Below are 57671 nucleotides of genomic sequence, written 5' to 3' on the forward strand. Positions count from 1 at the left end.
GACCAGAGCCGCAGCCATCACGAAAATAGAGGCCGCACATGCCACCAACAACATCTGAACCGGCGCCAAGTCCGCCAAGGCCAGCTTGAATGCGGTCGCCACGGTAGACCATAGCAACACGGTGGCCAGGCCATACAACATGGCCTGCTTCTGATTTTTCATCATTTCGGCTCCAGAGCGGATTCCAGCCAACGGTAGAGCGTTCGCCTGTTAATCCCCAGTATTTGCGCGGCACGACGTTTGTTGCCCTCCACCGCAGTCATCACTTGGCGCACATAATTTTGCTGCAAGGCCTCCAAGGTCGGCCATTCTGGGATATTTGGTCCCTCTGGGTCTATCGAATGTTCTTGAAATGTCCCCTGACGCTTCCGGATGCGCTCAGGTAAATGTTCTGGCTGAATGGTGTCGCCTCCGCAAAACGTTACGGCCCTTTCGATGGCACTGGACAACTCCCGCACGTTGCCGGGGAACGGATAGTCCCTCATCACTCTCAAGGTGACCTCACTGAATTTGATAAACCCGCGACCGTGCCGGAGACAGGCTTCCTTGAGGAAGTGCATGGCTAACAGTTCCACGTCTTCTCCCCGCTCTCGCAGGGGCGGCACGCAAAGAGACAAGGTTTCAAGCCGGTAGTAGAGGTCCTCACGGAATAACCCGTCTTCGACCGCTTTCATCAGGTCCACGTGAGTGGATGCAAGTATGCGCACGTCTACCGTTTCTTCGTGGTCTGCCCCAACCGGCTTAATCGCCCCTTCCTGCAACACCCGCAGCAGCTTGGCCTGAAGGGGCATGGGCATCTCGCCGATTTCATCCAGCAACAGGGTGCCGCCACTGGCCTCGGCAAACAAGCCCTTCCGGGCCTGCCGGGCACCGGTAAAGGCACCGGCTTCATGACCAAAAAATTCGCTTTCCATCAGGTCCGGCGGAATGCCTGCACAGTTCACGGCCAGAAATGCTTTGCTCGCCCGGTCACTCTGGTTATGAATGGCATGAGCGACCAGCTCTTTGCCGGTACCACTCTCACCATGGATCAATACCGCAGCCTGACTGCGAGCTACCTGTCGAATTTCCCCCCGCAAGCCTTCCATCGCGGAACTGTCGCCCACCAACCCCATATTCTGCTCGCCGTATTGGCGGGACTGGATTTCGGCCAATTGTCGGTTGATATCGGCCTGCGCCAGTAACCGCTTTATTTTCAGGCGCAGGTGATCTGTGGATAACGGCTTTGTCAGGAAATCATCAGCACCCGCCTGCAAAGCTTCTACGGCCTGGTCAACGGTGCCGAAAGCTGTGATGACGATAAAGGGAATCCCCGGGTGTTCTGCCTGCTGGAATGCTAGCACCTGCATGCCATCGCCATCAGGCAGCCGAAGATCCGAGACGATCAACGCCGGGCGCTGTTCTTTTAAAGCCTTACGGGCGTCTTGAACGGTGGCCACACTGACAACCGTGTAGCCATCCGCTTCCAGCTCTTCAGCCAGAAGTTGCCCCAGGCTCGGATCATCTTCCACCAACATTATAATGGGCGCGTTTGCTGACATCATGCTGTCTCCTTCGGGAAATAAAGACTCATACGGCAACCTCCCAGATCACTACTACCCACTTCTACCCGACCTCCGTGTTCTTTCAGTACACTACTGACCACCGCCAGTCCAAGCCCCGTACCCTCACCGGCCGCGCGGGTACTGTAGAAGGGTTCGAACACCCGGGCACGAAGCTCTTCCGGTATACCCGGACCGTCATCTTCTACCCGCACCTCCCAGTAATCGTCAGCATCATGGGCCGACACCCGTAACCGGCACCCTGCTGACTGGCAAGCATTGCGGATCACATTCAGGCAAGCCAGTCCGACTCGCAACGGCTCTGCCCGCACCATCATGGTTTTATCAAGCCCAGCGGTGTCCAGCATTTCGGGGTCACACCGGCTGTCTTCCGACACCCACTTCATGACATCCGAGAGCACCGACGATAAATCCAGCAACCGGCGGGAGTCCGGCACATGCCGGAAACAGTCCAGTAGCTGCTGAATAATGGTGGTCATACGAGTGACCTGATGTTCGATATCGGTGAGATGGCGTTGCTGCGCCTCCGGTAAACCCGAGCGAGCAAGGATGCGAGCACGCCCCTGAATAACGTTCAAAGGTGCCCCCAGTTCGTGGGCCACTCCCCCGGCAACCCGGCCGATCATTGCTACCTTTTCCTGATACTCCAGTTGTTCGGCCAGCGCTCGTTCCCGTGCAATTCGTCCTTCGATTTCCGCTTCTGCCGCAGCCATTCGACGGCCCAGGTTGAGAATGCCACTATGAATTTGCTGAAGTTCCCGAGGGCCAGACGGCGAAACCGCCAACAGCCATCGCCCAGGTGCCAGTCCGGCCATATTTTCCAGCAAGCGGCTTACATGCCGCCCCACCGTTCGGTAATGACCCAGCACCACCACCAGAATCAGAATGAACGAAAACGCAGACCAGATGCTCACGGCCCACCAACGGGAGGAGGCCACCAAATCATGGAAATCACTGCGCTTACGAGTGACCTGCAACAAGCCATGGATACGGCCATCGTCCCCCACCAGCGGCGTGAAATGGGAAAATACCGATTCGCCATCTACCCGACGAAATGCACCGCCCAGCTTCCCGCTGGCAATCACTTTTTCCGCACTCGCACTGTTGGACACATCCGTGTCGGCCACCCCCAGACTGGCGACCCGATCGCTGTTTTCATCGAACACCGAAGCCCCGGATATGCGGCCAATCTGAAAAATGGATTTCAGCGATTCCCCCAGCACTAACTCATCGCCCTGCGCCAACGCATTGGACACCGGCCCGCTCACGGCCTGAGCAACCAACTCAAGATCTTCTCTAAGGCGTTCGTTCAGGGCTCTTTCTACCGCCCCCAAGCCGATATAGATCGCAATACCGCTGAACAAAATCAAAGGCACCACAATGATCAAGACCAGAGTCAGCTGTAAAGACTGGAACATATCCCGAAAGCGCCAGCTAAGAGGAATCATAAGCCTCTCCTTTACCAGAGTGTCACAGCATTTCTGACACATGAGGCATTTTGCCACAACCTTCATTACCAACCATTAACCCAAAAAAACAAACAAACAATTGATTTAAAAGCATTTTATAAGGAACTCAAGATTGGCATGCAGCCTGCAATGGCTAGCGTGACATCCACAGACACTGGGCGCAGCACATTTCAGCCCCGGTAAGCTCAAGCGAAAGGAGCCTGATTTATGAATAAGCTACTTGTATCCGTAACTGCATCTTTGGCACTTCTGGCTGCGACCCCGACCATGGCGCAGCAACAAGACCAGCAGAACCCTGCCAACCCTCAGACTGAAAGCCCCGGCTATTCTGATCCTGCCGCTGCGGGCACCCAAAGCACCAACTTCAGCGATGCCCAGCTGAAGGAGTTCATTGAAGCTCAGGACGGTGTCATGGAAGTTCGTGATGAGTACATCGAGAAAATCGAAGCCGCTGACTCTCAGCAGAAAGCTCAGGAGCTGCAAATGAAAGCCAACGAAAAAATGGTTTCTGCGATTCAGGACGCAGGCATCGAGATCTCCACCTACAATGCCATCGCAACCGCCTACAGCAGCGAGCCGAAAATTCGCAACCGCGTTGACGCCCTGATGTAAGCAACCCGGTATAGAAGTCGTCAGTCGCCCCGCTTTTGCGGGGCTTTTTCATTTCAGTGCAACAGCAGCGGGCGCGACATCATTCGGACACCCTCGTCAGCACAGATTTCTGCTGCCCGAGCGGTCAGATCAGCAATGAACCGGGTTTGATCCCCCGGCGTCAATGGATAAGCCTTCAAGCGATACTTCATGCCGATATCGCTGCCCGTGACCGCAACCACAACCGGCTGATAGGTTTTGGTAAGCGGACAGGTGTATATCACATCGCGAAACAGCTCACGCATGCGCGCAATATCGTGGTTTGGTTCAAGATAAAGTTCCGCTACACACATCAAGTTATCAGTACCATCGTTGCAGTTTGCCAGCAGGTTGTTCCACAGCAAACCATGCGGAATAACAATGACTGTGTCGTCGAGGGTGACAATTTCAGCCGCACGAGTACCAATTGCACGGACTTCGCCATACTGTCCGTTGATTTCAATCCAGTCGCCCGGCCTGTAGGGCATTTCGTACAAAGTAACGATCCCGGCGATCAAACTGTTGGCGTAATCCTTGAAAGCAAACCCCAAGGCCAAGCCCAAAGCGCCAAAAATAGCGAGCATGTTTTCAAACGACGGCTCCACCAGAATCGGCACCACCATCACAATGGTCAACACAATGATCACCAGCCGGAGCAAAGGCACCATTGCCAACAAGTACAGCCTAGGTTTGCCAGAGAGCTTGTGTGCCAGCAAGGGCAACAATTTCTGAACCGCCATGATCAACAACCAAGCCACAGCGACGACCGCAATAGCTTGTACGATGGCGCCTGAAGTGATTGTGGACAGCGCGCCCTTAAGACCCAACTCTTCCATTATCCGCTCCTAGAACCCATCAACCGGGAACCCCTTGGCCTGCAGGTACTTGCGGACGGAGGGATAACCCAGTGGGGTCAGCTGATAAGCTTGCGTGCTTTCTTCCTGCGCGACCAGATCTGCTCTGAGAAAACGGGACACCAACAGCGTCAGCTCTCGAGCAGCAATGCCCGTGACCAGTTCAAGCAATTCAATGGTTAAGCCGCTGTGCAACAGCAACGCGTGCAAAACAACACCGGCTTGTTGGCCAGAGCCCTGCGGCACACCGGGCAAACTCAATTGATCGAAAGGCACCACCCAACACTCAGCGGCTTTAGCTGCGCCTTCGTCCTGTTCGGTATCTTCTTCCGGTTTTGCCCGCAATGCTCGCCGCCAGATGGCATGGGCAACCCCCCGGTTCCCTCTGGCTGCGTTGGCGAGATCCTGCGTGAAACAGCTGTATTTTTCCTTGGATTCGTCAGTCCGGGGCGGCAATACATAGAGACCGTCATTCGTCATCCGAGCTGTCAGTGACCGTCCATTGCCGCCATGGGCCAAAAAATCCAGCCAGCAGGTCACGCGCTCTGAATCCAAGGGCGCCAACGTTAACGGCCCTACGTGCAACTCGGGCCAATATTTCACCCAGAACTGCCAGCACCAACTCGAACAACCCACGACCCCATGTCCCAGGTTCTCCCGAGCAACATGAGCAAAAAAGGATTTCAGCAAATTCAGACCAGAACGGTGCCGTAGCCAAAAGTCGGCCAACTCCGGCAACACCCAGTCGCCCCCCTTCAACGTCTCGTCCCACCAGCGGTCCGCGTCTTGCTCCGTCATCAGCAGGTTATCGGGCGGTTCAATGACTCGTGCAGGCAGGGTCAACAGAGCACTGGATACTCCAGAAAACGGAGGCGCGACGATAAAACTCACCGGTCGGTTGTGAGTTCCCTTCTGGCGGAGTGCCTCAAGCTGCTCCCGCAGCGCTGATGCAAAGGCCTCCGCATCTGGTTCCGGCGCATACCGGTTCAGTTTTTTAGCCGATAAAGAGGGCAAGTCATCCAAGCTTTCAAATGCCTCGCTTTCCGGCGCAAGCCCCGATCGCAACTGGTCCAAGATATCCTGAATCCCAGCGCGCAGTGTTTTGTGCACCGAAACATCCGGAATGGTCCATTGGTCCAGCGGTATCAAACCTCCGGGCAGGCAAGATGGTACGTTGTCCTTTATCGTCGCCAAAAAGCGTCTCCCTTTTTGTTATTCGGGCACCAACCATGTCAGTGTTGCCGACACTCCTAGTCTAGCTTCACCCTCAAGCTCCGCCAGCATATCGCTGAGCCGTTGGTCAAAGCCCCAGGGAGGGTTAATCACCAACATACCCGAACCGACCATGCCTCGTTCGGGTGGCTGGTCGAGCATCACTTCACTGCGCAGGACTTTGCGCACACCGCTGTCTTCCATCTCAGCAATCAGCTGCTGCTGAAGCCCGCTGGTCAGAATCGGATACCAAATCAGATACACGCCGTGGCGGCATTTCTTGCACGCCTGAACCAACGTCTTCGCGACTAATTCGTAGTCGTCCTTCACTTCATAGGACGGATCAATCAATGTAAGCAGCCTGGGTTGGGCCGGCGGCAGCTGTTTCAGCAAGCCTTGCAGCCCATCTTCATTCAAGACCTGAACACCGGCCTTTGCACCCCAGATTTCCAAATGTCGCCCTTCAGTAGGATGCAGCTCGAATGTCGTCACCGAGTCTCCGGGCCGACCGAAATTTGCAAACCAAGCGGGAGAGCCCGGGTACAACGATAAGGTTTCCGTGCCTTTGTTCAGGTCGTCCAACAATCCCATCATCGGCTGCCAGTCCGGTGATTTCAGCTGTCCTCTTAACGACCACAAACGATGGATACCGGCATCGGCTTCTGCGGTTTTTCGGGCACGCTCGCCAGTGAGGTCGTAGAGCGCACTGCCGGCATGGGTATCAAAACAGGCAATGGGGGTTTTCTTGGCTTGCATCATGGTCAGCGCCAGCGTCAATGCCGCGTGTTTCTGAACATCTGCAAAATTTCCGGCATGGAAGGCGTGAAGGTAACTCAACATATCGGGCTCCTGTTTTCAGCTGTCCATTAAGCCGCAGACACCCCTTACAAACAACACCAAACTGATACGCACTGGCGCTCAAAATAAAATTTCTTGCGTCAAAGTTATCCAAGCCCTCATAATGCAAACGCTAACGCTTCCTATTACCAAACCCATCCACGCTGCACGGAGTTTTCAATGACCGCTTTGTTTCGCCCGGTTCCGCTGGCCCTAACCATCACAGCCACCCTGACCACCGGCTGCGCGCTTACCAACACTGCCGAAAACTCTGGACCAGTCACCAAAACTGCTGTGGTCGCTCATTACGCGGACCTGGCCCACGCCAATTACCAGGACGCGCTGATCACAGCCAAAGCCCTGGATGAAGCCACCGACCAACTGATTGCCAACCCTACTGAAGCGACCCTTCAGGCGGCCAAAGACGCTTGGCTTGCTGCGCGTGTGCCCTACCAGCAAACGGAAGTGTTCCGATTCGGCAATACCGTTGTCGACGACTGGGAAGGTCAGCTGAACGCCTGGCCTCTGGATGAAGGTTTGATCGATTACGTCAACACCGGGGATTATCAGTACGAGCTGGGCAACGCTGGCGCAACTGCCAACATCATCGGCAGCACAAGCATTAACGTGGGAGGGGAAACCCTCGATACAACCGTTCTAACCCCGCAACTGCTGGCCAATTTGAACGAAATTGGCGGTTCCGAAGCCAACGTAGCGACCGGCTATCACGCTGTGGAATTCCTGCTATGGGGCCAAGATCAGCACGGCTTCGAGCAAGGCGCCGGTGAGCGCCCGGTCACCGACTACGCGACCGGCACAAATTGCACCAACGGCAACTGCGAGCGCCGCGGCCAGTACCTTGGTGCGGTTACCGATCTTCTGATCTCTGACCTGGAATGGATGGTAGCTCAGTGGGCCCCGGGTAACGAAAACAACTATCGCAGCGCACTGACAAACGGTGATGCAGACGAAGCTGTTCAGAAAATGATGTTTGGCATGGGATCCTTGTCTCTGGGCGAGCTGGCTGGTGAGCGCATGAAGGTGGCTCTGGAAGCCAACTCTTACGAAGACGAGCACGACTGCTTCAGCGACAACACCCACAACTCCCATTACTACAATGGCAAGGGCATCCAGAATGTTTACACAGGCACCTACCGCCGTGTAGACGGCAGCCTAGTCAGCGGCCCCTCACTGTCCGACTTGGTAGAAGCCAACAATCCTGAATTGGATGCTCGCCTGAACGCTCAACTGGATGCCTCCATGACCGCGCTGGGACAATTGAAAGCGCACGCGGAAAGCAGCGAAAACCCCATGGCATTTGATACTATGATCGCCCCGGGCAACAGCGAAGGCGCCCAGATCGTCAATAATGCGATCGTGGCGCTTGTTGAGCAAACCGGTTCTATTGAACAAGCCGCACGCCAACTCGGCATTGATGCCCTGTCCCCTGACGATGCCGGCCACGCATTCTGAGGCACGATGAAAAACCTACTAATCTGGGGAACGCTGGCTACGGCCAGCGTTCCCGTTTTTGCCGCCAGCCATTCTGGCTACCCGATACAAACCACACCGGCGACCGGCGGTGAGGGTACCGTACAGCAAGCTGACACCAACGCTTACTCCCTGCCCCAAGCCAACCTGTCGATGACCAAACGACTGGATTTCAGTGTCGGTAACAGTTTCTTCCGAAACCCTTGGGTTGAAGCACCTGCCAGCACCGATGCCCGCGACGGTCTCGGGCCGTTGTTCAACACCAATTCGTGCCAGGGTTGCCACATAAAAGATGGCCGAGGCCATCCGCCCGGCATTGACCAGCCACCCGTCTCTTTGTTCCTCCGGCTGGCAGTACCCGCGAACCCGGAAAAAGACGCCGACATACTGCGAACTCAGGGCTTCAAACCGGCTCCCGTTTATGGCGCTCAGCTCCAAACGGCCGCATTACCTGGTGCCAAAGCTGAAGCCACCCTGCGCATCGAATGGCAACCCGTAACCGAAACATTACCCGACGGCCATCAGGTATCGCTGCGCAAACCGGTTTTCCACATCGACAACCCGAATTACGGCCCGCTGCCGAAGAACCTGCTTACCTCGCCTCGCATAGCCCCGCAAATGATTGGCATGGGATTGCTGGAAGCCATTCCAGTCAGCGACCTTCAGGCGCTGGCCGATCCCGATGACGCGGATAACGATGGCATATCCGGTAAGCTGAATCAGGTTTGGGATCTGGCGACAAAACAGACGGTACCGGGCCGCTTTGGCTGGAAGGCTGCAGAGCCTAACGTGCACCAGCAAGGCATGGGTGCATTCGCGGGCGATATGGGGCTGACCTCAAGCCTGAAGCCCACTACCGACTGCACACCTGAGCAGAATTGCGAGCAATTCCCCGATGGCGGCGCACCGGAAGTCACCGACAAAGTCGCCGGTTTTGTCACCTTCTACGCCAAGAGCCTCGCCATTCCGGCACGACGCAACCTGGAGCAGGAAACCGTCCAGCAAGGCGCTAAACGCTTTAACGAAATAGGCTGTGCGGCTTGTCATACCCCAACGTACACAACCGGACAAATGGCGGATCGCCCTGACCTCAGCGATCAGATCATCTGGCCCTACACCGATCTGCTTCTGCACGACATGGGGCCGGAGTTGGCTGACGGGCGCGATGAATTTCTGGCCAACGGCAACGAATGGCGCACACCGCCACTGTGGGGAACAGGCTTGGTACAAGTCGTGAATCCGCAAGCAGGCTTCCTGCATGACGGCCGAGCGCGCACTCCGGAAGAAGCCATACTTTGGCATGGCGGCGAAGCACAAGCTGCTGCCGACCGTTACCGCCAATTACCGGCCAAAGACCGACAAGCACTGATCGACTTTCTCAATTCACTTTAAGGAGTTGCCATGCAGCCCATCACTCGAGCCATATGCGTATCGACCCTGGCCGTTGCAGCGTCATTCAGCTACGCAGCCGCATCGGCAAATGAGCCGCAGAGTGCTCGCGCAGGCTGGTACCCATCAATCCAGTCCGGGTACGACTTGCTGGCCGAAGAAACTGAACAGCTTGCAGAGCAGGCCAGCACGTACTGTGCAGCTCCCAGCGAGGATGCCAGAGCACAACTCGAGCACCAGTGGCGTGACGCGTTTATGGCGTGGCAACACGTTCGCTTTGTCGACTTCGGGCCGGTGGAGAACAACAATCTTGCCTGGCAATTCCAGTTCTGGCCTGACCCGAAAAATCTGGTGGCTCGCAAAGCCGGTTACCTGACCAAGTCCGACCAGCCCATCACCGCTGAGGTGATTGAACAGTCGGGCGTGGCCGTCCAGGGTTTCCCTATGCTGGAATACCTGCTGTTCGATGAGGCCTTGTCCTCCAGCGAGCGTGCTCTTCCAAGCACCCATAGCTGCGCACTGCTAACCCGCGTAACCCGACACCTAGCGTCAAACAGCGAACAGCTCACCGCCGACTGGCAGCATTTCAAAACACCGTATCTCAACACCGAGTCTTATCACGTTGCCACCCTCAAGGCGGCCATGGCGACCCTGGAAATTCTTGAAGAGCGTCGATTGGCAAAGCCCATGGGTCTGCGCGGTAACGGAAAACGCAATCCATACATTACCGATGCCTGGCGCAGTGGCACCAGCCTGTTGTCCGTGGAAGCCACCCTGCTTGGACTTCAGCAACACTTCCTGCCCGGTTTTCTGACACTGCTCGAACAAAACGGTGAACAGGACCTCGCTGACCGAATCCAACACCAGTTCAAAGCCACACTGGACAACTTCCCGGCAGCGAATCGTCCGGTGACCACATTAATGTCAGACGACAACGCCTTTCGCATTCTGCAAGGGCTGTACGTCGACGTTTCCCAGCTCACCACCTTGGTTAACGATCAAGCCGCAGTGGCATTGGGTATCGTGCGCGGCTTTAACTCCAGTGACGGGGATTAAGAGGCCGTTTGTGATGGATACAAGCCGACGACAACTCCTGAAAGCCGCTCTCGGCGGCAGCGCAGCCTTGAGCCTGAGCGGCTGTAGCCTGCTGCCCCGGAAATCCGGCTTTCAACCCGAGCAATATTCCGCCGCCGTCGGCAGACCCGATGGCACCTTCGGCATTAGCTCTGTCGACCTGCAAGGCCAGCCACTTTGGGTTTCAGCAGTCGAAACCCGTTGCCATAGCGGTTGCATGCACCCACGGGGCAACAAGCTGGTGTTCTTCGAACGTCGGCCGGGCTGGAGCTTCTACGTGCTGGACGCCCACACAGGGCGTCGCCTTCATCACATTGAAGCCGCTCCGGGCGAACACTTTGTAGGCCACGGTGTGTTCTCACCGGATGGCCGCTGGCTCTATGCCACCGCCAGTCGCTATGAGCCCGGCGAAGGCATCGTTGCGGTGTACGATGCCGAACAAAACTACCAGCGCACGAACACCTTCGAACTGGCGGGTATAGGTCCGCATCAAATTACCTTGCATCCGGACGGCGAAACCCTCGCCATCGCCTTGGGCGGTATCCTCACCCACCCGGATTATGACCGCCTAAAACTCAACCTCGACACCATGGCACCGGCACTGATTCTGATGAATCGTCGCTCAGGCAAGATTGTCGGTCGCCTGACCCCGAGCCATCATCAACAAAGCCTTCGGCATCTCGACATCCACCCCTCCGGTAAAGTGTATGTGGCCTACCAACACCAAGGTCCCCGACACGAAACACCGGCCCTGCTCGCACGAATGGAAAACAACCGACTGCAAGAAATTCGTTTTGATGGTGACACCCAAATCGGCCTCGGCAACTACATTGCCAGCGTGATCGCCCACCCCGAAAACGATCTGGTGGCAGCAGCCTCTCCGGTCGGAGGCACGGCGGTGGTTTTCCAGGGCAGCACAGGAAAGCTGCTTGCAAAAGCGTCGATTCCCGACTGTTCGGGCGTGCAGGCGCTGGCCGGTGGTGACTTTCTGATTTCCTCGGGCCAAGGCAAGCTAGTCCGGCTTGGCGCAAACCAAGCGGCTCAAGAGTTGTCGCAACTGCCTCTGTATTGGGATCACCACCTGGTGTAGCCGGCAACGGCTGCACCCATCGCCCCTTAAGCAACTTCGCGGCACCTGCTATGCTTGGCGAAAATTCCTCGCCGGAGTAGCCCCTTGTCCGAAAAGTCCTCATACCCGATTGACCAGCTGTATAGCTTGATTGCGAACGAAGAAGATGCCCGCGTTTGCAAAGACATTCCCGCAGAAGCCTGCCGGGAAGTCCCCCGTAACTTCTTCCTTATTTTGTTCAGCAACGTGCTAACCAAGCTCGGCGACTTGCTGATCAGCCCGAAAACCGTTTTGGCCTGGCTGATGAGCGCCGTGGGTGCGCCGGCTCTGGTGGCCTGGTTGGTACCCATTCGTGAATCGGGCTCGATGGTCCCGCAAATGGTGATTGGTGCTTGGGTTCGCCGTAAAGCGGTGCGCAAGTGGTTCTGGACCTTGGGCAGTTTCGGGCAAGCCGCGAGCGTCATCGCTATGGCCGCCAGCGTTTGGTTTTTGGAAGGCTACGCAGCGGGCAGCGGCATTGTCGCAGGCCTCATCGTGTTCTCGCTTTCGCGCGGATTCTGCTCAGTCTCCATGAAAGATGTACAGGGCAAATGCATCCCTAAGACGCGCCGCGGCCGTTTGTCAGGCTTGGCCAGCACCTTGGGCGGCACCGCGACGGTGATTCTCACTGCGCTGCTATTCTGGGACCGGGGCGATCCGAGCATCGGCTTTTACGCCCTGTTGCTGCTGCTCGCCGCCAGCATGTGGATTATCGCGGGCTTACTGTTTGCCGGAGTGGAAGAGTACGCAGGTGAAACTGATGGCGGCGGAAACGCCTTGGCGGAAGCCATCAAAAGTCTATCCCTCTTGCGTACCGACGCCCTGTTTCGGAATTTTGTGATTACCCGAGCCTTATTGCTGTGTTCCGCTCTGGCCTCCCCATACTTTGTGGTCCTGGCCCAGAAAGAATCCGACATTGGCTGGATGCTTGGCGTCTTCCTGCTCGCCAGCAGCTTGGCCAGTTCTCTCAGCGCCAGTTTCTGGGGCTGGGCTGCGGACACCTCCAGCCGCCGCGTGATGATTCGTGGCGCCGCAATGGCCAGTGGCATTTGTGTAACCGTGGGATGCCTAGCCCTCGTTTTCGGACCCGGTTTCGGCGGTGCCTGGTTTTATCCCATTGCGTTCTTCATTCTGAGCATTGCTCATGCGGGCGTCCGCCTTGGCCGTAAAACCTATTTGGTGGATATGGCCGGCGGCAACAAGCGCACCGACTACACCTCGGTCAGCAACACGGTGATTGGTATTTTATTGTTGGCAACCGGAGGGCTCACCGCAGCTATTTCGCTGATTTCCGACGTCGCCGTGATTATCGTGCTTGGGTTGATGGGATTTGCGGGGATGATCAGTGCATTGAGGCTGGATGAAGTGACTGAAGACTAGCCAACACTGATAACGGGGCCAACAAAAAAGGGCCGACAATTGCCGGCCCTTTTCTTACTTCAAGCCATCGTTAGTGCAGCTGAACCTCGGTTTTCGACGCGCACACGGCGTGTACGTTGAACTCATCGAGCGCTGTCACTAGCTCCAAACCACCGCTCACAACTTCTACTGAGTCAAAGCGTTTAGACGTCTGGAACACCAAGAATCCGACCTCATCGCCACCCAACAGACCGGAGATGCCCAGCAAGTCCAGCTCAAAACCTAATTGCCCGTCAGACTCTTCCTGAATTTCATCATTCAGCAGAGTCCGCACTTTTAAACCACCGTTGGTCAACAGGCCCAACCGAACCAACTGCGCCGCCTCTGCGATTGACACGCCGATCACATTTTTCGCCGGATAGGCGAAACCCGTGGTTGCAGCCACACTCAAGCTAACGTTCGACAGACCCAGCAAGTTGGTATTCTGAATGGTTGCGAAGTTACTCAGGTCCCCATCAACGATATTGTCTTCATCGTTCACGTTGCACAGCAGGCCAAGTGGCAACAAACAAGCCGACTCGTCTGCTGAAGCCACCGCGTTGATGTCGCTGTCACTGGCCAGCATCGGAGTGAAAGTGAACTGATCACCAACGCCGCAAGAAAACGCAACGTTATCTACTCGGTCACACGCGTCACCAATGCCGTCACCGTCGGTGTCAGCTTGATCCGGGTTGTGCACCAACGGACAGTTATCATCAGGCTGACCTAGAGCGTTCTTGTCATCTACTCCATCACCATCGACATCAGAGTCACAGGCATCGCCAACTCCGTCGCCATCAAGATCTTCCTGATTAGGGTTAACGACCGTCGGGCAGTTATCCCATGCTGAGTGGTCCTCACGGGTATCCGGGATGCCATCACGGTCGGTATCCGCATTCTCATCACAGAGCGTAGGATCATTTCCCGGCACATACACACAGGCATCATCATCGTTCGGAACATCGTCACCGTCGATATCCCCATCACAAGCATTACCTACACCATCACCATCTGTATCAGCCTGAGAAGGATTCATAACCAGAGGACAGTTATCTCCACCGTTAGCAACTGATATATCCTCATAGATACCATCGGATACCTTGACCTTATCTTCAACACCGTCACCATCGGAATCGATATCGCAGGCATCGCCGTACAAATCACTGTCAGTGTTGAGCTGATTCGGGTTCGCAACCAGCGGGCAGTTGTCTTCGACATTAAAGACACCGTCACCATCGATATCTATATCTTCGGATTTATCGTCGTCACAGGCATCATCAGTTCCATTCTCATTGGAATCAACACCAAGGTTTACCGTATTCGGGCAGGAATCCTCGTTATCAGGAATGCCGTCTCCGTCACCGTCAAAATCTTTCGGGTTGTCAACGTTCTCCCCGCCACCGTTAACACTAGGGCCATCACTAGAGCCATCGGCTTCACAGCCGGCCAGCGCCAGCAATGCGGTAAACAATAAAATCAAAGGGAAATTCAAGTTATTCAACTTCATGATTAAACACCCTCTCCGGCTGCATCCGATACCACATTGAATTCAACGCGGCGGTTTCGTTCACGACCCTCTTCGGTGTCGTTGCTACGTACTGGATTGGCCTCGCCATACCCGTTCGCCGTTAACTGCGCAGGATCAACGCCCAAGTCCAACAAGTACGCGCGCACTGCATTGGCACGCTCTTGGGAGAGCTCACGGTTATAGGCCGCAGAGCCTTGGCTATCGGTGTAGCCTGCCAGCTCAACGTTAAGATCGGTTTGGCCTTTCAGAGCGTCAGCCGTGCTGATCAGGATATCTTTCGCATTCGCGGTCAAGCGATCGGAGTTAAATTCGAATGTCACACCCTGAAGTACAACTGTCTGCGCTTGGCTCGTTTCAACACAACCAACGGCGTTAACTTCAAGACCTTCCAAGGTGTTCGGGCACTGATCAACACCATCAACCACGCCATCACCATCCGAATCCGCGAAGCTCTTCTCGACGACGACAGGTTTTTCAATGACAACGGTTTTTTCAACAATGCGAGTGCGGGTTGCACCAATCGGGACAGTTAAACCAAGACTGAAATGAAGATCCGAATAATCTTCTTCAAACGAATCCCATAAATACCTGGCATCAGCTCGTACGCTAAGACCTGCATCTGAGAAAGGAGAGGAAATTAAGCCTAAAGCAGCGTTAGCATATCCATTAAACTCGTTGCCGCTAGTATTAAACACGTCGTTGCGTGAAACACCGGCCCCAATGGATACGTAAGGCGTAAAGGACTCGGCTCCAAACAAGCGGTAATTGAAATCCGCACCTAATCCTTGCTGATAAAAATCGGTGCCTCCATCAACACCGGTTTCCAGAATTCCAGCAAAAAACTGGGGCTCTAACCACCAATGCCGACTCAATCGGTGACTATACATAGCCCGAATCGCGGTGCCGTAGTCATCGACACGATCTTTGTCCGGTTTGATATAACTGCCGAGTATGGATACTTCTGTTTCATGCTGAACGGGCTGGGCTTGAACCATTGAGGCTGTGGTAATACACAAACCTGCTACCGATACTGCCAACAACTTCCTTCGAATCATCTGACACGCACTCCTTTATCATATTCTTGTTAATTGCCAAAAGATGAGCGGTTACCATTCTAGGCCAACTCGAGACTTACCCAAGTGACCCTCACGTCCAGCCATAGCGTCAAATCCGTCAATACATGACAAAATGCAACAGAAACGAGGCCTGAATCCCATATATAAAATCCTTTTATTACATATAAGTATATTTACCAAAGGCTAGGCAATGGCCCCCGAATTATTCAAGCGACGACAACATTAAAAGTTTGTTAGACAACACTGCAATGTGGATGCTGTATGTGCAGACAATATGCGGAAAGCAGGTTCCGCCCCAAGGAGAAGGAGCGGACTGTAGATATTAAAGAGAAGGGAGAATTGATTTAATAAGAAAAGATTAAATGGCTCTACGATCGTTCAGCGCCAACGCGCCTTTAACGATTTTGAAGATTACCCAGATGGAGGTACCAAGCAGGATGAACCATCCAATGATCAGGGGGGTAGTGACAATCCCGATCACTGTCCAAAGCAGACCAATCCAAAAGGTACGAATCTGCCAACGAAAGTGGCTTTCAATCCAAGTGCCACGAACATCGTCCATCTTGACGTAATTCACTATCACGCCCACCAGGCCTGTGATACCGCCCAGGAAGAACGACAGCGCTTGAAGGATGTATACGACAGTCGCCAGATTGCGCGCGGAATCCGTGGAGGATTGACGGGGTTCGTCGTTATTAGGAATGTATTCCGGTTCGGCCAAGGGTACGGCTCCTAGAAATGGATTTCCCCAAGTCTAACATAGCGGGCTTGCTCTCTCGCAAAGCCCGCTATACATCAGCCGCTGATCTATCATTCTACCGACTGGATCAACTGCCGATCACACCACCGCCCTGACGAGTCACGATTACCGTGGCATCCCTTGGTCTCGGGTCGTTGGCATCTGGCCAGTTTGCCGCGGGGTGCTGGATATTCACGAACATTGAGGCCATGTCTGGCGTACCGGTTACGCCAGTGACTTCACAACCCAGCGGCCCGACGAAGAATCGTTTGATTTCCCGGGTCTCAGGGTTTGCCGCCAGCATCATATTGTTCTGATACGGCGCTTCGTCACGACCATCGGTCTGAATCCACAAGCGGCCGTTGTAATCAAACCACAGGCCATCCGGGCTGTTGAAAATGTTGTCGTCGCTCAGGGTGACAACAGCTTCCCCATCGACCACCGTTTCCGTACCTTGCTCACCGGCGAACACAAAAATATCCCAGTCAAAACCGGTGGCCGCGTGATCATTCTCGGCCTCTGTCCAGCGAATGATGTGGCCGTTAGCGTTGTTCGCAATGGGATTGGCCGCGTCGGTTTGGTCCTCAGTACGCTGGGAGTTATTGGTCAGCGTGAAATAGACCTCGCCGGAATTCGGGTCGACTGCCCCCCACTCAGGTCGGTCCATCGGGGTGGCGCCTGCAATATCAGCGGCCAGACGAGTGTTCAGCAGCACATCCGCTTGCCCGTCAAAACCATCAAAAGCAACCTCGCCCACCGTGGTTCCTACCGCTGCGGTGACTTTAGCCGCGAAATCAGCGTTGTCCATGTCCAGCGGCAACCATTCACCAGTGCCATCATCATTGAAACGGGCCACGTACAGGGTGCCTTCATCCAACAGGTAGCCACCGGCTGTTGCTGCGTAATAGGGCTTCGATGACACAAACTTGTAGATGTACTCGAAACGGGAGTCATCGCCGGAATAACAAATCACCGGCTGCCCCTCTTTCACCGGCGCGAAGATCACGCCTTCATGACCAAACCGGCCCAATGCCGTCCGCTTCTGAGGTGCGCTATCCGGATTAAACGGATCGATTTCAACCATGTAACCGAAGGTGTTAGCTTCGTTGCGGTAATCGTCGGCGGCGGCCCCGGCACCCGGGGTCACATCAAAGCGCACATACGCATCAGCCCCGCTATCCGCCAGCTCCCAGTCGTAACGAGAGGTTTCTGCAACACCGTGGCGAACCTGCTCACGAGGGCGGACACCCGACGTTTTGTTGGCAAAGTATCCGTGCCAGTTTTCCTCAGCCGCCAAATAGGTGCCCCAGGGCGTTGGCCCCATGGAGCAGTTGTTCAGGGTGCCGCGGGTGCGCTCGCCGGCCGGGCTGAACTTGGTTTCCAGCTTGTGGTAGCCCCGGAGCGGGCCTCGTATTTCCATTTCGGTGCCGCCGGTGACCCGACGATTGAAGGGGCTGCCAAACACGATATCCCAAGTGCCGCGGCTGTCTTGCTTGATGTGGACCACCGACACGCCGTGAGCGGCAATTTCCTTACGCACTTCATCGGCAGGGCGTACGCCATTATTGCTGCTCGCTCCGGTGGCGCCATTCGCATGCAAGGCGGTCTGATTGATGTATTCGTGGTTCATCACCAGCAAGCCTTCGCTCGAACTGCTGCCACCCGCTTTCAGGTCAATGGGGAAAAAGTGCACGCCATCGTGGTGCATGCCCATCTGCTGTTCCTGGTCTTCGCCGGTATTGGTGCCATCAGGCCTGTAAGCCGGGTAGCTTCCGGTAATGGGAGTCCCCCAGGGCAGGAACGCGCTGCTGACATAGCCTTCCGGCACGACGACCTGGTTGGCATTGGAAACCGGCACCGCGTCAAAACCCAAAGAGAGATCGGGCTTTCCGCCCTCGGTGCCACCGGAAGCCGCCGATGAACTATTGTCATCACTACTGCCGCAGCCCACAAGGCCTACACCCACAAGACTCGCCAATGCTGCACCCACGGAACCTTTCAGCACCGCACGCCGCTGCATTCGAGTAGTTAACACCTGATTAAACGGGCGATTACCTGCCTGATTCACCACAGGCTCGTAATTAGGATCCAGATAGTTGGAGTCGAGGTCGTGCTTAGCCATACTTTCTCTCTCTTGAATTATTGAGTCATCCGGCGTTGTTGAGAGATCAGTGTCCAAGGTTTATGTGACAGGCGTGCATCGGTTATGTGTCATTTCATTTACCGTTCAAAGACAGTTTATGCGAGCCATAAAAAAAGGCGCCTTGAAGGCGCCTTTTCCAAGCTGCTTACACGATGAACTTAGTTGGCGACGTCATCGGCAGCTTCTTCCATCGCATCGCTGGTATCGTCAGCGGCTTCTTCCATTTTATCACCGGCTTCTTCAAAGCCTTCTTGAATCTCGCCCAAGGCGCTCTCATCCTGCCCGGTCGCTTCTTCAATGCCTTCTTCGGCAGAATCGGTAGCATCATCCATCATTTCAGCAGCGTTTTCGCCCGCTTGCTCGAAATCAGCACCTTCATCGCTTTCGGAACTGCAAGCTGCAAGGCCAAGCGTCATAAGGAGCGCCAGTGCACTTAGTGTGAGCTTGTTCATATCATTTCCTTCTGTTGGTACATGACTTTCGCTTAACTAGCCTAGAGCCCGGCCCCCTCAATCGCAATTACGGCGGAATTACTGTTTCGTTAACTCCTGACCGTCGATAAGCAGTACACGCTCCACACCCAGTACTTTGCCGGTCCCTAATACCAAAAAATCATGCCCGGCCCGGCTCAAAATATCCTGCAGGATTTCATGCACAACCATTACCTGCCCAGATGGATGCTTATAAATAATTTCCGCCTGACGCTTTGTGCGTATGTATTCCCGAAGCCACTCTTGAACACGCCAGGAAATAACCTCCCGCGCGGAATTTGTTGTACTCATGTCGACCTGTCCTTGTTGTTTTTATAAACAGGATGATGGACCACTGTCGCGATTTGCGCCACTCCGCCAAAATTATCATTACAGGCCATTGCGCCACTCGCTTGTTGTATTGCTGCATTGTCCGACATAAATTGAATACATCAACGAGCGAGAGGGAGCACCTCCTATGAATGCGAAAGTCCAAACAACACTAAAAGCATCCAGCACCAATACGTCTGCCCGTCCCGTGGGCAAAGACTGGAAAGACCCTAAGCGATATATGTGGCTGCTTGGCCCGGCATTGCCCGGTATCGGTCTGGCGGCATTGGCCGGGTACGCAATTGCACCCAAGAAACTGAAAGCACTGGCGTGGACCGGCCCGATTCTGATTCACGGTGTGATCCCAGCACTCGACAGAGCCGTGGGCGAAGATAAAAGCAACCCGCCGGAATCCGCAGTGAAGTCTTTAGAACAAGACAAATACTACGACCGGATTGTGAAAGCCTTTATTCCCACCCAATACGCGATGACGTTTATGGGTGCCTGGCTGGCTAGCCGCAAGAACGTCCCGCTCGAAGACAAAATCGGCTTAACCTTTACGGTGGGGGCTATCAACGGCATCGGGATTAACACCGCCCATGAGCTAGGCCATAAATCGAACAAGCTGAATAAGCTGATGGCGATGGCAGCCTTGGCCCCTAGCGGTTACACCCACTTCGTGGTGGAACATAATTTTGGGCATCACAAGCGAGTGGCGACCCCGGAAGATCCTGCCAGCAGCAAGATGGGTGAGAGTTTCTGGAAGTTTTTGCCACGCACCGTGGTGGGCGGCCTGAAGTCTGCGGTCAAAATCGAGAAGGCGCGACTGGCCCGTAAAGGTAAGGGGTTCTGGAGCCTGAATAACGAGCTATTGCAGGGCTGGGCAATGAGTGCCGGGTTCTTTGGCGCAACAACTCTGATTTGCGGCCCGAGGGCTATACCCTTCCTGGCTGGTCAGGCCGTGTACGGTGCCAGCCTGCTGGAAAGCGTGAACTACATTGAGCACTACGGCCTGCTGCGCCAGAAAAATGAAAGCGGCAAGTACGAGCGTACCAAGCCGGAGCATAGCTGGAATAGCAATAATATTGTGACGAATTTGTTCCTGTACCAGTTGCAGCGACACTCGGACCATCATGCGCACCCGAGTCGAAGTTTCCAGGCATTGCGCCACTTTGAGAATGCGCCCCAGCTACCGAGCGGTTATGCCTCGATGCTACTGCCTGCGTATTTCCCTCAGTGGTGGTCTGAAACCATGGATAAGCGGGTGATTGATCACTATGACGGTGATTTATCAAAGATCAACTGGGACCCGGATCGCAAAGAAGAACTGATAGCCAAATATGCGGACTATGCGGCTGAAGTGGCTGCTGCCGCGGCGGCTCGGAAAGCCAAGGCGGCTTGATCCGTTTGTTTCGACCGCCGGCCCTCACTTTCTGGTTGCTAGGGGCTGGCGGTCAACTTGAATCAGTCTTTACTTCCCTTTGAAGACTGCCTCTCGCCTTTCAATAAAAGACTGAAACCCTTCTTTCACATCCTCGCTGGCCATGACCGGGCGTATGTCGGGAAACAGCCGTTGTTTAGCGGCTTCTTGCCCCTCACTAATCGCGATTTTCGAAGACTTCAGACTACCCTGAACACCTAGCGGTGCGGCGTTGGCGATCTTCTCGGCAATTTCCATGGCCTTGTCAAACTGCTCACCGGGTTCGACCAACTCTTGAATCAGCCCCCATTGATAGGCCTGGTCTGCGGTCCATTCGTCACCGGTCAGCAAGTAACGCTGGGCGTTGCCCCAGCCGATCTCTCGCTGCAGCCGAATGGTGGCGCCACCACAGGGGAAGATGCCGCGCTTTACCTCAAGCTGTGCAAAGCGAGTCCCCTTCGCCACCACACGGATGTCGGTGTTGAGCATCATTTCGACACCGCAGGTGAAACAGATGCCTTGGGCGGCGAAGATAACCGGCTTGGTCAGGCTGGCGCCCTTGATGTGGAAGGGGTCCAGTTCGCCCTCTTGCGGTTCGATGCCCTCGCCACTGGCGAAGACTTCGGCCCAGTCGTCCAGTTGCAGGCCGCCGGTGAAGTGGTCGCCTTCGGCATACAGCACCCCAACGCGCAGTTCCGGATCGTTTTGCAGTCGATGATAAGCCGCCGCAATTTCGTGATACATGGCCCGGTTCATGGCGTTCATTTTTTCGGGGCGGTTCAGACCTATCTTCAAAATGTGGCCTTGTTGTTCTACTTTAATCAGTGACATTTTCTGCGTCCTCATTTTCGGGAACCTAGCCGCCTTATTTCGGAGCTAGAGGAACGAATAGCTCCTGAACTAGAACCAATCGGCCTTCATGTTCAGGCAAGTGTCGTCCTGATTGCGTAGTAATACCAAGTCCTGCGCAACCGTTGGCAACTCCCAATGGAAGAAGTACTGGGCTGCCTGCAACTTGCCTTGGTAGAAGTTACGTTCGCTATCGCTGTTGGCAGACGCCAGTGCATTGGCGGCGGCATTGGCTTGGCGTAGCCACATCCAGGCGACGATGATGTGGCCGAACAGGTGCAGGTAGCAGCTGGCGTTGGCCAAAGCTTTGTCAACGTCCCCACCCATCAGGGATTTACCCAGACTCTGGGTCACTTTTACCGCTTGTTGCAGGGTTTCACTGAGCGAAAGCGCCCATTGCTGGCAGCGGTCGGTGGTGGCGGCTTCCAGGTCGACCTGCATTTCCTGCATCAACAGCTGCAGCCCGTGGCTTTGGTCTTGCCAGATTTTACGACCCAGCAGGTCTAGTGCCTGTATGCCGTTGGTACCTTCGTGGATGGGGTTCAGGCGGTTGTCACGCCAGCATTGTTCCGCCGGGTATTCCCGGGTGTAACCAGCGCCGCCGTATATCTGAATGGCCAGGTCGTTGGCTTTGGGACCAAACTCGGAGGGCCAGGCTTTTATGACCGGAGTCAACAGGTCCAATAGCTTGGCAGCTTCGGTACGCTTTTGTTCATCCGGATGGGTGTGCTGTTCGTCCATCAAGCGAGCGCCATACAGGCACAAAGCCAGGCCGCCTTCGCTGTAGGCTTTCTGGGCCAACAGCATGCGGCGCACGTCGGCATGGTCAATGATCGGAACTTGCGGACTTTCCGGATTCTTTTCGCTGGCTTTTCTACCCTGCAGGCGGTCTTTCGCGTATTCAAGGCTGTGCATGTAACCACGGTAACCAATCACCGCCGCGCCCATGCCAACACCAATACGGGCTTCGTTCATCATTTGAAACATGTACTTCAGGCCTTGGTGGGGTTCGCCCACTAGGTAGCCGTGACACGGAGCATCGTCGCCGAAGCTCAAAGCGGTAGAGGTAGTGCCCCGGTAGCCAAGCTTGTGGATCAAGCCGGCGAGGCTTACGCCGTTGCGTTCGCCCGGGTTGCCGTTTTCGTCCACGTGGAATTTTGGAACGATGAACAGGGAGATGCCTTTTACCCCAGCCGGCGCGCCTTTGATTTTGGCCAGCACCATGTGAACGATATTCTCAGTGATGCTCTGCTCGCCACCGGAGATGAAGATTTTGGCGCCTTTAATCAGGTAATGCTCGGCATCGGTGGGTGTGGCAGAGGTGCGAATATCCGCCAGGCTGGAGCCCGCGTGGGGTTCGGTCAGCGCCATGGTGCCGCTGAAACGGCCGTTAAGCATATTGGGCAGAATGGTCGCTTTTTGCTGGTCGTTGCCGAACACCCGGATCAAATTGGCGGCTGCGGTGGTCAAGAACGGGTAACCTGCTGTGCCGGGGTTAGCGGCGGTGAAGAAACCGTTGCAGGCGGCCATGACCGTTTCCGGCAATTGCATGCCACCCAGATCGTAATCGTAGCGCCCAGCAAGGAAGCCCGCTTCGGCGTAGGCATCGAAGGCTTCTTTTACGTCCGGGAGCATTTCGACCTGGCCATTAACGAATTTAGGTTCGTCTTTGTCGGCGGCGCTGTTGTGGTTGGCAAATTTCTGTTTTGCCATTTTGTCCGCGGTTTCGATGACGGCATCGAAGGTTTCTTTACTGTGTTCGCTGAAGCGCTCACGGTCAGTCAGGGCTTCGGTGTCCATGACTTCGTAGAGCTGAAATGCCAGGTCGCGGCGGTCGATCAGGGTGTCGGTCATTCGTGTTCTCCTGTTGATTGGCTATAGCCTCTCACAACCGTTGTACTTGTTGAAATTGTCATTTCTGACTTATTCATGGTGAAATTGGCCAAACCGCAGGAGTTAGCCGCCCGAGGGGTGATATGGGGACGCTTCTCCGAGAGAAGCATCCCCATATCACCCCTACTATTTGGATAGCGGATCTAATTTTCTTTATTTGAGAGTCATCTTAGTGAAAACCGTCACCATCATCGGCTTTAACGGCGCCCTTGCCAGCGCCATTACCGGCGTTATTGATTTGTTTCGAATGGCCGGAGTTACCTGGGCGCGGGTTCATGGTGAATCGCCGCAGTCGTATTTTCGGACACGCTTGTTGACGCAAACCGGCGATGCTTGCAGGTGCATCAACGGGCTAACCATCGGTGCCGATGGCTCGTGGCAGGATGTGGCCCCGCTTGGTGAACACGACCTGGTGATCATTCCCACCATTGGCGCACCGATTGATCAGGTGTTGGCCGATAACCCGGGTTTGGTGAGTTGGCTTTCGCAATTCCGGTCTGCAGGCGGGGATCAGGTGCGGGTCGCCAGTAATTGCACCGGAGCTTTCCTGCTCGCTGAAGCCGGGATACTGGACGGCAGGCAAGCGACCACTCATTGGGGATTCAGCAATCAATTCCGGCAGCGGTTTCCAGAGGTGGATTTGCAACCGGACCGGCTAGTGACGGTGGACGGTCACGTTGCGTGCGCCGGTGGCGGGATGGCCTGGTGGGATCTTGGAATCTATCTCGTGGAGCGGCATGCCGGGGCGCAAGTCGCCCGGGAGTTGGCGAAGGCGTTTGTGATTGACGCCGGGCGGTCGAGTCAAGCGCCTTACAGTGCGCTGCAGGCTCGCCGTTATCATTCTGATACCGCTATTCTCAAACTTCAGGAGTGGTTGGACTCTCATTACAGCCAGTCGGTCACGCTGGAGTCTTTGGCATCGTTGAGCGGTTTAACGGAGCGTTCGTTAATTCGCCGGTTCAAAGCGGCAACAGGTGACACCCCGACCGGCTATTTACAGGTTCTACGAATCGAGTCGGCACGACAGCACCTGGAAAACTCGCGGTTCACGATTGAAGAAGTGACCCGTTTGGTGGGCTACGAAGATGTGAGTTCTTTCAGTCGTTTATTCAGGAAACACACGGGATTGGCACCCGGCGTGTACCGCTCACGGTTTGGCCGTTAATGATTTCCCGCTGCTATTGTGGCGCGCGTTATGCAGCGAATTTACCTGAAGGTTCGTTTTAGGCCGTTAGTGTAAGGAATCCCGACAGATGTACAAAGGGGAAGACGCCGTGAACACATTATTGAGGCAAAGCCAGTCCGAGGTTCTAAGCCGGCTCTATGAGATGAAATGCAAGCAAATCAAGCATGCTCGCGAGAAGGGACAAAGCCTCCACAGTCAGGTACTAGAAGCCGAGGCCGAGGCTATTTCGAACGCTTTGAAAGCTGTTCGGTAACGCCCCACCCCCGCAGCGCCACTAAGTGACCTTGGCGGTCACTTAGTGGATCGACATAATCGCATCAGAGAGCTGCAGCCACTTCCGTGCCTTGTCGAATCGCTCGTTTTGCATCCAGTTCTTCAGCTAAATCAGCACCACCGATCAAGTGCGCTTTCACGCCCGCACCCTCAAGCTGGTCGTAAAGTTCACGGAACGACTCCTGGCCGGCACACAGGATCACGTTATCAACCGGCAGTACTTTCTTCTCGATTTCTTTGCCGTCTTTATCTGACAAGGTGATGTGCAAGCCTTCATCATCGATGCGGTCGTAGCTGCAGCCTTTCAGCATTTCTACGTCGCGATGATTCAAGCTGCTGCGATGAACCCAGCCTGAGGTTTTACCCAAACCGCCACCCACTTTGCTGGTTTTCCGCTGCATCAGGTAGATTTTGCGCGGTGTCGCCGTTGCTTCGCGCTCCGCCAGCCCTCCCGGGCCTTCAAACTCCGGATGCACTCCCCACTCGGCCTGCCAGTCGCTGACTTTGGCTTGTTCACCTTCGGGCTGGCGCTCGAAGTCGTGGGTCAGGAATTCGCTGACGTCAAAACCAATGCCACCCGCGCCGATGACCGCCACCGTATTACCAACGGGCTTGTTGTGACGGAGTACATCGAGGTATCCGAGCACTTTGGGGTGATCCACCCCTTCGATTTTGGGCGTTCTCGGTTTTACGCCCGTGGCGATAATCACATCGTCAAAACCCTGCTCTTTCAGCGATTCGGCATCCACTCGCGTATTAAGCTGCAAATCAATTTCCAACAACTCGATCTGGCGCTGGAAGTAACGGAGGGTTTCGTAAAATTCTTCCTTGCCGGGAATGCGCTTGGCGTAATTGAACTGGCCACCAATTTTGTCGTCAGCCTCGAACAGCGTGACTTTGTGGCCGCGCTTGGCCGCGGTTGTGGCTGCCGCCAAGCCCGCCGGACCTGCGCCTACGACGGCAACACTGCGAACTACCGGCGCAACGGTCAGCACCAATTCCGTCTCAAAACACGCGCGCGGGTTCACCAGACAAGACGCCCGTTTGGCTTTGAACACATGGTCCAGACACGCTTGGTTACAGGCGATGCAGGTGTTGATCTCGTCGCTGCGATTCTGTTCAGCCTTGCGCACAAATTCACTGTCTGCCAGTAAAGGCCGCGCCATGGACACCATGTCAGCCTTACCATCCGCAATAATTTCTTCGCCTTTCTCCGGCGTATTGATGCGATTGGTGGTACACACCGGAATATCGACTTCGCCGTAGAATTTCGACGTTACGTCGGCAAAACCACCCCGAGGCACAGACGTCACAATGGTAGGTACTCGCGCTTCGTGCCAGCCGATACCGGTATTAATAATGGTCGCGCCAGCCTTCTCGATGGCTTTGCCCAAAGTCACGATCTGGTCCCAAGTCTGGCCACCTTCCACCAGATCCAGCATGGACAAGCGATAAATAATAATGAACTCAGGGCCGACCGCTTCACGCATGCAGCGAACGATCTCAACCGGCAAACGCATGCGGTTTTCGTAGGAGCCGCCCCATTTGTCTGTACGTTTGTTGGTTCGTTCGCACAAAAACTGGTTGATGAAATAGCCTTCGGAACCCATGACTTCGACACCGTCGTAACCGGCGAACTTCGCCAGTTTGGCGGCGCTAACGAAATCGTTGATGTGGCGATCAACGCCTTTGGTGGACAGTGCACGGGCTTTGAACGGGCTGATCGGGGACTTGGTGGCCGAGGCTGAGACGATCAGTGGCTGGTAGCCATAACGACCAGCGTGCAGCAGCTGCAGGCAGATTTTTCCGCCCGCTTCATGAACCGCCCCGGTGACATGACGATGCAACATTGCGGTAGCACGGTTATTCATGGTCGATGCCAGCGGCGATAACTGACCGGCCAGGTTGGGAGAGAAGCCCCCCGTCACCATCAGGCCCACACCGCCTTCCGCACGCTCGGCAAAATATCGGGCAAGCTTGTGGATATTCCAGAACCGGTCTTCCAGGCCCGTATGCATAGAGCCCATCAATACGCGGTTCTTCAGCTCAGTAAAACCAAGATCCAGAGGTTTCAGTAGGTTAGGATACGGTGTGCTCATGGTTCTCTCTCAAAATTATTTTTACGAAGTATACACTCAATCAGTATCAACTTGACTTGACCTCCCTGACTGGCCACGTATCATCAGCTGTCAAGTTTCATTGACGGAGCAAACATGACCGGAAGGTCCACCGGCCGCACAGTTTCGCCAGAATCACTTCAGCCCGCTGATATCGTTTTGCAGCGCGGGCGTCTCCCCTATTTCCCGGATCCGCCAAATCTAGGCTAACTCCTGTATAAACCGGAGCTTACCCGGTTTTGTTGTGCAGTGAGGCGGACCGCCCGCTACACTCTGAAGGGCTTTTTGCCCTACATTCACGCCTGAAAACACCAAAAACGAGGTTGCGATGTCGCTACCGCTGGTTGTCTTACTGCCCTTTTTAGGCGCGATTGCTGCCCCCCTGTTTGCTCAGGGAGGGCGTACAGCGATTGCTATTGCTTCTTCTGTGCCCGCGCTGATTGCGCTGGCAGCCCTGTTTCCACACTGGGCCACACTGGCTGATGGCGGCGTGGTGCTGCATAGCTTCGAATGGCTGCCAGCGATAGGGATTTCCTTCTCCTTCCGCCTCGACGGGCTGGCGCTGATGTTTGCGCTGCTGATCCTGATCATCGGATTGCTGATCATTATCTATGCCCATTACTACTTGAAGGCCAGCGAGAACGTCGGAAAATTCTACTCGCTCCTGCTTTGCTTTAAGGGCTCCATGCTGGGCATTGTGTTGTCTGGCAATCTATTGCTCATGCTTATTTTCTGGGAGCTGACCAGCCTTACCTCGTTCCTTTTGATCAGTTTCTGGACCCACAAACAGGACGCTCGCCGAGGCGCACGAATGGCGCTCGCCGTGACCGGCGGTGGTGGACTGGCGTTGCTCGCGGGCATCCTGATCATCGGAAACATCGTCGGCAGTTTCGAGCTGGATGATGTGTTGGCCGCAGGCGAGCTGATTAAAGCCCACGCCATGTATCCGGTCGCACTGACCCTGGTGCTACTGGGCGCATTCACCAAATCGGCTCAGTTCCCGTTCCATTTCTGGCTCCCTCACGCGATGCAAGCGCCCACGCCGGTGTCTGCTTACCTGCACTCGGCCACCATGGTAAAAGCCGGCATCTTCTTGATGGCACGTCTCTACCCGGCTCTTGCCGGCACCGAGCTCTGGTTCTATCTGGTCAGTTTCACGGGCATGGCGACTCTGCTGATCGGCGCCTACACCGCGATGTTCAAGCACGATTTGAAAGGCCTGCTGGCGCACTCTACGGTCAGCCACCTTGGTTTGATCACACTGCTATTCGGCATGGGCACCAAATTAGCGGCCGTTGCTGCGCTTTTTCACGTCATCAACCACGCCACCTTTAAAGCATCTCTGTTTATGGCGGCCGGGATTATCGACCACGAAACCGGCACCCGTGACATGCGAAGAATCAACGGTCTGTGGCGCTACATGCCCCACACTGCCACCCTCGCCATGGTCGCTGCTTCGTCCATGGCCGGTGTTCCGTTGTTGAACGGGTTCCTGAGTAAAGAGATGTTCTTTGCTGAATCTCTGGAGCTGAACCTGCCCGGATTCTGGGCCTGGATTCCTCCAATCGTCGCAACCTTGGCGGGCATTTTCGCCGTGGCCTATTCCGCCCGTTTTATTCACGACGTGTTCTTCAACGGCAAGCCAGTTAACCTGCCGATCTACCCGCCCCATGAGCCGCCGCGCTACATGAAGTTCCCGGTAGAAATTCTGGTCTTTGCCTGCGTAATGGTGGGTATGTTCCCAGCCATTTCTGTTGGTCCGCTGCTATTTTCAGCGGCCCAGGCCACGCTTGGCGGCGCGGTTCCTGATTATCAGCTGGCGGTGATGCACGGCATCAACTTGCCCTTGATGATGAGCCTCGCGGCCTTTGCGGGTGGTTTGTTTATGTACAGCCAGCGCCAACGCTTCTTCGACTTCCACGAACGCTTCAAGGAAATTGACGAGAAAGCCGTCTTTGAAGCCGTGGTGATGCGTATCGAGGGCTTTACCCACCGCCTCACTGCTCGCATCGAGAACGGCTCGTTGCAACGCTACGCCATGTTGGTGGTGGTTAGTGTCATCGCGGTTGCAATCGTCCCGATCATGGATTTGGGGATCTTTGTTGGCAGTAATGGACTGACGCCCATCGACTGGCCCACAGCCATCGGCGCAGGGTTCCTGATTGTGGCAGCGCTGGCCACCGCGTTCATTCACCGTGAACGCTTCACCGCTCTGGTGCTGCTCAGCATGGTCGGTCTGATGGTTGCTCTGGCTTTCGCGCGCTTCTCGGCACCCGATCTCGCCATGACGCAACTGTCGGTAGAAGTGGTCACCATGGTGTTGTTGATGCTGGCGCTGTACTACATGCCATCATGGACACCGCTTGAAACATCGAAAGGTCGCCGGACACGAGACATCGCTCTGGCCTTGGTGGCTGGCATCGGTATGACGTTGATCACTCTGGCCATGCTGACACAGCCATTCACCTCCATCTCGGAGTTCTTCCTCGAGAACAGCAAGCCCGGCGGCGGTGGCACCAACGTAGTGAACGTCATTCTGGTCGACTTCCGGGGCTTTGATACCTTGGGCGAAATCAGCGTGCTAGCGATTGCGGCCATGGGCATTTACGCCATGCTCAAGAATACCGCGCTGACACCGCCCCCCGGCGATGGTCAGGGCCACACCTGGACCCGTGACGCTTATCCCCTGATGTTAAAGCAAGTGGCACGCCCGATGTTGCCGCTGGCGCTCATGGTCTCGGCTTACATCTTCCTGCGGGGGCACAACCTGCCGGGCGGTGGTTTCATTGCCGGCCTGATTACCTCGGTAGCCCTGGTCCTCCAGTACGTTGCCAACGGGATGATCTGGACTCAGGATCGGGTTGGCATCAAATACCACAACGTCATCGGCCTTGGATTGCTGTTCGCCATCATTGCCGGTGCAGGCAGCCTGGCCTTTAGCTATCCGTTCCTGACGTCCACGTTCGGATACATTACCTGGCCCGTGGTCGGCAAGTTTGAAGTGGCCTCGGCACTGATCTTCGATCTCGGCGTCTATCTCACGGTCATTGGCGCCACCATGCTGATTCTGGTCAGTATTGGCCGGCTTTCACCGCACTCAGCCATCAAGAGCCCGCGGAGGAATTCGTAATGGAAGTTTTGTTTGCCCTGGTCATTGGTACGCTAACTGCCTCGGGTGTATATCTGCTATTGCGGGCCCGAACCTTCCCGGTTGTTATGGGGCTTACGTTGCTGTCTTACGGGGTCAACCTGTTCCTGTTTGCATCCGGCCGCCTGAGTACCGCGCAACAGGCGATTCTCGGCACCGCGGACAACTACTCAGACCCGCTGCCCCAGGCTCTGGTGTTAACGGCTATTGTTATCGGCTTCGCCATGACCGCGTTTGTGGTGGTGTTGTCACTGCGTAATTTGGCCGACAACGATGACGATCATGTAGACGGCTGCCCGCCGGTAAAGCCTGCTAACCGCACGCAGGAACAGGAGGAAACCGGCAAATGAATCACTGGCTCATTGCTCCCATCGTACTTCCGCTAGTTGGCGGGATATTGCAAACGTTTATGGGTTACGCGCCCATCGGCTTGCGGCGAACTCTAGCCATTGCCACCAGCGTATTGGTTTTGGCCGCCTCTGTGGTTCTGTTGAGTCTGGCCAATGATGGCAGCTACCGGGTGTATGCATTCGGTAACTGGCAACCGCCATTCGGCATCGTCCTGGTGCTCGACCGCCTCGCTGCGCTGATGTTGGTGGTGACTTCGGTGTTAGCCGTGCTTGCCCACATCTTCTCAATCGGTGGAGCTGACGAAGGGAATCGACAATTCCACACTTTGTTTCTGTTCCAGATCATGGGGCTGAACGTCGCCTTTCTTACCGGCGACCTCTTCAACCTGTTCGTGGCGTTTGAAATTCTATTGATTGCTTCGTACGGACTTCTAATGCACGGCGGAGGCACCAGTCGAACGGTACCGGGCCTGCATTACGCCGCCTTGAACATCGTCGGTTCTGCCATCTTCCTGATCGCTCTGGGCATGATCTACAGCGTGACAGGCACTCTGAACATGGCGGATCTGGCAATTAAGATCCCGCAGGTGACCGGTGAAAACCTGTCGCTGATCAAGGCCGGTGCCATGATGCTGCTGGTGGTGTTTGGACTGAAGGCTGCCATCTTGCCTCTGTGCTTCTGGCTGCCGAAGGCCTACGCCAAAGCCACGGCGCCCGTGGCTGCCTTATTCGCCATCATGACCAAGGTCGGCGTTTACGCAATCATTCGGGTTTATGTGCTGATGTTCGGCGAAAACGCCGGAGAACTGGCCTTTCTCGGCATGGACTGGCTGTTTCCTCTGGCTCTGATCACCCTGTCCATGGGTGTCATTGGCGCGCTGGGTGCTGACAACCTGAAAACGCTTATTGCCTGGCAGGTCATCATCTCGGTTGGCACCTTGCTAGCACCGATTGCTCTGGGTTCCGAAGCGGGCCTCTCGGCCGCCCTGTTCTACCTGCTCAGTACCACCTGGACTGTTGCGGGCCTGTTTCTGGTCGCGGAAATGGTGGCCATTCAAAGGGGCAGTGCTGGAGACCGTATTGTCACCGCCCCAAAAATGCCGCACCGAACACTACTGAGTGTGTTGTTCATGGTTGGTGCGGTAGCCGCTGCTGGCTTGCCACCGCTGAGCGGCTTCTTCGGCAAGGTGTTGATTCTTAAATCAGTAGAGGCCGGCCCTCAAATGGCCTGGCTCTGGTCTGTGCTGTTGGTAGGCAGTTTCCTCACCCTTATCGCATACAGCCGCGCGGGCAGTATCCTGTTCTGGCGCACGATCGATGGCCACATCAAACCACCCGAACCGATGAAAGGTGTCGTGTCGGTTTCTACCGGAGCGCTGATCGGGCTAACGGTTGTGGTCGTGGCCTTTGCCGGCCCCATTAACGAATATACAGAGGCCACAGCCGCCCAACTGTTCGATACCTCGGCCTATACCCAGATTCTCACAACACCGGTGTTCGGGGGGAATAACTGATGCTGGACCGTTTGAACTTCCCGCAACCGTGGTTAAGTCTGGTGCTCTTCAGCACCTGGCAATTCCTGAGCGACGGTATTTCCGGAGCCAGCGTGGTGATGGGTTTGTTGTTGGCCTGGATTATTCCGCAAATCACCCACGGTTTCTGGCCTGAAAGACCTGTGTTCGTGAAAGTTTGGCGCATGCCAATCTTTGTACTTGTTGTGCTCTGGGATATTCTGATTGCCAGTTTTGAGGTGGCGATACTGATTCTAAAACCCAGACAACCCAAACCAATGTTCGTAAACTACCCGCTGCAGCTGGATCATCCTCTGGCCATATCGTTGCTGGCGAGCACCATTTCATTGACGCCGGGGACCGTAAGTGCGGATGTCAGCGATGACAACAAGGTGCTTCTGATCCATGCTCTGGATGCTGCCAGCGAGCAAGAGGTGATCGATGCCATCCACAAGCGATACGAGAAGCCGTTGATGGAGATGTTTCGATGATGATGACAGCTCTCTACATAACCATCGCGATGGTCATGCTTGCTGCGTTGCTTAACGTGTATCGTCTGATCAAAGGACCGGACGCACCCGACCGGGTACTAGCGTTGGACACCCTGTATATCAACGCCATCGCCATGATCATTCTACTCGGCATCACCTTCAATTCGCGCATGTACCTCGAGTCCGGGCTGCTGATCGCCGTCATGGGCTTCGTCAGTACCGTCGCCATGGCTAAATACCTGAAACGCGGCAGCGTCATCGAATAATCGGGCCGAAGGAGGCTTTCCATGAGTCCACTTGCTGAATACATTGTTTCTGCCCTGTTGATTCTCGGCGGCGCATTCACCCTGGTCGGTGCCATCGGTTTGGCCCGACTGCCCGATTTCTTCACCCGCTTGCATGGTCCGACGAAAGCGACCACAGTGGGTGTCGGCGCGATTATGCTCAGTTCCGTGATCTACTTCAGTAGCCAAGGCTTTGGCATTTCAGAAATACTCATCACGGTATTCCTATTCATGACAGCACCGGTGAGCGCCAACATGCTGGCAAAAGCCGCGATGCACATCGGCGTCAAATCCATGAAAGACACCCAAGGCAATCCCTGGGAGCAATAACAACCAACAACAGACATAAGGTGTTTCAATATGGCAAAAACAAAAATCCTTCAGCCAGCAGACAGTGCCTATCAATACCCACTTCTGATTAAACGACTCCTGATGTCCGGGCCTCGATACAACCCGGACCAGGAAATCGTCTACGCCAATCGCAGCAAATACACCTACGCCGACCTGAGCGATCGCGTCAACCGATTGGCGAACGCACTGACCGATGCCGGCGTAAAAGCTGGCGATACCGTTGCGGTAATGGACTGGGATACGCCTCGCTATCTGGAGTGCTTCTTTGCCATCCCCATGATTGGCGCCATCCTACACACCGTGAACGTGCGACTGTCACCGGATCAAATCGTCTATACCATGAACCACGCTGAAGACGACGTAGTCCTGGTACACGATGACTTCATGCCCATTATTGAAGGCGTTAAAGACGACATCAAAACCGTTAAAACCTGGGTTCAGCTCACCGACAACGATTCAGCGGTGGACACCTCCATAGCGACCCTGGGTGAGTATGAAACCCTACTAAGCAAGGCCGACAACCAGTTCGACTTCCCGGATTTCGACGAGAACAGTGTTGCCACCACCTTTTACACCACTGGCACAACGGGCAATCCCAAAGGTGTCTATTTCAGTCACCGCCAGCTGGTTCTGCACACTCTCGCCATGACCGGCACCCTGTCGGCCTACGATGAAATGCCGTTCCTGCGTTCTTCTTCCGTTTACATGCCGGTAACCCCCATGTTCCACGTCCATGCGTGGGGCGTACCCTATGCTGCAACGTTACTGGGCATCAAACAGGTGTATCCGGGACGCTACGAGCCAGAGTTGCTGGTCGATCTTATCAAAACTCACAAGGTCACCACGTCGCATTGCGTGCCCACTGTCATGCAAATGATGATGGCCACCGAATCAATCAAAACCGCAGATTTGAGCAACTGGCATGTGCTGATTGGCGGAAGCGCCCTGACCAAGGGCTTATGCGATGCCGCAGCCAAACTCGGCATCCGGATGTACACAGGCTATGGCATGTCAGAAACCTGCCCGCTTTTGAGCGCCACCTATCTCAAGCCGGAAGATCTGGAACTGCCTCTGGAAGAGCAAACCCACATTCGCGTGAAAACGGGCATCGCCGTGCCCATGGTCGAGCTGGAAATTGTCGACCCGGATGGCCAACCAGTTGCCCATGACGGCGAAGCCAAAGGCGAAGTGGTGGCTCGCGCCCCTTGGTTGACCCAGAATTACTTCAAAGAGCCACAGAAAGGCGAAGATCTCTGGCAAGGCGGCTGGCTGCACACGGGTGATGTGGCTTCAATCGATCCGGATAATACGCTTACCATCAAAGACCGCATTAAAGATGTGATCAAGACCGGCGGCGAGTGGCTGTCGTCTCTCGATCTCGAAAACCTGATCAGTCAGCACCCGGCGGTTGCCGGCGCCGCCGTCGTAGGCGTGCCTGACGAAAAATGGGGCGAGCGGCCTTACGCCCTTGTGACTCTGAAGCCCTCAGAAGACGTGGGGCTGGAAGACATCCAACAGCATCTGCAGCAGTTTGTGGAGAGCGGCGAAATCAACAAGTGGGCCATTCCCGGCCAAATTGATTTTGTAGAAGATATACCGAAAACCAGCGTGGGCAAGATCAACAAGAAACTGATCCGGGATCAGCTAACCGAGTAATCCGCCACGCTAGTAAAGCCGGTGCCCGTTCTCGCGCACCGGCTTTTTTGTGAGCGATTTACAGCCCGGTGAAGGTGAAGTCTACGTCTGGCTTGCGCCCGTTCACAATGTCGGCCAAGGCTGCAGCGGAGCCACAAGAATGGGTCCAGCCCAGCGTGCCATGCCCGGTATTGAGGTACAGGTTAGTGAAAGGACTTTTGCCGATGTACGGTACATTGGAAGGCGTGGTTGGCCGCAGTCCGGTCCAAAACTCCGCTTGCTCCCAATGCGCTGCCTCCGGCATAAGTTCGGCAGCCCTGCGTACGATAGCCCGGCAACGGGTGCCATTCAGCGTCCGACTGTACCCCCCCAATTCTGCTGTACCGGCGACCCGAATACGGTCGCCCAGTCTGGAGTAAACCAGCTTGAACTCATCATCGGTCAGACTCACCTTAAAGGCGGCGTCTTCATTCTTGACCGGAACCGTAATGGAGTATCCCTTGGCAGGGTAGATGTTCAAAAACAGCCCTAACGATCGGGCGAGCACCGCACTGAAACTCCCCAAACTCAAGACATAATTCTCAGCCCGGAGCGTTTGGTGCTTGCCTTGGCTCAAGGCCTGTACCCCGAGAATCCGATCGCCTAGTTTCTCGAAACCCAGCACTTCGGTGTCATAGAGAAACTCGACACCCGCATCCTTACAGCGCTGGGCCAACGCCTGAGTGAACTTCCGGGCATCGCCACTTTCGTCTTCAGAGGTATAAGTCGCACCTGCAATCCGATGGCGAATAGGCGTCAGTGCTGGTTCCAGTTCTACCGCACGGTCAGCCTCAATCACCTGCCGGTCACAGCCCAACTCCCGCATAATCCGTGCGGGCTCCAGAGCAGCTTCAAATTCTTTGGGGCTGGTATAAAAATGGAGAATGCCTTGGTCGAGCTGATCGTATTCCAAGCCAATATTTTTGCGCAAGGACTGAAGCTGGCCCCGACTGTAGCTGCCCAGATTCACCATCTCGCGAATATTATGAGCGGCTTTGGCCGAGGTACATTGACCGAGAAATGAAAGCGCCCAGCGCCATTGGTAAGGATCCAGCCCCGGCCGAAACAGCAGGGGCGCTTCAGGTTGGAACAGCCACTTCAGTATTTTCAGCGGCGCTGCCGGGCTGGCCCAAGGTTCAGCGTGGGAGACGGAGATCTGACCACCATTGGCATAACTGGTTTCCAGCCCGGATTGAGGTTGACGATCGACCACCGTAACCTGGTGCCCCTGCGCCTGAAGAAACCAGGCCGTTGTTACTCCCACGACCCCAGCGCCTAGTACCAGAAGGTGCATACCTCTTGTTCCTTAGTAATCGATTAAATAAAGCCTCAGCCGCCGGACCGTTTTACCGTCCATCCTTTTTGCTGGAGCAAGGGCACCAGAAGATCCCGTTGATCGCCCTGAATCTCCACCACGCCGTCCTTTACTGTACCACCTGTGCCGCATTTTGCTTTTAGCACTTTGGCGTAGTCTTTCAGGGCTTTGCTATCCAAGGGAATGCCGGTAATCAAGGTCACGCCTTTACCCTTACGACCTTTGGTTTCCCGACTGACACGCACAACGCCATCACCTTCAGGCTGTGCTGGCTCACCGCAAGAACACTCGGAGACCGGGTTTCTGCAGCCCGGACACATGCGCCCCTGCTCCGTGGAAAATACCAGGCCACCTTCCCGCTTTTTCATACCCATCAACCAAATCCTGTCTGTTAATCAGTTCAAGCCGGGAGGGTATTTCGAAAACATTTCCGCGACAACCTCATCAATCAGTTTACGCCGGGATTCAGGAGACTGGTTTTCGTTCAGGTAACGACGACTGGCCGCGCGCCAAACCACTTCCGCACTGTCTTGATCAACCAGCTCCAGCACCAGTTTTCCTTCGGTCACTTCGCGAACCGGTGCGGGCGCTGACAAGCCCCAACCAAAGTTTCCGCTACCAAAACCAAAGCCGAGCCCGACGCCGGTTTGCTCCAGACGCTCTTCCGACACAATCTGCCAGCTGACCAACAAGTCCGCGTCGGTCTTCGCCACTTTCTTCATAGCTTTGCGGTTAAGCTCTCGTTCAACCGCACTGCGCACCCGGGCATCATCAAGGGATGCAAAGCCGGAGCCTTGTTCCATCGGGGCATAGGCCCAACTGCTGTAATTCCCGAACACGGTCCCCGTGTTGTAATCGGTCACGACATTACTGGCACAACCGGCCAGGATCATTGTCATGGCTGCAATCATCAAAACGCGCATAGATGTTCTCCTGCATTGGAGTGTGTCTGTCACATTATACTCGCAGTCACTGAAGTGCCACCCGCCAGATTCTTCAGGTTTCAAAACGGTAATCCAGTTTCTGGGACTCGCAAAAGGCAGACAGTTCATCCTGCCGGACCTCAGGAACGGATACCAGTGCATGAACCCTGTTGCTGTAATCAATCGACTCAATGCTGCCTTCGTGTCCGTCACACCAATGTCTCAGCGGCTGTTCATCGGCGAAGTCCAGTTCGACATGAGCTTGCACCCTGACTTGCTGGACCACCCGGCCCACCTCCGACAACACACTTTCCGCTGCACCGGCGTAGGCACGCACCAACCCTCCAGCACCTAACTTGATTCCGCCGAAATAGCGCACCACGATCACCAACACATCGCCCATGTCTTTATGCTGAATCACGTTCAGAATCGGCTTACCCGCTGTGCCGGAAGGCTCGCCATCATCGTTCATCGCCGCCTCTACGGCCGAGCCGGGGCGGCCGATCTGATACCCCCAACACACATGGCGGGCATCCGGATATTCTCGATGCGCCTCGGCTACCCGTTCGCGCACGTCATCACGGCTACCGATCGGGTACACCCGAGCAATAAAACGGCTTTTCTTCACTTCCGTTTCTCGCTCAAGGTATCCTGACGGAACCGGGTAATCTTTACTCATGAGGCAACCTATGACATCCAACGACAGCGAAAATAAAACACCGGGCACCGCCAGCCCAGCAAAATTCCGGAAAGCCGGCTGCGGCATTCGGTTTGAAGAAGACGAATTACAGGAAGGCATTGATTTCTCTAATGCGTGCCACCTGAAACCCACTGACGACGAAGCCGAACAAACGCCAACAACACTGCCGGCCAAAGCCCCATCAGCTTCCGAAGAAAACCGGTAACTGAACAGTCACCTGAAGCCCTCCACGCGAACGGTTGCGAGCCGTAATGACGCCGTCATGGGCATGGATGATATCCCGAGCAATAGAAAGCCCCAAGCCCCAGCCTTTACCGCCACGAGATTCGTCGGCGCGAAAGAACGGTTCGAACAGCTGATTGAGCATCTCCTCTGGCGCACCCGGCCCTTCATCGGCAATTGAAAACTCCACCTGCCCATTCTTCGTTAAGAGTTCAACCGCAACCGATTGCCCCGGCGGCGTGTGATCCAATGCATTCTGAAGAACATTATCGAATGCTCTCTGCAACAGTCCGGGATCACCCAGAACTGAGACAGAAACAACGTCATCACTTGCCAACAATTTACAGTCTATGCCCTGCTGCTCAGCGTAATCACTCGCATCGCCCAATACCCGATTAATCAAAGACAAGGGTTTGACCGGCTGCTGCTCAATAGACGCTCCGTTTTCAGACACACGGTACAAGGTCAAAATCTGGCCGGTCATGGTTTCCAACCGCTCGTTCTGGCGCAGGATGCTCGCCATCAGCACGGGATCTGCGCCCTCGTCACTGGCCAGTTCAATCGCAACCCTTTGCCGAGCAAGGGGAGTTCTCAGATCGTGGGAAATATCTCTCAACAACCGATTGTGCCGATCCAGCAACTGACACAGGCGGTCGGTCATAGCATTAAACGCCAAGGCCAACTGCCCCACTTCGTCACGGCGGTGGGCAATGGTATCGGCCACCCGCAGATCGGTATTACCCTGGGCAATCGAGCGAGCAGTGCCTTCCATGTGTCTGAGCGGTCGAGAGACAAACCGCGCAACCCACCAACAGGCCAACGATATGATGAGAAAAGCCAGTACAAGCTCAATCATTCGGAAAAAGCCCGGGTGCATCCAGCCTTCGCTGCCCATTCGAGGCCAGGCAATCAACTGATAGCCTTCGTCCAGATCCAGCACTGCCGGCTTGCTTGGCAGCCAATCGGATTTAATGCGTTCGCGAACACTGCGCGGCAGTCGATGTTGGCCACGCTCCTTTTCAATCAGCATCAAGTGGAGCTGCAGCTGCTCACCTTCAACACGAAGGAATCGCAGTGCCTCGTTTTTGCCAAGCTGCTGCCTTAGATTCACCGCTTCATTGGCGATTTCATGCAGACCCACCTGGCGTTCGATAGCCTGGCGTTCGCTATCCAGCAGGAGGCGAGTGGCAAGCTGACTGGCTGCTACCGTCAACGCCATTGCCAACCAAATGGACAGAAAAATGCGCCAAAACAAGGGAAACTTAACACGCTTCATTCAGTTGGCACCCGATAGCTGTATCCAAGGCCCCGCACCGTTTCGATTCTGGTCGGGTCGTCATTTCCGAGCTTTTTACGTAAGTTACTCACGTGCATATCCAGCGTCCGGTCGTAGGCTTCGAGCCTTCGCCCCAAAGCCCACTGCATCAGATCAGTTTTACGCACAACACTGCCCGCATGGGCAAGCAATACTTGCAACACTTCGTATTCCGTCGCGGTCAATTCAAGGGGGGTGTCATTCTGATAGATCCGACGCTGGTCTGGCTCAACCCGAAGGTCTCCGTAGACCCGGCTGGCATCCACATCAGCCTGCTGATCCCATGCTACCCGCCGCAATATTGCTTGCAAGCGAGCAACCAGCTCACGAGGGTTACACGGCTTGGGAATGTAATCATCCGCGCCGACTTCCAGACCTACAATCCGGTCAGTTTCGTCCCCTCGGGCCGTCAGCAATATCACGGGCAGGTGGGTTTTACCTCTGAGCTCACGCAGAACATCCAGGCCGTTGATGTCCGGCAGCATGATATCTAACACCACAATATCGCAATCCTGCCCCAAGGCCAGCGACAAGCCATCACGACCATTGGCCGCTTCTCGCACACTGAAACCTTGTGTCGTCAAATAGCGCGCCAGCAATTGCCTCAGCTCTTCGTCGTCTTCGACCAGCAATACCCGATTCTGCATTTCCACCCCTCAAACTTTATCTGCAGCTAGTCTAGCACGGTGCCCCTACGCCTCTGGCGCGCCGACTTTTTCCTTTACCGAACCTTTACACAAGCCTGACGCTCGCTGACGTTTTAAGGGCGTAACATGGGTTCCGTAGACAGTCGAAACCAACGAGGAATACATTATGAAAGCACATACCTCCGTAATGACCGCCGGCGTATTGATGGCCGCTCTGTTCGCTTCCAGCCCCGCCGCATTTGCACATGACCACGAAGGGGAGGGTCACCACGAAGGCAAGCGCGACAAGAAAGAAATGTGTGAAGACTTCCGCGAAGGCAAGGGAAAATTCAGCAAAGAGCACCGAGAAGAACGCCAGGAAAAAATGCAGGAACACCGTGCAGAGATGGCTGACCGGCTGAAGCTCACCGGAGAGCAACGAGTGATCTGGAGCGACATTCACGACGAGCGCCAGAAAAAACACGAAAAGCGCATGAAGAAGTGGCAGGAGAAAATGGAAAAACGCTGCGACAACATGAAATAGTGATCAACCCTCGGGTTCTGTCGTATGGTAAGGGCCTAGTTTCACAGAGCTCATTATCACCATGGCAGCACCCGAGATCACGGTAACAACCTGCACCAGCATCGCTGACATTCCCAACACGGAGTGGCAGCGGCTGGCCGGTTGTGAAAACCCGTTTCTTCGCTACGAATTCTTTCAGGCGCTGGAGGCTTCCGGTTGCACACGCCCGGAAACCGGCTGGACACCCCATCATTTAATTTTCCGCCGGGACGGTCATATCTGTGGCGTGGCTCCGGCGTATCTGAAAAGCCATTCGATGGGCGAGTATGTGTTCGATTGGTCCTGGGCGGAAGCCTACCAACGCCACGGCCTGCCCTACTATCCCAAACTGCTGATCGCCATTCCCTTCACGCCCTCTCAAGGCCCCCGTTTACTGTTGGATGACGACGCGAGAGCCGAGTTAACGCCGGAAACACTGGATGATCTCTTGAGCAACCTCGCAGCCCAGCTTGGCGCGCATTCCTGGCACCTGTTATTCCCAAACGCAACAGATCAAGCCTTACTCAGCCACGACCAGGAACTTCACCGCATCGGTTGCCAGTTTCATTGGCACAACCGGAACTACCAGAATTTTGACGACTTCCTGGCCGAACTCACCTCGCGCAAACGCAAATCCATCCGAAAGGAACGGCGACAGGTGGCCGAGCAAGGCATCAGCTTCCGCCACCTTCATGGGCGAGATATCTCCGATCAGGTACTGTCAGCGTTTTACCTGTTCTATCAAGCGACTTACCTGAAACGAGGGCAACGGCCCTACCTCAACAAAGCCTTTTTTGAACAGTTACGGGAAAGCCTGCCCGAACATCTGCACGTGATCATGGCCATACGCGACGGCGAAATGATTGCTGGTGCGTTGTTTCTGGCGAGCGAATCAACGCTTTATGGCCGCTACTGGGGCTGTCTGGACGAATACAATCACTTGCACTTTGAAACCTGCTACTACCAAGGCATTGAACTTGCGCTGACCCTGAGCCTGCAGCATTTCGATGCCGGCGCCCAGGGCGAGCACAAGCTGGTGCGAGGTTTCGAGCCCATTATCACACACTCCTGGCACGGTATCCTTCACCCGGGGTTTCGGGACGCCATTGCCGATTTCACCCGCGAAGAAGCCGACCAAGTGACCGGCTACTATGACGATGCCCATTCGGTGCTGCCATTCAGAAAACAGACTCAGGAATAGGCTCTATACTGTAAGCCTAGAACAGGAATTCGACGGAGGTCGAACGCCATGGACACCGGTCAATTCTGGACCATGCTGCCGCCCCACAATCTGACGCTCCTGGTCGTCGCAGGGGCTTCGCTTCTGGCCTTGGTTGCCATCCTGCTGACGCAGGGCACCCGAAGGCGCATCCGGCAGCAAATTAGTTCTCTGCGGGAAAGAGTTGACGGCCTCTGGCGGGAAGTGGACGAGATGCGAGTGGCGGATTTCAACCAGCCTCTCGGGTCCAAAGCATCTGATCAAGGGTCACCGCTGGAACAAGAGCGCTACCGCACCGAAAAAGCCGCCTACGATGTCATCTGGCCCAACATTTGGCATCTCCACGATCGCTTGGGTATTTTTCTACGGGCGGTTGAAGCGGGGGAAGCCGCAAATGAGTTACGCCTGGAGGCACGCCAGGCCGCCATTGAAGCCCGAAGCTTGCTGAATCGAAGCCGCCCTTTCTGCAGCGAAGCGGTTGAAAGTCTGGGGTCTCGGCTGATCGACACCGAAATCAAGGCGCATCTGGCCGCCTGCCAGCATTTGGATCAGAAGAAAGAAGCCGCCACCGCCCCGTCCAACCACGACCTGCGCGTGCTTCAGGATAAATGCCACGCCCTGCACGATGGGGAGGCCAGAGAGCTGCTGGATCAGCTGGCATCAGCGATCCGCCACCGAACCCTACGCAATTCCTAGCGCCTGCCAGCAAGCATTGGGCAACGGAAACTAGCCGAAATAACGCACCAAAGCCGCCGCCAGCATCCCTACGGAGATAGCCGGCAATGGCTTGCGAATCGCCAGCATCGTCATCGCCGTCGCCACCAAAGCTGCCAGCGCACCGGCATCGCCGGACACCGCCATCGGCACGATAATCGCGATCAATACCGAGCTGGCCATGGCGTTGATGAAGCTTTCAACCCGCGGACTGATCTTCACAAACGACATTGCGAAAACGCCGCCCAAACGGGTCACCAACGTCACCAGCATTATGAGAACAATCAGAACCAGAGTGCCGATCGAGGTGGTTTCAATGGTCATACCCGGCTCCTTGTTGCTCTGCGTTTTCTAAAGGTCGATGCTCTAACCAGAACAGCCCTACGGCCCCGCCCGCCAATGCGCCGACAACGACGTGCATGTTGGCTGGCAGCCACTTCCAAGCCGCAAGAGAGGTCATACCGGCGACCAACCAGACCACCACAACCCGGGGCGTCGCCTTGCCGCCCAAAACCATCGATAGCAAGAAGCAGCCAAGCACCATATCCAGACCAAAGGCTTTCGGGTTCTGCAGCAAACCGCTGAAGTAAGCACCAAAAGCCGTACCCAGAACCCACGCCAGCCACAACACAACGCCACCGCCCAGAATCACTTCCAGATTGCGCCGGCCGTTCTGGTAATCCTGCGCCGAGATCGCCCAATTGGCGTCCGTCAGGAACAGCAACAAACCATATCGCCGCGCCGGCGACACGTCTTTTAGCATCGGGTATAGGGAAGCCCCCATCAGCAGGTGGCGGGCGTTGATTGCAAACACCACCACGAGCATGGGGATCACCGACACTTCCGTGCCCCACAAATCCAACGCCCCGAACTGTGACGCTCCGGCAAACACCGTCACGCTCATCAGAATGGACTGAAACGGCGAAAGACCGGTCTGAGTCGCCGCCAATCCAAACGCCGCGCCAAAGGCGACAACGAACAGGGATATCGGCAGTAACCGGAAGAACTCAGCACGCACCTTGTGCGGTTGAAATTGGTAACTATAAGAATGAGCAGACATCGAAAGAAGCTAAGCCGAAACCAACAAAACACGAATAGGTAAAAACCACTAGCTAACAATTATTTTTTTCCGCAGCCTCAGATAGTTATATGCACAAGTCATGCTTTTGTGAACTCGAGCGTCTCGCGCCTGTTGACGTGCACGTAAACTTAATCTAGTTTATTTTTCGTCCAGTCCCAAAAGGACAACCCGGTCAATCCACCGGGTAGGACCGATGAAATCTAACATCCGGCCAAAAGCCGGGATTACAAAAACAAGACATAACCTACCGCCGCGATCCGGCCGGGTAGTAGAGGATTTCAACATGTCAGATCTTTCACGCTCCCCTATGGGGCTGCGTCCCGTCAGCCTTGACGATGTCTGGAAAAAAGATGCCGGCTCTGTCTACATGAACGGCAGCCAGGCCCTGGCGAGACTCCCCCTGCTCCAAGCCCAACTCGACCGCAACAACGACCTGAACACCGCCGGCTTTATCTCCGGTTATCGCGGATCGCCCCTTGGCGGTTTCGACAAGGTTCTGTGGAAAGCCCGGGATCACCTCAAAGAAAGGAACATCCACTTCTTGCCCGGTGTGAACGAAGACCTGGGGGCCACCGCCGTCTGGGGCAGCCAGCAAGTTAACATTTTCGAAGGCGCACGTTACGACGGCGTGTTTGCACTCTGGTATGGCAAAGGCCCGGGCGTAGATCGCACCGGGGACGTATTCAAGCACGCCAACGCGGCAGGCACCTCCCGGTTTGGCGGCGTACTGGCAGTAGCTGGCGACGACCACGCCTGCAAATCCTCCACCCTGCCCCACCAAAGTGATTACGCGTTTCTGGATGCTGGCATGCCGGTTCTGAACCCCGCCGGCATTCAGGACATTCTCGATCTGGGCCTCTACGGCTGGGCCATGTCACGCTTCAGTGGCTGCTGGATTGGCTTCAAAGCCCTGGCGGAGAATATGGATTCATCCATTTCCGCCAACTTGGATCTCAGTCGGATCAAAATCCGCATTCCCACACAATTTCCAATGCCGGAAGGCGGCCTGAACTCCCGCTGGCCAGACAAACCCATGGAGCAGGAAGAGCGCCTGCACCGGCACAAGTTAGAAGCCGCCAAACTCTTTTGCCGGGCGAATCGCCTGGACCGCACCGTGTTTGAGGTCGAGCAGCCCCGTCTGGGCATCGTCACCACGGGCAAAGCCTACCTGGATGTTATTCAGGCGCTGGCTGATCTTGGCTTGGGCGATGAAGAACGTGAAGCCATCGGGCTGGCCGTTTACAAAGTCGCCATGCCATGGCCTCTGGAACCCGAGGGCATCTATGAATTCGCCTCGGGGCTGGAAGAAATTCTGGTGGTTGAGGAAAAACGGGGCTTAATTGAAGAACAGATCAAAACCCAGCTTTACACCTGGCAGGACGGCCAGCGCCCCAACGTGATAGGCAAAAAAGACAATCACGGCAACGACCTGCTACCGACCATCGCCGAACTGACCCCGGCCATGGTGGCACGGGCCATCGCCTCTCGCCTGGATGGCCGCTATTGCAATGACAAACTGCAACAGCGCCTCGGCTTTCTAACCGAAAAAGAGAACAGCCTGGCACAACCCAGAGAGCGACTGGAGCGGACGCCTCACTTCTGCTCCGGCTGCCCGCACAATACCTCAACTCAGGTACCCGAAGGCAGCCGCGCCCTCGGTGGCATTGGCTGTCACTACATGGCTACATGGATGGAACGGGGCACCGACACCTTCACTCAGATGGGTGGTGAGGGCGTCACTTGGCTTGGCCAAGCACCGTTTACCAGCCAGAAACACGTCTTTCAGAATCTGGGGGATGGCACCTACTTTCATTCCGGCGTTTTGGCCATTCGTGCCGCGATCGCCTCCGGTGCCAACATCACCTACAAGATTCTTTACAACGACGCCGTCGCCATGACCGGTGGTCAGCCGGTGGACGGTACCCTGACCGTTCAGCAGATCAGCCACCAGCTCTACGGCGAAGGTGTGCGACGCATTGCCGTGGTCAGCGACGATATCGATAAATATCCGTCCCGGGCCGACTTTGCAGACCGCACCACCTTCCATCACCGGGATGATCTGGATGCTCTGCAACGGGAAATGCGGGAGATTGAGGGCTGTTCAGTCATCATCTACGACCAAACCTGTGCCGCCGAAAAGCGCCGGCGCCGCAAGCGTGGCACCATGGAAGATCCGGACCAGCGTGTGATGATTCACTCGGATGTCTGCGAAGGCTGCGGCGACTGCGGCATTCAGTCCAACTGCTTATCGATTCTGCCCAAAGACACCGATGCCGGGCGCAAACGCACCATAGACCAGTCGTCCTGCAATAAGGACTTTTCCTGTGTGCGTGGTTTCTGCCCCAGCTTTGTCACGGTCAAAGGCGGCAAACTGAAAAAGCCGGCGGGGGTCAGCGCAGAGGTGGACTTCCCCGAACTTCCAGAACCCACCCCTGTATCAGGCAGCAACCCCTACGGCATTCTGCTGACCGGCGTCGGTGGTACCGGCGTGGTGACCGTCAGTGCCCTGCTCGGCATGGCGGCTCATCTCGAGGGCAAAGGCGTCTCCGTGCTGGACCAAGCCGGTCTGGCGCAGAAGTTCGGCGCCGTGGTCAGCCACATCCGCATCAGTGATAAGCAAGACAACATCCACGCCGTGCGCATTCCTGCCGGCGAGGCCGACCTGATGATTGCCTTTGACCTGATGGTCTCCGCCACTGACGATGCCTTGGCCAAACTGGATAACCGTTTCTCACGGGCGGTGGTCAATACCGAGAAAGCCATGCCCGCGGCCTTTACCCGAGACCCGGACATCCAGTTCCCCGGCGAAGCCATGGAGCAGACCGTCAAGGAAGCCTGCCGTCCCGATGGCAGCTGGTTCCTCAATGCCGGCGACTTGGCCAAAGCCCTGATGGGCGATGGCATGGCTGTGAACCTGTTCACCGTTGGCTTCGCCTGGCAACAGGGGCTGTTGCCACTGAGCGCCGCAGCCATTGAGCGCGCCATTGAGCTCAACAATGTGGCCGTTGAGAAAAACAAACAGGCATTTCTATGGGGCCGCCGTGCCGCCCACGATCTGGACCGGGTAATGGCTCTGGCTTTCCCGAAACCCCAGGGAACGCCGGTGCAGGTTATGGAAACCACTGACCAGCTCATTCAACGCAATATGGCATACCTGAGCGACTACCAGAACACCTCTTTGGCCAAGCGATACGAAAAACTGGTGCGTCAGGCTGAACAGACCATCGCCCACAAACTGGGGCGGGACCCGCTGATGTTACGGGCCATCGCCGAGAACTACGCCAAGGTACTGGCCTACAAAGACGAGTATGAAGTGGCGCGACTGTTCAGCAACGGTAGCCTGCACAAACAATTGGAGGAGCAATTCGAGGGCGATATCGAGCTGGAATTCAATCTCGCTCCGCCTCTACTCAGCCGCGGCAAAAACGGCGAACGGCCGAGAAAACACACCTTCGGCCCCTGGATCGAAACCGTGTTCGCCTGGCTTGCAAAAGCTCGTGGCCTGCGCGGCACGCTTCTGGACCCATTCGGATACACCGCCGACCGACGCCTGGAACGTAAGATCATTCGGGAGTACGAGGCAGATGTGGCCTTCCTGCTCAAACACCTGAGCAAAGACCACGCCGATGCGGCACGAAACCTGGCCAGCCTGCCCGCGAAGATCCGCGGTTACGGGCCGGTGAAAGAAGAGGCCTATCACGCGACCCGAAAAGAGCGGGCGCAGTACCGAGCCGAACTGAACCCCGGTGAACGGGCACATCAACAAATCGCCAACGCGGCGGTCTAAAACAAAAACGGCCACCGCAGGCCCCACAAGGGTAGCGGCCGGCCACCGAGAAGAGGTGAAGCGCCATGAACGTATTCAGCCATCCGGAGTTCGATCACCACGAACACCTGTCCTTCGTCTGCGATGCCGAAACCGGCCTGAAAGGCATCATTGCCATCCACAATACCTCACGAGGTGCAGCACTCGGCGGTTGCCGAATGTTCCCCTATGCCAGCGATGAAGAAGCCTTGAGGGATGTCCTGCGTCTGTCGAGGGGCATGACCTATAAATCCGCCCTGGCCAATCTGGATCTGGGCGGTGGCAAGTCGGTGATCATCGGCGACCCGCGAAAACACAAAACCGAAGCCTTGCTTGAGGCCATGGGCAGGCACCTGGAAAGCCTCGGCGGCCAGTATATTGCCGCTGAAGATTCCGGCACGAGCGTGCCCGACCTGAAAGTAATGGGCCGTCACACCCGGCATGTGGCCGGTGTCACGACCCGAACCGGGTTTGATGGCCAGCCTAGTACCGGCGATCCCTCACCCGTAACAGCATACGGCACGTTTATCGGCCTCAAAGCGGCGGTGAAACACAAGCTCGGGACTGACGACCTGACCGGCTTGAAAGTGGCCGTTCAGGGCATTGGCAATGTCGGCTTCCGCCTGGCCCGCTACCTGAAAGAGGCCGGTGCCGAGCTTTGGGTCACCGACATTCACACCGATAACCTCAAGCGAGCGGTGGACGAATTTGGGGCAACACCCGTTGCTTCCGGTGACATCCTGAACCTGCCGGTAGATGTTGTTGCCCCCTGCGCCATGGGTGCCGTGCTGAATGATCAGAGCATTCCAGCGATCCGGGCTGCCATCGTGGCCGGCGCCGCCAACAATCTCCTCGACCGTCCCGAGCACGACGCAGCTCTGAAACATCGAGGCATCCTCTACGCCCCGGACTTCGCCATCAACGCAGGCGGCATCATTGATGTGTTTTACGAGCGCACCCAAGGCTCTCCAGAGCAAATCCGCGCCCATGTGGACACCATTGGCGACACCTTGTCCGAGATATTCCAGCGCTCAGATCGCACCGGGCTTCCTACCGGTGCGATCGCCAATGAACTGGCCGAAGAGCGCTTCAGAAAGCACGCCCCGGGTGCCGGGCTCACGCCCAGGCGGCTGGTTTGCGCCGGGTAACCTGACACCGGCGTTTCCCCTTTTTAACCCCTGAAACAAAAACAATACCTTCGGGAGATCACTATGTCTGTCACTTCATCCGGCTCCGCTACCTATTCGGGTGCCCTTGAGGGCTCCAACGCGAAACGCGGGTTATGGTCCTCGCGCCTCGCCTTTATTCTGGCTGCCACCGGTTCCGCCGTCGGGCTCGGTAATATCTGGAAATTCCCCTACGTCACCGGTGAAAACGGTGGTGGCGCCTTTGTGCTGGTGTACCTCGCCTGCATTGCCGTGGTTGGTATTCCCATTATGATGGCCGAAGTCATGATCGGTCGCCGGGGAGGTCGTAGTCCGGTTAACAGCATCAGGCTAATCACCGAACGCGACAGACTTAACCCGGCCTGGAAACTGGTGGGCGCCATCGGCGTACTCGCCGGTTTTTTAATTCTGTCGTTCTACTCAGTGATTGGTGGCTGGGCCATATCCTACGTGGGAACAACCGCCAGCGGGCAGCTGGCCGGACAATCGGCTGAGGCCGTGGGCGCCATCTTCTCCGGTTTGCTGAGCGATCCGCCCACTCTGCTGCTCTGGCACACCGTTTTTATGGCCTTGGTGATGGTCGTGGTGGCGCGGGGCGTCCGCTCTGGCCTTGAACGGGCCGTCAGCATCCTGATGCCCGCGCTGTTTGTCTTGCTGCTGCTGGTCGTCGGTTATGCGATGACCACCGGCCATTTCGGCCAAGCGGCGGCGTTCCTGTTCCAGCCCGACTTCTCCAAGCTGACCACCTCTGGCGTTCTGGTCGCCCTTGGCCATGCGTTCTTTACTCTGAGTCTGGGTATGGCCGTGATGATGGCCTACGGTTCCTACCTGCCGAAGAACATATCCATCGCCAAAACCTCCATCACCGTCTCTGTAATCGACACCGGTGTAGCGCTTCTGGCCGGCTTGGCGATCTTTCCGATTGTCTTTGCCAACGGACTGGAACCGGGCGCCGGCCCTGGTCTGATTTTCCAGACCCTGCCCCTCGCGTTTGGTCAGATGCCCATGGGCTCGCTGTTCGGCACGCTGTTCTTCGTGTTGCTGATTTTCGCCGCTTGGACGTCTGGTATTTCTCTGCTGGAACCGATCGTAGAATGGCTGGAAGAACAGAAAGGTATGAACCGAACCGTCAGCACCTTGGCCGCTGGAGGCGTGTGCTGGGCTCTGGGCATTGCGTCCGTGCTGTCACTGAACTTGTGGGCCGACGTTGCGCCGCTAGCGTTCATCCCCATGCTGGAAGGCAAAACCATCTTTGACCTGCTGGACTTCTTCACCGCCAACATACTGCTGCCACTAGGCGGGCTGCTGGTCGCGCTGTTTGCCGGCTGGGTGATGTCTCGTCAAGCAATGGAGAACGAACTGTCGCTGTCACCGGCCATGTTCAATCTGTGGTTTGTCACCGTCCGCTTTATCACTCCGGTCGCTGTCGCCATCGTGTTTATCTACAACCTGATGTAACCAAAAGCCCGGGCAGCACGCTGCCCGGATTCAGGCCGGCTTGCGGGCTACGTATACGGTGTTGAACGATTCCCGGTTTTGGAAGGGATTGAAGAAGCTAACGACGTGGCAGGCCACATCCTCAAACACTTCATTCAGAACGGCCATAAATTCTGCGTCTTCGCCTTCGTTTGACCACATAGCGAAAATACCGCGAGACTTTAGCTGTCGGGCCATCAAACTTATATTTTTGGTGGTGTAGAAGCTGGCACTGGAGTCGTGCAACAGGGCTCTAGGCGAGTGGTCGATATCCAGCAGAATGGCATCGAACTCTTTACCGGGCGCTTCGGGATCAAAGCCACCCGTCGCGGGGTCAGCCACGGCCATGTCGAAGAAGCTGCCGTGAACGTAGCGGTGGCGCGGGTCATCATTCTGCTCTTTGCCCAGGGGCACGAGTTCTTGCTGGTGCCAGCCGATGACGGGCTTTAGGTATTCAACCACGAGCAGTTCAGACACGCGCTGGTGTTTGAGAGCGGCGACAGCTGTGTAGCCCAAACCAAGGCCACCAACAACCACGCTGAGGTTATCGCCTTCGGTTTCGTTCAGGCCGAGATCAGACAGAGCAACTTCGGCGTCTACAAACATGCTGGACATGAGAAATTCCTCGCCCAGCTTCACTTCGTAGATATCCCTTTCACCCAGCGCCGGTATCCTGCGGCGGCGCAGTGTGATTTCCCCGATCACCGAGGGTTGGCTGTCTATTTGTTCGAAAAGCAGTCCCATTTTTTTGGCTCTTTCGTGTTTTCTAGTTTTGCTTGGGAGTTTGCGGTCACTAGCCTGCTAGTTTGTGCGAGTCGCCGATGAGGTAAGCCTTTCCAAAAACCGCTCCTGCGGCACATCCATGTGGCGCTTCTGCTTCGCCATCCATGGCTACGCACATTTTTGGAAAGGCTTACCCCACCGACTCCGTGTTCTACTCCCCGGCCCGTTTGCTCTCTCTTTCGGAGAAACAGGACTTAAGAAGGCTTTGCAATTTATCCGCACCTTCCCGATTCATCAGTTCGATATTGCGGTCGGGAATACCCTCCACATCCGGGTAGCTATCAATCGCAGACTCCAGGCTCGCTTCCCGTAACATATGCAGCATAGGGTATGGAGAACGATTGGTGTAATTCTCTGCGGCATCTGCCTCGGTGTCGGCAAACTGGTAATCCGGATGGAAACTGGCGATCTGGTACACGCCCTCCAGCTCCAGGTACTCCAACAGAGCATCCGCAGTATCCAAGAACTCGTTGTAGGCATAGAAATCCTGCAACACACCCGGATGAATCAGCAAGGTGGTTTCAACATCCGGCTGGTCTTCCAGCAGTTGCAGCTCAGCATGCAACGCCTGAACAAGCTCGTCTTCGGTCGCTGCTTCAGTAACCACAAACCGAACCCGGTCTTTCACCAGCTCACGCTTGGCAAACGGACAAAGGTTATAACCAACCACAACGTCTTCCACCCATTTACGGGTGGAATTGATAATTTCAGAATCACTCATGCTTTCATCTCTTATTTAGTCAAAACCCACACGTCCGCCGGCACTAGAGCCTGACTACAATGAACCGCAGTCTTTCAAACTAAACCTCGATCAAAGGTAGCCCTGACTCCGCAAGTAGTCATCATAACTACCGCTAAAGTCTGTAATTCCATCCGGCTTCAACTCAATAATCCGAGTCGCCAACGAAGAAACAAACTCCCGGTCGTGGCTCACGAAAATCAACGTACCCGGATAGTTCTCCAGCGCCAGGTTCAACGCCTCGATGGACTCCATATCCAAGTGGTTGGTGGGCTCATCCAGCAACATCACGTTCGGCTTCTGCAGAATCAGCTTACCGAACAGCATCCGACCCTGCTCACCACCTGATAACACCTTCACCGATTTACCAATGTCATCACCCGAGAACAACATCCGGCCCAGCGTGCCGCGAACCAACTGCTCACCGCCGGTGGTCCATTGCGCCATCCAGTCGGTGAGAGTGTCATCTTGCGCAAAATCCGCGGTGTGGTCCTGCGCGAAGTAACTTACCTGGGCACTGTCGGTCCACTTCACTTCACCGGCATCTGGCTCGTAGGCACCGGCCAAGCACTGCAACAACGTGGTTTTACCGATACCGTTCGGGCCGATAATGGCGACACGCTCGCCGGCTTCAATCTGCAAGTCCAGACCTTCAAACAGCGGGCCTTCGTCGAAGCCTTTAGTCAGGCCAAGCAACGTCACGGCCTGACGGTGCAGTTTCTTTTCCTGCTCGAAGCGGATAAACGGACTGACCCGGCTAGAAGGCTTTACTTCCTCCAGCTGAATCTTGTCGATCTGCCTTGCCCGCGAAGTAGCCTGCTTGGCTTTCGAGGCGTTGGCGGAGAAGCGGCTTACGAATTGCTGCAATTCGGCAATCTGGGCCTTCTTCTTGGCGTTGTCTGCCATCATGCGCTCGCGGGCCTGAGTGGCGGCGGTCATGTATTCGTCGTAGTTGCCCGGGAACAGGCGCAGCTCACCGTAATCCAGATCCGCCATGTGCGTGCACACACTGTTCAGGAAGTGACGGTCGTGCGAAATGATGATCATGGTGCTGCTGCGAGCTACCAGAATGCTTTCCAACCAACGGATGGTATTGATGTCCAGGTGGTTAGTGGGCTCGTCCAGCAGCAAAACGTCTGGATCAGAGAACAGCGCTTGGGCCAACAGAACCCGCAGTTTCCAACCCGGCGCCAGAGCGCTCATGGGGCCGTTGTGCTGGTCCAGTGGGATGTCCAGACCCAACAGCAGTTCGCCAGCGCGGGATTCGGCGGTGTAGCCGTCCATCTCGGCGAACTCCACTTCCAGATCCGCGACGGCCATGCCGTCTTCTTCGCTCATTTCCGGCAGTGAGTAGATGCGGTCGCGCTCTTTCTTCACGTGCCAGAGCTCTTCGTGGCCCATGATCACGGTGTCGATCACCGTGCAGTTTTCATAAGCGAACTGATCCTGGCGCAGCTTACCTAAACGAACGTTCGGTTCGAGCATGACCTGACCCGCCGATGGTTCGAGGTCGCTGCCCAGAATCTTCATCAGGGTGGATTTGCCGCAGCCGTTGGCGCCGATCAGGCCGTAACGGTTACCACTGCCAAATTTGGCAGAAACGTTTTCAAACAGGGGCTTAGCCCCGAATTGCATGGTGATATTGGCAGTGGAGATCAAGAAAAGAACCTATACACGTGAGGGCCAGCGCGGTGGCGGCAAAAGAAACGGCGCATTGTACAGGTTTACAGGCCGGACTGTGAGGCCGCAAAAACACGGATAATTACCACTTGCCTCGAGCGGGCGGTACGGGCAGCATTCACTTTCAGAACATCCCATCCATCCAACAACAGGATATTGATCATGGCACAAGCAACTGCACGCCACATTCTGGTAGACAGCGAAGCAAAATGTGAAGAACTTAAGAAAGCCATCGAAGGCGGTCAGGACTTCGCGGAAGTTGCCAAGCAGCATTCTTCCTGCCCATCCGGCCGCAACGGCGGCGACCTGGGTTCTTTCGGCCCAGGCCAGATGGTTCCTGAGTTCGACAAGGCCGTATTCAGCGGCGACCTGAACACCGTTCTTGGTCCGATCCAGACTCAGTTCGGCTATCACCTGCTGGAAGTAACTTCCCGCAGCTGATCCTGCCGGTTGTACAAAAAGCCAGATCATGCTGAGCATGGTCTGGCTTTTTTGTTCGGCTTCAACGCCGCCGATTCATCTCTTCAACCCGCCCCTTTGAAACTACGGAACCACACTAAACACTGCGTGGATGACCGATGTGGGGTCGTTGTGTTCGACCACAGCGGTAATCTCGTGCTGCCCGCTCATGCCACTGACATCAAACGGTATAGCATTACGGGGTTGTGCCGATAAGGTTCCGGCAAAGTCCCAAGGTGCCCGGCCCTCAACTTTGAACGCTGCCCCCTGTCGATTGGGATCATCGAGATAAAAGGTCACCTTGTCGATGCCACTCAAGGCCGGCACCAGCACATAGATCTCTCCCGATACCTCGGCCCCCTCCAACAGCACGGCACCACTACGATCTGGCGCGCTACTGACCTGCAAAGTATAGGGTGAGGCCTGATCGTAGTTCAGACTGACCGCAATGCTGCTCTGTTCCCCGCTTGCAGCCTCGAGCACAATTTCACCCTGATACTGACCCGGCGCCAAGGCACTGGCATCCGCCTGTAAGGTGAGTGTCTGCGGTAATTCGCCGCTCGCCGGTGTGACCGTCAGCCAGGGGACATTACTCATGCTGGTGAAGGCCTCTACCCGACCATCACTCATCTGGGCAACCACACTGACTTCATCGCTGGTCTGCGGTGACACAATCTGGAGCACATGGCTGTCCGCTGACACCGTCAGCTGCGGTACATCGTTAAGAACCTGAAAATCAGCGCTCAGCTGAACTTCCAGCCCGCCATCGATGTCGAGCCGCACACCAACGGCATGCTGACCGTCGGCCAGCGCAGTGGTATCCAGAGCAGCTGCCGTGCCGTCGGCGGCGGTTCCAGCCAGATCAAACGGCGCTCGATTCTCGGTCTGGGTGACCGCACCCGTTGCACTCGGATCGTCGAGATAAAAACGCGCCCGCCGTACATTCAGATCCGGGCCGGTAAAGATGTAACGGTTTCCCTGCAAGTCCGCGCCGTCCAACAACTCCGGCGACAACCGCTGCGGATTGTCCGCCACCCACAGACTGTAATTCTCAGCGCCCACCTGCAAGGTAACCGGCAACCAGGTTGCCGTGTCAGCGCCGTCTGAAATTTCCAGTACAGCGGTATACTTGCCGACACTCATACCGGTAGCGTCCGCCGTAATGCTTATGTTCGCCGGCGTAAGCGCAGCAACCGGGGCAACCGAAAGCCACGAAGGTATCTGGCTCACTTGCAGTGACATTGCATCACCTTCGGCTGTTAGCTGGACTGTCCGGGTTTCAGTTTCTCCCGGTTCCAAACTAAACCCCATCTGCTCGGGTTGGGCGGTTATTTCCGGACCACAGCCCAAGGTGGTATAGCGCACCCGGTCCCGGCGCCAAGGCGGAGCACCAGTGCCGGCAATACCATAGATATCCACGTCCAGAACACCGTCAGCGGAGACCTTCAAATGAGCGTAATGGTGGCGAGAGTTATCACGGACGACAGTCCACGAGGGTGCAACCGGCGATTTCCACGGCGAGAAGCCCTTGGAAATGTTGCTGAGTTTGCCTCCCGGGGATATTTTTAGCCAAGTAACACCTTCACCAAGCTCGTAGCAGTGACGATCAATCGACGTAGGTGTATTCGTGGCGGGCACATCCATCAGCGGGTAGGTACGCTCATAAGACTGATCATGAGAGGTCAGCACCACCTGCACACCCGCCTGTTCAAAGATGGGCCCCAATTGTGCTCGCAGTGTCAGTGCAGAAGGATGGTTTGTGCCTTCCGAAAAGGGCGCAGCGTGGAGTATGGGAATAAGCCAGCGCTGGCCCTGCTGGATCGCGGCGTCAAGGTCCGAAGTCAACCAGGCCAAGGCATCCGAAGGCAGCGATTGATACTCATCGAGGGCATACACCGCCACAAAATGAATATCCCCCACGTTAAAACTGTACATCCGGCGACCGTTCCAACCTTCGGGCGTGGCAAAGTACGGAACCCATTCCTCAAAACCTTCGCCAAGCAACACTTCATGATTACCGTACACCGGCATCATCGATGTGGCTTGCGCCACCGGCTGCATCTGCTCAAACCAAGCACCAATGGTGCGCGCCAATGTGCCGTAGCGTTTATCGGTGTCAAAGTAAGCGTAATCGCCACCCAATAACACCATGCCGGGCGACAGCGCTGCAATCTCAGCAATGACTTCTGCCGTACCCGTATCCAACCCATCCGTGCGGCCAATCAAACCGGTATCTGCCACGTAGACAGCATCAAAATCCTGCGGTCCTGGCCCCGGTGCGGTGCGACTGGTGTATACCTTGCTCCAAATGGCATCGGCCAAGGCCACCCGAAACTCATACTCGGTATCTGGCAGCAACCCTGTTAAATGGGTGAGCAGATAGCGACCATCCGCCGTGGTCAGTCGCAGCTCACCAACTGCTGTCTCCCACTGCTGTGCGCTCGGCAAACGATAACTCACCTCGGCTGGGCTGTTGGCCTGCGGGGTAAACCACATGAGACTGAGCGTACTGGCAGGGTCACCCTCCCAACCCAGATGCAGCTGCTGAGCCTCGCCTCCCGGCTGTGGTGCGGGTTGATTGGCTACCTGCAAAGTTGCCGTCAGCGTTGCCACCGTGCTGCCACCTTGCACTAACTCAGCGCGCAAAGCATAGCCACCATCGGCGACATCGCGGGTATCAAAGGGTCTAGCCTCACTGACTGATCCACCTTCCATATCCCAAGGCGCATTATTTTCAGTTCGGATCAGCGCGTTGTCGCGATAAAAACGCACCTGATCAACGCTATCGGCGCCACCGACAAAAACGTAGACCACGCCTTGAGCCGGCTGGGAATCGACGGTAACAGGCGCAACCCGATCGGGCTGTTTTGACAACAACAATTCAGCGGCAGGCAATGGAAAGGCGAGTGCCAACAGAACGACGAGTAAAACGGCCGACCGCGCACCGCATGTTGAAACTGGCAGAAAATATCGGAAGAAATTCATGACTCCCCCCTTTGTGGCGCAGAAATTACGAAACGACCCGATACGATCGGGCTGTCTGGTCTGCCTGGGGGACTGCGGTCTTCGAGGTTGCTACTCTCGGCAGCGATATGCCCTCTTCTTAACTGGAAGGCAGTTCACAGAAGAAAGTATTGTCCAGTGGCAATGGTTTTGCCACTGGACCGATAGAAAAGACGTTAAGCAACGAACATCACTGAGCGTTATCTGTCCCGAAGTTTCTGAACCTTGCCAGTTGATTGCCAATGTTTTCAATCGGCTCCGTCACGGCTTGCTGGACGCTCTCAGCCACCACCTTGGTGAACTGCTGACCGGCATCACTTTCGAGAAACTCCAGATACATCGCCATCTCGTTCGGAGTGATCTTCTGGTAGGTGTACAAATAGCTGTTGTAGACTTGCTGCCCTACCACACCTTGCAACGCCGGGCGCTGCGCTTCTAATTGCTGGCGCACCTCGTCCGGATTCACGGGCTCTCCCCGCAAAGCAGCCATCGCTGAAGATAGCCCCAACTGAAGCGCAATTGCAGTATCAACCGCACTTTCGGTGGCTCGGGCAGCACGATCAAAACGGTCAAACCGTTTTTCCCGATCGGTTCCCTTATTGATTTTGTTCAGCTCCGGTGCCTGCTTACGGATTTGCGGCCAGATCGCGGGTGCTGAGGCCGCCACTTCAGCACGTGCGATTTTTTTCGCCACCGGTTTCTGATACCAGTCGTGCACCTGCGCCAGCTGTTCATTGCTTAAGGACGCTTCCAGGTTCGAGGCAATTTTCCGTTTGATCTCTTCAGGGCGAAAGCTGTTCTGCACCACATACGCGATAGTATCGGCCACCATCGGTGGAACCTGTGTTTTTTGCTTGAGGCCATCCCGAATGCCCTGCCCCATCATCGCCGGGTACTGCACAACGATGTCATCCACGGGCGAAGCTTCCAGCACCTGCTGCGCGCTCGGTGCCGCCTGCGCCAAACTACTGACGAGCAGCCCGGCGATCAAAAGAGGTTTCATTAGCGCGTTCATGTCATGTCACT

At 55.8% G+C, this 57671-nt stretch carries 50 protein-coding genes and 2 pseudogenes (1 of these 52 only partly in view); 23 read left to right on the forward strand and 29 right to left on the reverse strand.

Annotation, left to right across the window (positions count from 1 at the left end; translation table 11 throughout):
• The 3 genes in view from VOI14_RS07095 to VOI14_RS07105 are tightly spaced (each overlapping or abutting the next) and all read right to left on the reverse strand, a layout consistent with a single transcriptional unit that may run on beyond the window.
• Window positions 1-162, reverse strand: the 5' portion of a protein-coding gene (locus VOI14_RS07095) for a DMT family transporter (protein WP_323751515.1). The gene continues 744 nt to the left of window position 1, outside the view; the window shows 162 of its 906 coding nt (coding positions 1-162); the start codon lies at window positions 160-162; its stop codon lies off the left edge, out of view.
• On the reverse strand, window positions 162-1541 hold the full coding sequence (locus tag VOI14_RS07100; RefSeq protein ID WP_323751516.1) for a sigma-54 dependent transcriptional regulator: 1380 nt from the start codon (window positions 1539-1541) through the stop codon (window positions 162-164). Before VOI14_RS07100 ends, VOI14_RS07095 begins: the two co-directional genes overlap by 1 nt.
• A complete protein-coding gene (locus VOI14_RS07105; RefSeq protein ID WP_323751337.1) occupies window positions 1541-3010 on the reverse strand; it encodes an ATP-binding protein in 1470 nt (489 codons plus the stop codon). The genes VOI14_RS07100 and VOI14_RS07105 overlap by 1 nt, the downstream gene beginning before the upstream one ends.
• A gap of 228 nt (window positions 3011-3238) precedes the next feature.
• Here VOI14_RS07105 and VOI14_RS07110 point away from each other — a divergent pair, with 228 nt between their 5' ends.
• Window positions 3239-3643, forward strand: a complete 405-nt coding sequence (locus VOI14_RS07110; RefSeq protein WP_323751338.1) for a DUF4168 domain-containing protein — start codon at window positions 3239-3241, stop codon at window positions 3641-3643.
• Window positions 3644-3696: 53 nt separating this feature from the next.
• Here the strand turns inward: VOI14_RS07110 and VOI14_RS07115 are convergent, their stop codons facing one another.
• Genes VOI14_RS07115 through VOI14_RS07125 form a run of 3 tightly spaced genes read right to left on the reverse strand, consistent with a single transcriptional unit; the run spans window position 3697 to window position 6567 of the window.
• The gene (locus VOI14_RS07115) at window positions 3697-4497 is read right to left on the reverse strand and encodes a mechanosensitive ion channel family protein (RefSeq protein ID WP_323751339.1); all 801 of its coding nucleotides are present in this window, start codon (window positions 4495-4497) and stop codon (window positions 3697-3699) included.
• Between the two features lie 9 nt (window positions 4498-4506).
• Window positions 4507-5709 (reverse strand): hypothetical protein, encoded by a 1203-nt coding sequence (locus tag VOI14_RS07120; protein ID WP_323751340.1) that lies wholly within the window; start codon window positions 5707-5709, stop codon window positions 4507-4509.
• 18 nt (window positions 5710-5727) lie between these two features.
• Window positions 5728-6567, reverse strand: a complete 840-nt coding sequence (locus VOI14_RS07125) for a 23S rRNA (adenine(2030)-N(6))-methyltransferase RlmJ (RefSeq protein ID WP_323751341.1) — start codon at window positions 6565-6567, stop codon at window positions 5728-5730.
• Between the two features lie 177 nt (window positions 6568-6744).
• On the opposite strand from VOI14_RS07125, the gene VOI14_RS07130 reads away from it, so the two are divergent.
• The 5 genes from VOI14_RS07130 to VOI14_RS07150 all read left to right on the forward strand — a co-directional run bounded on the left by VOI14_RS07130 (window position 6745) and on the right by VOI14_RS07150 (window position 13006).
• A complete protein-coding gene (locus VOI14_RS07130) occupies window positions 6745-8037 on the forward strand; it encodes an imelysin family protein (protein WP_323751342.1) in 1293 nt (430 codons plus the stop codon).
• A 6-nt stretch (window positions 8038-8043) separates the two neighbouring features.
• Window positions 8044-9447, forward strand: a complete 1404-nt coding sequence (locus tag VOI14_RS07135) for a di-heme oxidoredictase family protein (RefSeq protein WP_323751343.1) — start codon at window positions 8044-8046, stop codon at window positions 9445-9447.
• A gap of 9 nt (window positions 9448-9456) precedes the next feature.
• Window positions 9457-10500, forward strand: a complete 1044-nt coding sequence (locus tag VOI14_RS07140) for an imelysin family protein (protein WP_323751344.1) — start codon at window positions 9457-9459, stop codon at window positions 10498-10500.
• Between the two features lie 13 nt (window positions 10501-10513).
• The gene (locus VOI14_RS07145) at window positions 10514-11608 is read left to right on the forward strand and encodes a DUF1513 domain-containing protein (protein ID WP_323751345.1); all 1095 of its coding nucleotides are present in this window, start codon (window positions 10514-10516) and stop codon (window positions 11606-11608) included.
• 84 nt (window positions 11609-11692) lie between these two features.
• A complete protein-coding gene (locus VOI14_RS07150) occupies window positions 11693-13006 on the forward strand; it encodes an MFS transporter (protein WP_323751346.1) in 1314 nt (437 codons plus the stop codon).
• 70 nt (window positions 13007-13076) lie between these two features.
• Here VOI14_RS07150 and VOI14_RS15625 read toward each other — a convergent pair.
• The 7 genes and pseudogenes from VOI14_RS15625 to VOI14_RS07180 form a co-directional block, all read right to left on the reverse strand.
• Window positions 13077-13916, reverse strand: a pseudogene (locus VOI14_RS15625) (thrombospondin type 3 repeat-containing protein); the annotation flags it as partial.
• Between the two features lie 45 nt (window positions 13917-13961).
• Window positions 13962-14531, reverse strand: a pseudogene (locus VOI14_RS15630) (thrombospondin type 3 repeat-containing protein); the annotation flags it as partial.
• A gap of 2 nt (window positions 14532-14533) precedes the next feature.
• Window positions 14534-15607: an OmpA family protein gene (locus tag VOI14_RS07160; RefSeq protein WP_323751348.1), complete on the reverse strand. Its 1074-nt coding sequence runs from the start codon at window positions 15605-15607 to the stop codon at window positions 14534-14536.
• Between the two features lie 379 nt (window positions 15608-15986).
• Window positions 15987-16349 (reverse strand): hypothetical protein, encoded by a 363-nt coding sequence (locus VOI14_RS07165; RefSeq protein ID WP_323751349.1) that lies wholly within the window; start codon window positions 16347-16349, stop codon window positions 15987-15989.
• A gap of 106 nt (window positions 16350-16455) precedes the next feature.
• A complete protein-coding gene (locus VOI14_RS07170) occupies window positions 16456-18489 on the reverse strand; it encodes a PhoX family phosphatase (protein ID WP_323751350.1) in 2034 nt (677 codons plus the stop codon).
• A gap of 179 nt (window positions 18490-18668) precedes the next feature.
• Entirely contained in the window at window positions 18669-18962 is a 294-nt protein-coding gene (locus tag VOI14_RS07175) for a hypothetical protein (RefSeq protein WP_323751351.1), read from the reverse strand.
• Between the two features lie 78 nt (window positions 18963-19040).
• The gene (locus VOI14_RS07180; protein WP_323751352.1) at window positions 19041-19292 is read right to left on the reverse strand and encodes a hypothetical protein; all 252 of its coding nucleotides are present in this window, start codon (window positions 19290-19292) and stop codon (window positions 19041-19043) included.
• A gap of 259 nt (window positions 19293-19551) precedes the next feature.
• Between VOI14_RS07180 and VOI14_RS07185 the strand changes: the two genes are divergently transcribed.
• A complete protein-coding gene (locus VOI14_RS07185; protein WP_323751517.1) occupies window positions 19552-20712 on the forward strand; it encodes an alkane 1-monooxygenase in 1161 nt (386 codons plus the stop codon).
• Window positions 20713-20781: 69 nt separating this feature from the next.
• Here the strand turns inward: VOI14_RS07185 and VOI14_RS07190 are convergent, their stop codons facing one another.
• The gene (locus VOI14_RS07190; RefSeq protein ID WP_323751353.1) at window positions 20782-21561 is read right to left on the reverse strand and encodes a crotonase/enoyl-CoA hydratase family protein; all 780 of its coding nucleotides are present in this window, start codon (window positions 21559-21561) and stop codon (window positions 20782-20784) included.
• Between the two features lie 69 nt (window positions 21562-21630).
• Window positions 21631-23433 (reverse strand): acyl-CoA dehydrogenase, encoded by a 1803-nt coding sequence (locus VOI14_RS07195; RefSeq protein ID WP_323751354.1) that lies wholly within the window; start codon window positions 23431-23433, stop codon window positions 21631-21633.
• A gap of 211 nt (window positions 23434-23644) precedes the next feature.
• On the opposite strand from VOI14_RS07195, the gene VOI14_RS07200 reads away from it, so the two are divergent.
• On the forward strand, window positions 23645-24637 hold the full coding sequence (locus tag VOI14_RS07200; protein ID WP_323751355.1) for a GlxA family transcriptional regulator: 993 nt from the start codon (window positions 23645-23647) through the stop codon (window positions 24635-24637).
• 338 nt (window positions 24638-24975) lie between these two features.
• Here VOI14_RS07200 and VOI14_RS07205 read toward each other — a convergent pair whose 3' ends face one another.
• Window positions 24976-27030 carry an NADPH-dependent 2,4-dienoyl-CoA reductase gene (locus VOI14_RS07205; RefSeq protein WP_323751356.1) on the reverse strand — a complete coding sequence of 685 codons (2055 nt, stop codon included), beginning with the start codon at window positions 27028-27030 and terminating at the stop codon, window positions 24976-24978.
• A gap of 346 nt (window positions 27031-27376) precedes the next feature.
• On the opposite strand from VOI14_RS07205, the gene VOI14_RS07210 reads away from it, so the two are divergent.
• From VOI14_RS07210 to VOI14_RS07240, 7 genes are read left to right on the forward strand one after another with little or no spacing between them, the layout of a single operon-like run.
• Complete coding sequence (locus VOI14_RS07210) at window positions 27377-30178, forward strand: monovalent cation/H+ antiporter subunit A (RefSeq protein ID WP_323751357.1); 2802 nt, start codon at window positions 27377-27379, stop codon at window positions 30176-30178.
• Window positions 30178-30546 carry a Na+/H+ antiporter subunit C gene (locus VOI14_RS07215; protein WP_323751358.1) on the forward strand — a complete coding sequence of 123 codons (369 nt, stop codon included), beginning with the start codon at window positions 30178-30180 and terminating at the stop codon, window positions 30544-30546. The genes VOI14_RS07210 and VOI14_RS07215 overlap by 1 nt, the downstream gene beginning before the upstream one ends.
• On the forward strand, window positions 30543-32060 hold the full coding sequence (locus VOI14_RS07220; RefSeq protein ID WP_323751359.1) for a monovalent cation/H+ antiporter subunit D: 1518 nt from the start codon (window positions 30543-30545) through the stop codon (window positions 32058-32060). The genes VOI14_RS07215 and VOI14_RS07220 overlap by 4 nt, the downstream gene beginning before the upstream one ends.
• Window positions 32060-32548 carry a Na+/H+ antiporter subunit E gene (locus tag VOI14_RS07225; protein WP_323751360.1) on the forward strand — a complete coding sequence of 163 codons (489 nt, stop codon included), beginning with the start codon at window positions 32060-32062 and terminating at the stop codon, window positions 32546-32548. Before VOI14_RS07220 ends, VOI14_RS07225 begins: the two co-directional genes overlap by 1 nt.
• On the forward strand, window positions 32545-32814 hold the full coding sequence (locus VOI14_RS07230) for a K+/H+ antiporter subunit F (protein WP_323751361.1): 270 nt from the start codon (window positions 32545-32547) through the stop codon (window positions 32812-32814). The genes VOI14_RS07225 and VOI14_RS07230 overlap by 4 nt, the downstream gene beginning before the upstream one ends.
• Window positions 32815-32835: 21 nt before the next feature.
• Window positions 32836-33162, forward strand: a complete 327-nt coding sequence (locus tag VOI14_RS07235; protein ID WP_323751362.1) for a Na+/H+ antiporter subunit G — start codon at window positions 32836-32838, stop codon at window positions 33160-33162.
• Window positions 33163-33192: 30 nt separating this feature from the next.
• The gene (locus tag VOI14_RS07240) at window positions 33193-34839 is read left to right on the forward strand and encodes a fatty acid--CoA ligase (protein WP_323751363.1); all 1647 of its coding nucleotides are present in this window, start codon (window positions 33193-33195) and stop codon (window positions 34837-34839) included.
• Window positions 34840-34897: 58 nt separating this feature from the next.
• Here VOI14_RS07240 and VOI14_RS07245 read toward each other — a convergent pair whose 3' ends face one another.
• From VOI14_RS07245 to VOI14_RS07260, 4 genes are all read right to left on the reverse strand, one after another.
• A complete protein-coding gene (locus VOI14_RS07245) occupies window positions 34898-36151 on the reverse strand; it encodes a D-amino acid dehydrogenase (protein WP_323751364.1) in 1254 nt (417 codons plus the stop codon).
• 35 nt (window positions 36152-36186) lie between these two features.
• Window positions 36187-36546 (reverse strand): translation initiation factor Sui1, encoded by a 360-nt coding sequence (locus VOI14_RS07250; RefSeq protein ID WP_323751365.1) that lies wholly within the window; start codon window positions 36544-36546, stop codon window positions 36187-36189.
• Window positions 36547-36567: 21 nt separating this feature from the next.
• Window positions 36568-37095 (reverse strand): DUF4136 domain-containing protein, encoded by a 528-nt coding sequence (locus tag VOI14_RS07255; protein WP_323751366.1) that lies wholly within the window; start codon window positions 37093-37095, stop codon window positions 36568-36570.
• Window positions 37096-37168: 73 nt separating this feature from the next.
• Window positions 37169-37774, reverse strand: a complete 606-nt coding sequence (locus VOI14_RS07260) for a YigZ family protein (RefSeq protein ID WP_323751367.1) — start codon at window positions 37772-37774, stop codon at window positions 37169-37171.
• A gap of 10 nt (window positions 37775-37784) precedes the next feature.
• Here VOI14_RS07260 and VOI14_RS07265 point away from each other — a divergent pair, with 10 nt between their 5' ends.
• Complete coding sequence (locus VOI14_RS07265) at window positions 37785-38000, forward strand: hypothetical protein (protein ID WP_323751368.1); 216 nt, start codon at window positions 37785-37787, stop codon at window positions 37998-38000.
• Here VOI14_RS07265 and VOI14_RS07270 read toward each other — a convergent pair.
• Together VOI14_RS07270 and VOI14_RS07275 are read right to left on the reverse strand one after the other, a co-directional pair.
• Complete coding sequence (locus tag VOI14_RS07270) at window positions 37977-39293, reverse strand: HAMP domain-containing sensor histidine kinase (protein ID WP_323751369.1); 1317 nt, start codon at window positions 39291-39293, stop codon at window positions 37977-37979. The two genes, VOI14_RS07265 and VOI14_RS07270, sit on opposite strands and share 24 nt — an antisense overlap.
• Window positions 39290-39979 carry a response regulator transcription factor gene (locus VOI14_RS07275; protein WP_323751370.1) on the reverse strand — a complete coding sequence of 230 codons (690 nt, stop codon included), beginning with the start codon at window positions 39977-39979 and terminating at the stop codon, window positions 39290-39292. The genes VOI14_RS07270 and VOI14_RS07275 overlap by 4 nt, the downstream gene beginning before the upstream one ends.
• 166 nt (window positions 39980-40145) lie before the next feature.
• Between VOI14_RS07275 and VOI14_RS07280 the strand changes: the two genes are divergently transcribed.
• The 3 genes from VOI14_RS07280 (at window position 40146) to VOI14_RS07290 (ending at window position 42435) form a co-directional block, all read left to right on the forward strand.
• Window positions 40146-40502: a hypothetical protein gene (locus tag VOI14_RS07280; RefSeq protein ID WP_323751371.1), complete on the forward strand. Its 357-nt coding sequence runs from the start codon at window positions 40146-40148 to the stop codon at window positions 40500-40502.
• Between the two features lie 61 nt (window positions 40503-40563).
• A complete protein-coding gene (locus VOI14_RS07285; protein WP_323751372.1) occupies window positions 40564-41721 on the forward strand; it encodes a GNAT family N-acetyltransferase in 1158 nt (385 codons plus the stop codon).
• Between the two features lie 48 nt (window positions 41722-41769).
• Complete coding sequence (locus VOI14_RS07290; protein ID WP_323751373.1) at window positions 41770-42435, forward strand: hypothetical protein; 666 nt, start codon at window positions 41770-41772, stop codon at window positions 42433-42435.
• A 30-nt stretch (window positions 42436-42465) separates the two neighbouring features.
• Here the strand turns inward: VOI14_RS07290 and VOI14_RS07295 are convergent, their stop codons facing one another.
• Both VOI14_RS07295 and VOI14_RS07300 read right to left on the reverse strand, forming a co-directional pair.
• Window positions 42466-42777, reverse strand: a complete 312-nt coding sequence (locus VOI14_RS07295) for an AzlD family protein (protein WP_323751374.1) — start codon at window positions 42775-42777, stop codon at window positions 42466-42468.
• The gene (locus tag VOI14_RS07300) at window positions 42767-43513 is read right to left on the reverse strand and encodes an AzlC family ABC transporter permease (protein ID WP_323751375.1); all 747 of its coding nucleotides are present in this window, start codon (window positions 43511-43513) and stop codon (window positions 42767-42769) included. Before VOI14_RS07300 ends, VOI14_RS07295 begins: the two co-directional genes overlap by 11 nt.
• A gap of 328 nt (window positions 43514-43841) precedes the next feature.
• Here VOI14_RS07300 and VOI14_RS07305 point away from each other — a divergent pair, with 328 nt between their 5' ends.
• From VOI14_RS07305 to VOI14_RS07315, 3 genes are all read left to right on the forward strand, one after another.
• Complete coding sequence (locus VOI14_RS07305; RefSeq protein ID WP_416361396.1) at window positions 43842-47321, forward strand: indolepyruvate ferredoxin oxidoreductase family protein; 3480 nt, start codon at window positions 43842-43844, stop codon at window positions 47319-47321.
• Between the two features lie 65 nt (window positions 47322-47386).
• Entirely contained in the window at window positions 47387-48487 is a 1101-nt protein-coding gene (locus VOI14_RS07310; protein WP_323751377.1) for a Glu/Leu/Phe/Val family dehydrogenase, read from the forward strand.
• Between the two features lie 63 nt (window positions 48488-48550).
• The gene (locus VOI14_RS07315) at window positions 48551-49963 is read left to right on the forward strand and encodes a sodium-dependent transporter (protein WP_323751378.1); all 1413 of its coding nucleotides are present in this window, start codon (window positions 48551-48553) and stop codon (window positions 49961-49963) included.
• Window positions 49964-49993: 30 nt separating this feature from the next.
• On the opposite strand, the gene VOI14_RS07320 is transcribed toward VOI14_RS07315, so the two are convergent.
• The 3 genes from VOI14_RS07320 to VOI14_RS07330 all read right to left on the reverse strand — a co-directional run bounded on the left by VOI14_RS07320 (window position 49994) and on the right by VOI14_RS07330 (window position 53162).
• Window positions 49994-50725: a spermidine synthase gene (locus VOI14_RS07320; RefSeq protein WP_323751379.1), complete on the reverse strand. Its 732-nt coding sequence runs from the start codon at window positions 50723-50725 to the stop codon at window positions 49994-49996.
• Window positions 50726-50915: 190 nt separating this feature from the next.
• Window positions 50916-51485 carry a DUF1415 domain-containing protein gene (locus tag VOI14_RS07325; RefSeq protein ID WP_323751380.1) on the reverse strand — a complete coding sequence of 190 codons (570 nt, stop codon included), beginning with the start codon at window positions 51483-51485 and terminating at the stop codon, window positions 50916-50918.
• Window positions 51486-51575: 90 nt separating this feature from the next.
• Window positions 51576-53162 (reverse strand): ABC-F family ATPase, encoded by a 1587-nt coding sequence (locus tag VOI14_RS07330; RefSeq protein ID WP_323751381.1) that lies wholly within the window; start codon window positions 53160-53162, stop codon window positions 51576-51578.
• Between the two features lie 183 nt (window positions 53163-53345).
• Between VOI14_RS07330 and VOI14_RS07335 the strand changes: the two genes are divergently transcribed.
• Window positions 53346-53624 carry a peptidylprolyl isomerase gene (locus VOI14_RS07335; RefSeq protein WP_323751382.1) on the forward strand — a complete coding sequence of 93 codons (279 nt, stop codon included), beginning with the start codon at window positions 53346-53348 and terminating at the stop codon, window positions 53622-53624.
• A 102-nt stretch (window positions 53625-53726) separates the two neighbouring features.
• Here the strand turns inward: VOI14_RS07335 and VOI14_RS07340 are convergent, their stop codons facing one another.
• Window positions 53727-56627, reverse strand: coding sequence for a metallophosphoesterase family protein (locus tag VOI14_RS07340; RefSeq protein WP_323751383.1), 2901 nt, complete (start codon window positions 56625-56627; stop codon window positions 53727-53729).
• Between the two features lie 208 nt (window positions 56628-56835).
• Window positions 56836-57648 carry a DUF2059 domain-containing protein gene (locus VOI14_RS07345; RefSeq protein ID WP_323751384.1) on the reverse strand — a complete coding sequence of 271 codons (813 nt, stop codon included), beginning with the start codon at window positions 57646-57648 and terminating at the stop codon, window positions 56836-56838.
• Window positions 57649-57671 lie beyond the last annotated feature (23 nt).

The sequence above is a fragment of the Marinobacter sp. genome, assembly GCF_034669625.1.
Taxonomy (GTDB): Bacteria; Pseudomonadota; Gammaproteobacteria; order Pseudomonadales; family Oleiphilaceae; genus Marinobacter.

Excerpts from the sequence above, each read along its gene's own strand:
- VOI14_RS07145 (WP_323751345.1), top strand. The coding sequence starts at position 10,514 with ATGGATACAAGCCGACGACAACTCCTGAAAGCCGCTCTCGGCGGCAGC.
- VOI14_RS07300 (WP_323751375.1), bottom strand. The coding sequence starts at position 43,513 with ATGTCTGCTCATTCTTATAGTTACCAATTTCAACCGCACAAGGTGCGT.
- VOI14_RS07110 (WP_323751338.1), top strand. The coding sequence starts at position 3,239 with ATGAATAAGCTACTTGTATCCGTAACTGCATCTTTGGCACTTCTGGCT.
- VOI14_RS07305 (WP_416361396.1), top strand. The coding sequence starts at position 43,842 with ATGGGGCTGCGTCCCGTCAGCCTTGACGATGTCTGGAAAAAAGATGCC.
- VOI14_RS07140 (WP_323751344.1), top strand. The coding sequence starts at position 9,457 with ATGCAGCCCATCACTCGAGCCATATGCGTATCGACCCTGGCCGTTGCA.
- VOI14_RS07265 (WP_323751368.1), top strand. The coding sequence starts at position 37,785 with ATGACATCCAACGACAGCGAAAATAAAACACCGGGCACCGCCAGCCCA.
- VOI14_RS07190 (WP_323751353.1), bottom strand. The coding sequence starts at position 21,561 with ATGTCACTGATTAAAGTAGAACAACAAGGCCACATTTTGAAGATAGGT.
- VOI14_RS07325 (WP_323751380.1), bottom strand. The coding sequence starts at position 51,485 with ATGAGTGATTCTGAAATTATCAATTCCACCCGTAAATGGGTGGAAGAC.
- VOI14_RS07100 (WP_323751516.1), bottom strand. The coding sequence starts at position 1,541 with ATGTCAGCAAACGCGCCCATTATAATGTTGGTGGAAGATGATCCGAGC.
- VOI14_RS07210 (WP_323751357.1), top strand. The coding sequence starts at position 27,377 with ATGTCGCTACCGCTGGTTGTCTTACTGCCCTTTTTAGGCGCGATTGCT.
- VOI14_RS07195 (WP_323751354.1), bottom strand. The coding sequence starts at position 23,433 with ATGACCGACACCCTGATCGACCGCCGCGACCTGGCATTTCAGCTCTAC.
- VOI14_RS07260 (WP_323751367.1), bottom strand. The coding sequence starts at position 37,774 with ATGAGTAAAGATTACCCGGTTCCGTCAGGATACCTTGAGCGAGAAACG.
- VOI14_RS07185 (WP_323751517.1), top strand. The coding sequence starts at position 19,552 with ATGTGGCTGCTTGGCCCGGCATTGCCCGGTATCGGTCTGGCGGCATTG.
- VOI14_RS07290 (WP_323751373.1), top strand. The coding sequence starts at position 41,770 with ATGGACACCGGTCAATTCTGGACCATGCTGCCGCCCCACAATCTGACG.
- VOI14_RS07175 (WP_323751351.1), bottom strand. The coding sequence starts at position 18,962 with ATGAACAAGCTCACACTAAGTGCACTGGCGCTCCTTATGACGCTTGGC.
- VOI14_RS07340 (WP_323751383.1), bottom strand. The coding sequence starts at position 56,627 with ATGAATTTCTTCCGATATTTTCTGCCAGTTTCAACATGCGGTGCGCGG.
- VOI14_RS07240 (WP_323751363.1), top strand. The coding sequence starts at position 33,193 with ATGGCAAAAACAAAAATCCTTCAGCCAGCAGACAGTGCCTATCAATAC.
- VOI14_RS07250 (WP_323751365.1), bottom strand. The coding sequence starts at position 36,546 with ATGGGTATGAAAAAGCGGGAAGGTGGCCTGGTATTTTCCACGGAGCAG.
- VOI14_RS07125 (WP_323751341.1), bottom strand. The coding sequence starts at position 6,567 with ATGTTGAGTTACCTTCACGCCTTCCATGCCGGAAATTTTGCAGATGTT.
- VOI14_RS07205 (WP_323751356.1), bottom strand. The coding sequence starts at position 27,030 with ATGAGCACACCGTATCCTAACCTACTGAAACCTCTGGATCTTGGTTTT.
- VOI14_RS07280 (WP_323751371.1), top strand. The coding sequence starts at position 40,146 with ATGAAAGCACATACCTCCGTAATGACCGCCGGCGTATTGATGGCCGCT.
- VOI14_RS07170 (WP_323751350.1), bottom strand. The coding sequence starts at position 18,489 with ATGGCTAAGCACGACCTCGACTCCAACTATCTGGATCCTAATTACGAG.
- VOI14_RS07245 (WP_323751364.1), bottom strand. The coding sequence starts at position 36,151 with ATGCACCTTCTGGTACTAGGCGCTGGGGTCGTGGGAGTAACAACGGCC.
- VOI14_RS07130 (WP_323751342.1), top strand. The coding sequence starts at position 6,745 with ATGACCGCTTTGTTTCGCCCGGTTCCGCTGGCCCTAACCATCACAGCC.
- VOI14_RS07315 (WP_323751378.1), top strand. The coding sequence starts at position 48,551 with ATGTCTGTCACTTCATCCGGCTCCGCTACCTATTCGGGTGCCCTTGAG.
- VOI14_RS07225 (WP_323751360.1), top strand. The coding sequence starts at position 32,060 with ATGCTGGACCGTTTGAACTTCCCGCAACCGTGGTTAAGTCTGGTGCTC.
- VOI14_RS07320 (WP_323751379.1), bottom strand. The coding sequence starts at position 50,725 with ATGGGACTGCTTTTCGAACAAATAGACAGCCAACCCTCGGTGATCGGG.
- VOI14_RS07345 (WP_323751384.1), bottom strand. The coding sequence starts at position 57,648 with ATGAAACCTCTTTTGATCGCCGGGCTGCTCGTCAGTAGTTTGGCGCAG.
- VOI14_RS07215 (WP_323751358.1), top strand. The coding sequence starts at position 30,178 with ATGGAAGTTTTGTTTGCCCTGGTCATTGGTACGCTAACTGCCTCGGGT.
- VOI14_RS07115 (WP_323751339.1), bottom strand. The coding sequence starts at position 4,497 with ATGGAAGAGTTGGGTCTTAAGGGCGCGCTGTCCACAATCACTTCAGGC.
- VOI14_RS07310 (WP_323751377.1), top strand. The coding sequence starts at position 47,387 with ATGAACGTATTCAGCCATCCGGAGTTCGATCACCACGAACACCTGTCC.
- VOI14_RS07335 (WP_323751382.1), top strand. The coding sequence starts at position 53,346 with ATGGCACAAGCAACTGCACGCCACATTCTGGTAGACAGCGAAGCAAAA.
- VOI14_RS07255 (WP_323751366.1), bottom strand. The coding sequence starts at position 37,095 with ATGCGCGTTTTGATGATTGCAGCCATGACAATGATCCTGGCCGGTTGT.
- VOI14_RS07295 (WP_323751374.1), bottom strand. The coding sequence starts at position 42,777 with ATGACCATTGAAACCACCTCGATCGGCACTCTGGTTCTGATTGTTCTC.
- VOI14_RS07105 (WP_323751337.1), bottom strand. The coding sequence starts at position 3,010 with ATGATTCCTCTTAGCTGGCGCTTTCGGGATATGTTCCAGTCTTTACAG.
- VOI14_RS07220 (WP_323751359.1), top strand. The coding sequence starts at position 30,543 with ATGAATCACTGGCTCATTGCTCCCATCGTACTTCCGCTAGTTGGCGGG.
- VOI14_RS07135 (WP_323751343.1), top strand. The coding sequence starts at position 8,044 with ATGAAAAACCTACTAATCTGGGGAACGCTGGCTACGGCCAGCGTTCCC.
- VOI14_RS07235 (WP_323751362.1), top strand. The coding sequence starts at position 32,836 with ATGAGTCCACTTGCTGAATACATTGTTTCTGCCCTGTTGATTCTCGGC.
- VOI14_RS07160 (WP_323751348.1), bottom strand. The coding sequence starts at position 15,607 with ATGATTCGAAGGAAGTTGTTGGCAGTATCGGTAGCAGGTTTGTGTATT.
- VOI14_RS07270 (WP_323751369.1), bottom strand. The coding sequence starts at position 39,293 with ATGAAGCGTGTTAAGTTTCCCTTGTTTTGGCGCATTTTTCTGTCCATT.
- VOI14_RS07180 (WP_323751352.1), bottom strand. The coding sequence starts at position 19,292 with ATGAGTACAACAAATTCCGCGCGGGAGGTTATTTCCTGGCGTGTTCAA.
- VOI14_RS07230 (WP_323751361.1), top strand. The coding sequence starts at position 32,545 with ATGATGATGACAGCTCTCTACATAACCATCGCGATGGTCATGCTTGCT.
- VOI14_RS07285 (WP_323751372.1), top strand. The coding sequence starts at position 40,564 with ATGGCAGCACCCGAGATCACGGTAACAACCTGCACCAGCATCGCTGAC.
- VOI14_RS07275 (WP_323751370.1), bottom strand. The coding sequence starts at position 39,979 with ATGCAGAATCGGGTATTGCTGGTCGAAGACGACGAAGAGCTGAGGCAA.